The sequence below is a fragment of the Paenarthrobacter sp. NPDC090520 genome, from assembly GCF_044769205.1.
Classification (GTDB): domain Bacteria; phylum Actinomycetota; class Actinomycetes; order Actinomycetales; family Micrococcaceae; genus Arthrobacter.
The window spans coordinates 111282-166849 of the sequence record NZ_JBIVXM010000001.1 but is presented as its reverse complement, the minus strand read 5'-3'; the positions used below and the strand labels follow the sequence as shown (position 1 = coordinate 166849).

Annotated in this window: 58 protein-coding genes (2 of these 58 cut by a window edge); 21 read left to right on the top strand and 37 right to left on the bottom strand. The window is 63.7% G+C overall.

All coding sequences use genetic code 11. The features are described 5' to 3' along the window. Together ACIQTZ_RS00905 and ACIQTZ_RS00900 are read left to right on the top strand one after the other, a co-directional pair. Positions 1-86: the end of a DEAD/DEAH box helicase gene (locus tag ACIQTZ_RS00905; RefSeq protein ID WP_400329500.1), read on the top strand. It extends 1603 nt beyond the left edge of the window; only the last 86 of its 1689 coding nucleotides appear in the window; its start codon lies beyond the left edge, outside the window; it ends in the stop codon at positions 84-86. 8 nt (positions 87-94) lie between these two features. Beyond that, positions 95-1018, top strand: a complete 924-nt coding sequence (locus ACIQTZ_RS00900) for a DNA-methyltransferase (RefSeq protein ID WP_402976710.1) — start codon at positions 95-97, stop codon at positions 1016-1018. Between the two features lie 55 nt (positions 1019-1073). Here the strand turns inward: ACIQTZ_RS00900 and ACIQTZ_RS00895 are convergent, their stop codons facing one another. Next, the gene (locus ACIQTZ_RS00895) at positions 1074-1919 is read right to left on the bottom strand and encodes a PHP domain-containing protein (protein WP_402976707.1); all 846 of its coding nucleotides are present in this window, start codon (positions 1917-1919) and stop codon (positions 1074-1076) included. Positions 1920-1999: 80 nt separating this feature from the next. Here ACIQTZ_RS00895 and ACIQTZ_RS00890 point away from each other — a divergent pair, with 80 nt between their 5' ends. After that, the gene (locus ACIQTZ_RS00890) at positions 2000-3574 is read left to right on the top strand and encodes an aminopeptidase P family protein (RefSeq protein ID WP_402976704.1); all 1575 of its coding nucleotides are present in this window, start codon (positions 2000-2002) and stop codon (positions 3572-3574) included. A gap of 65 nt (positions 3575-3639) precedes the next feature. Here ACIQTZ_RS00890 and ACIQTZ_RS00885 read toward each other — a convergent pair whose 3' ends face one another. After that, on the bottom strand, positions 3640-4431 hold the full coding sequence (locus ACIQTZ_RS00885) for a general stress protein (protein WP_402976701.1): 792 nt from the start codon (positions 4429-4431) through the stop codon (positions 3640-3642). A gap of 76 nt (positions 4432-4507) precedes the next feature. Here ACIQTZ_RS00885 and ACIQTZ_RS00880 point away from each other — a divergent pair, with 76 nt between their 5' ends. Genes ACIQTZ_RS00880 through ACIQTZ_RS00870 form a run of 3 tightly spaced genes read left to right on the top strand, consistent with a single transcriptional unit; the run spans position 4508 to position 7632 of the window. Next, complete coding sequence (locus ACIQTZ_RS00880; protein ID WP_400269726.1) at positions 4508-5791, top strand: magnesium transporter MgtE N-terminal domain-containing protein; 1284 nt, start codon at positions 4508-4510, stop codon at positions 5789-5791. After that, entirely contained in the window at positions 5784-6500 is a 717-nt protein-coding gene (locus ACIQTZ_RS00875; protein ID WP_402976698.1) for a DUF1003 domain-containing protein, read from the top strand. Before ACIQTZ_RS00880 ends, ACIQTZ_RS00875 begins: the two co-directional genes overlap by 8 nt. A 4-nt stretch (positions 6501-6504) precedes the next feature. After that, positions 6505-7632 carry an Mrp/NBP35 family ATP-binding protein gene (locus ACIQTZ_RS00870; RefSeq protein ID WP_402976695.1) on the top strand — a complete coding sequence of 376 codons (1128 nt, stop codon included), beginning with the start codon at positions 6505-6507 and terminating at the stop codon, positions 7630-7632. A gap of 11 nt (positions 7633-7643) precedes the next feature. On the opposite strand, the gene ACIQTZ_RS00865 is transcribed toward ACIQTZ_RS00870, so the two are convergent. The 3 genes from ACIQTZ_RS00865 to sigE all read right to left on the bottom strand — a co-directional run bounded on the left by ACIQTZ_RS00865 (position 7644) and on the right by sigE (position 9610). After that, the gene (locus ACIQTZ_RS00865; RefSeq protein WP_400329480.1) at positions 7644-8042 is read right to left on the bottom strand and encodes a Sec-independent protein translocase TatB; all 399 of its coding nucleotides are present in this window, start codon (positions 8040-8042) and stop codon (positions 7644-7646) included. 31 nt (positions 8043-8073) lie between these two features. Beyond that, the gene (locus ACIQTZ_RS00860; RefSeq protein WP_402976692.1) at positions 8074-8823 is read right to left on the bottom strand and encodes a hypothetical protein; all 750 of its coding nucleotides are present in this window, start codon (positions 8821-8823) and stop codon (positions 8074-8076) included. Positions 8824-8986: 163 nt separating this feature from the next. Further along, on the bottom strand, positions 8987-9610 hold the full coding sequence (gene sigE / locus ACIQTZ_RS00855) for an RNA polymerase sigma factor SigE (RefSeq protein ID WP_400269721.1): 624 nt from the start codon (positions 9608-9610) through the stop codon (positions 8987-8989). 249 nt (positions 9611-9859) lie between these two features. Between sigE and ACIQTZ_RS00850 the strand changes: the two genes are divergently transcribed. Next, entirely contained in the window at positions 9860-10492 is a 633-nt protein-coding gene (locus ACIQTZ_RS00850; RefSeq protein ID WP_400329474.1) for an O-methyltransferase, read from the top strand. A 102-nt stretch (positions 10493-10594) separates the two neighbouring features. Here the strand turns inward: ACIQTZ_RS00850 and ACIQTZ_RS00845 are convergent, their stop codons facing one another. The 4 genes from ACIQTZ_RS00845 to ACIQTZ_RS00830 all read right to left on the bottom strand — a co-directional run bounded on the left by ACIQTZ_RS00845 (position 10595) and on the right by ACIQTZ_RS00830 (position 13398). Beyond that, positions 10595-10762 (bottom strand): DUF3117 domain-containing protein, encoded by a 168-nt coding sequence (locus ACIQTZ_RS00845; RefSeq protein WP_064721643.1) that lies wholly within the window; start codon positions 10760-10762, stop codon positions 10595-10597. Positions 10763-10945: 183 nt separating this feature from the next. Then, the gene (locus ACIQTZ_RS00840; protein ID WP_402976689.1) at positions 10946-12208 is read right to left on the bottom strand and encodes a hypothetical protein; all 1263 of its coding nucleotides are present in this window, start codon (positions 12206-12208) and stop codon (positions 10946-10948) included. Beyond that, complete coding sequence (locus ACIQTZ_RS00835; RefSeq protein WP_402976686.1) at positions 12205-12546, bottom strand: DivIVA domain-containing protein; 342 nt, start codon at positions 12544-12546, stop codon at positions 12205-12207. Before ACIQTZ_RS00835 ends, ACIQTZ_RS00840 begins: the two co-directional genes overlap by 4 nt. 18 nt (positions 12547-12564) lie before the next feature. Further along, a complete protein-coding gene (locus ACIQTZ_RS00830; protein ID WP_400329466.1) occupies positions 12565-13398 on the bottom strand; it encodes a TIGR00730 family Rossman fold protein in 834 nt (277 codons plus the stop codon). Positions 13399-13561: 163 nt separating this feature from the next. Between ACIQTZ_RS00830 and ACIQTZ_RS00825 the strand changes: the two genes are divergently transcribed. The 4 genes from ACIQTZ_RS00825 to ACIQTZ_RS00810 all read left to right on the top strand — a co-directional run bounded on the left by ACIQTZ_RS00825 (position 13562) and on the right by ACIQTZ_RS00810 (position 16928). Next, positions 13562-14317 carry an amino acid ABC transporter ATP-binding protein gene (locus tag ACIQTZ_RS00825; RefSeq protein ID WP_397322184.1) on the top strand — a complete coding sequence of 252 codons (756 nt, stop codon included), beginning with the start codon at positions 13562-13564 and terminating at the stop codon, positions 14315-14317. A gap of 75 nt (positions 14318-14392) precedes the next feature. Next, on the top strand, positions 14393-15271 hold the full coding sequence (locus tag ACIQTZ_RS00820) for a glutamate ABC transporter substrate-binding protein (RefSeq protein WP_397322182.1): 879 nt from the start codon (positions 14393-14395) through the stop codon (positions 15269-15271). A 95-nt stretch (positions 15272-15366) separates the two neighbouring features. Next, positions 15367-16017: an amino acid ABC transporter permease gene (locus ACIQTZ_RS00815; RefSeq protein WP_400329461.1), complete on the top strand. Its 651-nt coding sequence runs from the start codon at positions 15367-15369 to the stop codon at positions 16015-16017. Beyond that, positions 16014-16928, top strand: coding sequence for an amino acid ABC transporter permease (locus ACIQTZ_RS00810; RefSeq protein WP_400329459.1), 915 nt, complete (start codon positions 16014-16016; stop codon positions 16926-16928). Before ACIQTZ_RS00815 ends, ACIQTZ_RS00810 begins: the two co-directional genes overlap by 4 nt. 75 nt (positions 16929-17003) lie before the next feature. Here the strand turns inward: ACIQTZ_RS00810 and dapE are convergent, their stop codons facing one another. Beyond that, complete coding sequence (gene dapE, locus ACIQTZ_RS00805; RefSeq protein WP_400329456.1) at positions 17004-18128, bottom strand: succinyl-diaminopimelate desuccinylase; 1125 nt, start codon at positions 18126-18128, stop codon at positions 17004-17006. A gap of 107 nt (positions 18129-18235) precedes the next feature. On the opposite strand from dapE, the gene dapD reads away from it, so the two are divergent. Beyond that, on the top strand, positions 18236-19261 hold the full coding sequence (gene dapD / locus ACIQTZ_RS00800; RefSeq protein ID WP_402943742.1) for a 2,3,4,5-tetrahydropyridine-2,6-dicarboxylate N-succinyltransferase: 1026 nt from the start codon (positions 18236-18238) through the stop codon (positions 19259-19261). A 13-nt stretch (positions 19262-19274) separates the two neighbouring features. Further along, positions 19275-20117 carry a hypothetical protein gene (locus ACIQTZ_RS00795; RefSeq protein WP_402976681.1) on the top strand — a complete coding sequence of 281 codons (843 nt, stop codon included), beginning with the start codon at positions 19275-19277 and terminating at the stop codon, positions 20115-20117. A 7-nt stretch (positions 20118-20124) separates the two neighbouring features. On the opposite strand, the gene ACIQTZ_RS00790 is transcribed toward ACIQTZ_RS00795, so the two are convergent. After that, positions 20125-20736: a hypothetical protein gene (locus ACIQTZ_RS00790; protein ID WP_397322175.1), complete on the bottom strand. Its 612-nt coding sequence runs from the start codon at positions 20734-20736 to the stop codon at positions 20125-20127. 90 nt (positions 20737-20826) lie between these two features. Next, on the bottom strand, positions 20827-21453 hold the full coding sequence (locus ACIQTZ_RS00785; protein WP_402943748.1) for a TetR/AcrR family transcriptional regulator: 627 nt from the start codon (positions 21451-21453) through the stop codon (positions 20827-20829). Positions 21454-21533: 80 nt separating this feature from the next. Between ACIQTZ_RS00785 and galE the strand changes: the two genes are divergently transcribed. Next, complete coding sequence (gene galE, locus ACIQTZ_RS00780; protein WP_400329446.1) at positions 21534-22550, top strand: UDP-glucose 4-epimerase GalE; 1017 nt, start codon at positions 21534-21536, stop codon at positions 22548-22550. Between the two features lie 138 nt (positions 22551-22688). Here galE and ACIQTZ_RS00775 read toward each other — a convergent pair whose 3' ends face one another. From ACIQTZ_RS00775 to fdxA, 3 genes are all read right to left on the bottom strand, one after another. Continuing rightward, the gene (locus ACIQTZ_RS00775) at positions 22689-23972 is read right to left on the bottom strand and encodes a citrate synthase (RefSeq protein ID WP_387434892.1); all 1284 of its coding nucleotides are present in this window, start codon (positions 23970-23972) and stop codon (positions 22689-22691) included. A gap of 232 nt (positions 23973-24204) precedes the next feature. Then, positions 24205-25353, bottom strand: coding sequence for a succinyldiaminopimelate transaminase (gene dapC / locus ACIQTZ_RS00770; RefSeq protein WP_402976678.1), 1149 nt, complete (start codon positions 25351-25353; stop codon positions 24205-24207). A 14-nt stretch (positions 25354-25367) separates the two neighbouring features. After that, positions 25368-25694, bottom strand: a complete 327-nt coding sequence (gene fdxA / locus ACIQTZ_RS00765) for a ferredoxin (protein ID WP_018776555.1) — start codon at positions 25692-25694, stop codon at positions 25368-25370. A gap of 135 nt (positions 25695-25829) precedes the next feature. Between fdxA and ACIQTZ_RS00760 the strand changes: the two genes are divergently transcribed. Next, the gene (locus ACIQTZ_RS00760; protein ID WP_402976675.1) at positions 25830-26075 is read left to right on the top strand and encodes a hypothetical protein; all 246 of its coding nucleotides are present in this window, start codon (positions 25830-25832) and stop codon (positions 26073-26075) included. Here the strand turns inward: ACIQTZ_RS00760 and ACIQTZ_RS00755 are convergent. Together ACIQTZ_RS00755 and typA are read right to left on the bottom strand one after the other, a co-directional pair. Further along, positions 26062-26457 carry a hypothetical protein gene (locus ACIQTZ_RS00755; protein ID WP_400329435.1) on the bottom strand — a complete coding sequence of 132 codons (396 nt, stop codon included), beginning with the start codon at positions 26455-26457 and terminating at the stop codon, positions 26062-26064. The genes ACIQTZ_RS00760 and ACIQTZ_RS00755 overlap by 14 nt on opposite strands. Positions 26458-26481: 24 nt before the next feature. Then, on the bottom strand, positions 26482-28398 hold the full coding sequence (gene typA / locus ACIQTZ_RS00750) for a translational GTPase TypA (RefSeq protein WP_400329433.1): 1917 nt from the start codon (positions 28396-28398) through the stop codon (positions 26482-26484). 284 nt (positions 28399-28682) lie between these two features. Here typA and ACIQTZ_RS00745 point away from each other — a divergent pair, with 284 nt between their 5' ends. Further along, a complete protein-coding gene (locus ACIQTZ_RS00745; protein WP_402976672.1) occupies positions 28683-29531 on the top strand; it encodes an SGNH/GDSL hydrolase family protein in 849 nt (282 codons plus the stop codon). 124 nt (positions 29532-29655) lie between these two features. Here the strand turns inward: ACIQTZ_RS00745 and ACIQTZ_RS00740 are convergent, their stop codons facing one another. The 8 genes from ACIQTZ_RS00740 to ychF all read right to left on the bottom strand — a co-directional run bounded on the left by ACIQTZ_RS00740 (position 29656) and on the right by ychF (position 37919). After that, positions 29656-31365 (bottom strand): ABC transporter ATP-binding protein, encoded by a 1710-nt coding sequence (locus tag ACIQTZ_RS00740; protein WP_402976669.1) that lies wholly within the window; start codon positions 31363-31365, stop codon positions 29656-29658. A gap of 10 nt (positions 31366-31375) precedes the next feature. Continuing rightward, positions 31376-32320, bottom strand: a complete 945-nt coding sequence (locus tag ACIQTZ_RS00735; RefSeq protein WP_402944395.1) for an ABC transporter permease — start codon at positions 32318-32320, stop codon at positions 31376-31378. Further along, a complete protein-coding gene (locus ACIQTZ_RS00730; protein ID WP_397322161.1) occupies positions 32310-33239 on the bottom strand; it encodes an ABC transporter permease in 930 nt (309 codons plus the stop codon). The genes ACIQTZ_RS00735 and ACIQTZ_RS00730 overlap by 11 nt, the downstream gene beginning before the upstream one ends. A gap of 127 nt (positions 33240-33366) precedes the next feature. Beyond that, the gene (locus ACIQTZ_RS00725; protein ID WP_402944398.1) at positions 33367-35049 is read right to left on the bottom strand and encodes an ABC transporter substrate-binding protein; all 1683 of its coding nucleotides are present in this window, start codon (positions 35047-35049) and stop codon (positions 33367-33369) included. Between the two features lie 305 nt (positions 35050-35354). Next, positions 35355-35693, bottom strand: coding sequence for a DUF86 domain-containing protein (locus ACIQTZ_RS00720; protein ID WP_402976666.1), 339 nt, complete (start codon positions 35691-35693; stop codon positions 35355-35357). Next, positions 35690-36133: a nucleotidyltransferase domain-containing protein gene (locus ACIQTZ_RS00715; RefSeq protein WP_402944403.1), complete on the bottom strand. Its 444-nt coding sequence runs from the start codon at positions 36131-36133 to the stop codon at positions 35690-35692. The genes ACIQTZ_RS00720 and ACIQTZ_RS00715 overlap by 4 nt, the downstream gene beginning before the upstream one ends. A 37-nt stretch (positions 36134-36170) precedes the next feature. After that, a complete protein-coding gene (locus ACIQTZ_RS00710; RefSeq protein WP_402976663.1) occupies positions 36171-36683 on the bottom strand; it encodes a hypothetical protein in 513 nt (170 codons plus the stop codon). 150 nt (positions 36684-36833) lie between these two features. Next, complete coding sequence (ychF, locus tag ACIQTZ_RS00705) at positions 36834-37919, bottom strand: redox-regulated ATPase YchF (protein WP_400329410.1); 1086 nt, start codon at positions 37917-37919, stop codon at positions 36834-36836. Positions 37920-38030: 111 nt separating this feature from the next. Here ychF and ACIQTZ_RS00700 point away from each other — a divergent pair, with 111 nt between their 5' ends. Further along, positions 38031-39281 (top strand): DNA recombination protein RmuC, encoded by a 1251-nt coding sequence (locus tag ACIQTZ_RS00700; RefSeq protein WP_402976660.1) that lies wholly within the window; start codon positions 38031-38033, stop codon positions 39279-39281. A 147-nt stretch (positions 39282-39428) separates the two neighbouring features. Here ACIQTZ_RS00700 and ACIQTZ_RS00695 read toward each other — a convergent pair whose 3' ends face one another. Together ACIQTZ_RS00695 and ACIQTZ_RS00690 are read right to left on the bottom strand one after the other, a co-directional pair. Then, positions 39429-40514 carry a 4-hydroxy-3-methylbut-2-enyl diphosphate reductase gene (locus tag ACIQTZ_RS00695; RefSeq protein WP_400329404.1) on the bottom strand — a complete coding sequence of 362 codons (1086 nt, stop codon included), beginning with the start codon at positions 40512-40514 and terminating at the stop codon, positions 39429-39431. A gap of 9 nt (positions 40515-40523) precedes the next feature. Next, complete coding sequence (locus ACIQTZ_RS00690) at positions 40524-41390, bottom strand: hypothetical protein (protein WP_402944411.1); 867 nt, start codon at positions 41388-41390, stop codon at positions 40524-40526. A 171-nt stretch (positions 41391-41561) separates the two neighbouring features. Here ACIQTZ_RS00690 and xseA point away from each other — a divergent pair, with 171 nt between their 5' ends. Then, on the top strand, positions 41562-42839 hold the full coding sequence (gene xseA, locus ACIQTZ_RS00685) for an exodeoxyribonuclease VII large subunit (protein ID WP_402976657.1): 1278 nt from the start codon (positions 41562-41564) through the stop codon (positions 42837-42839). 73 nt (positions 42840-42912) lie between these two features. Beyond that, complete coding sequence (locus tag ACIQTZ_RS00680; RefSeq protein ID WP_402976654.1) at positions 42913-43155, top strand: exodeoxyribonuclease VII small subunit; 243 nt, start codon at positions 42913-42915, stop codon at positions 43153-43155. Positions 43156-43282: 127 nt separating this feature from the next. Here the strand turns inward: ACIQTZ_RS00680 and ACIQTZ_RS00675 are convergent, their stop codons facing one another. From ACIQTZ_RS00675 to ACIQTZ_RS00635, 9 genes are all read right to left on the bottom strand, one after another. Continuing rightward, positions 43283-44137, bottom strand: coding sequence for a polyphosphate kinase 2 family protein (locus ACIQTZ_RS00675; protein WP_402976651.1), 855 nt, complete (start codon positions 44135-44137; stop codon positions 43283-43285). 51 nt (positions 44138-44188) lie between these two features. Continuing rightward, positions 44189-45409: a pyridoxal phosphate-dependent aminotransferase gene (locus tag ACIQTZ_RS00670; protein ID WP_397322146.1), complete on the bottom strand. Its 1221-nt coding sequence runs from the start codon at positions 45407-45409 to the stop codon at positions 44189-44191. Positions 45410-45529: 120 nt separating this feature from the next. Next, a complete protein-coding gene (locus ACIQTZ_RS00665) occupies positions 45530-46483 on the bottom strand; it encodes an ABC transporter substrate-binding protein (RefSeq protein ID WP_400329386.1) in 954 nt (317 codons plus the stop codon). After that, the gene (locus tag ACIQTZ_RS00660) at positions 46480-47226 is read right to left on the bottom strand and encodes an ABC transporter permease (RefSeq protein WP_400329383.1); all 747 of its coding nucleotides are present in this window, start codon (positions 47224-47226) and stop codon (positions 46480-46482) included. Before ACIQTZ_RS00660 ends, ACIQTZ_RS00665 begins: the two co-directional genes overlap by 4 nt. After that, positions 47223-47957, bottom strand: a complete 735-nt coding sequence (locus ACIQTZ_RS00655) for an ABC transporter permease (protein ID WP_402976646.1) — start codon at positions 47955-47957, stop codon at positions 47223-47225. The genes ACIQTZ_RS00660 and ACIQTZ_RS00655 overlap by 4 nt, the downstream gene beginning before the upstream one ends. Beyond that, the gene (locus ACIQTZ_RS00650; RefSeq protein ID WP_402976643.1) at positions 47957-49051 is read right to left on the bottom strand and encodes an ABC transporter ATP-binding protein; all 1095 of its coding nucleotides are present in this window, start codon (positions 49049-49051) and stop codon (positions 47957-47959) included. Before ACIQTZ_RS00650 ends, ACIQTZ_RS00655 begins: the two co-directional genes overlap by 1 nt. A gap of 159 nt (positions 49052-49210) precedes the next feature. Beyond that, positions 49211-50371, bottom strand: coding sequence for a ribosome small subunit-dependent GTPase A (gene rsgA, locus ACIQTZ_RS00645; RefSeq protein ID WP_402976640.1), 1161 nt, complete (start codon positions 50369-50371; stop codon positions 49211-49213). A 210-nt stretch (positions 50372-50581) separates the two neighbouring features. Beyond that, entirely contained in the window at positions 50582-51046 is a 465-nt protein-coding gene (locus ACIQTZ_RS00640) for an NUDIX hydrolase (protein WP_402976637.1), read from the bottom strand. Between the two features lie 31 nt (positions 51047-51077). Next, positions 51078-52874 carry a beta-galactosidase family protein gene (locus tag ACIQTZ_RS00635; RefSeq protein ID WP_402976634.1) on the bottom strand — a complete coding sequence of 599 codons (1797 nt, stop codon included), beginning with the start codon at positions 52872-52874 and terminating at the stop codon, positions 51078-51080. A gap of 49 nt (positions 52875-52923) precedes the next feature. Between ACIQTZ_RS00635 and ACIQTZ_RS00630 the strand changes: the two genes are divergently transcribed. Continuing rightward, positions 52924-53940, top strand: a complete 1017-nt coding sequence (locus tag ACIQTZ_RS00630; RefSeq protein WP_402976631.1) for a pirin family protein — start codon at positions 52924-52926, stop codon at positions 53938-53940. A gap of 37 nt (positions 53941-53977) precedes the next feature. On the opposite strand, the gene ACIQTZ_RS00625 is transcribed toward ACIQTZ_RS00630, so the two are convergent. After that, complete coding sequence (locus tag ACIQTZ_RS00625) at positions 53978-54922, bottom strand: N-acetylglucosamine kinase (RefSeq protein ID WP_402976628.1); 945 nt, start codon at positions 54920-54922, stop codon at positions 53978-53980. A 39-nt stretch (positions 54923-54961) separates the two neighbouring features. Here ACIQTZ_RS00625 and ACIQTZ_RS00620 point away from each other — a divergent pair, with 39 nt between their 5' ends. Next, positions 54962-55568, top strand: partial view of a nitronate monooxygenase gene (locus ACIQTZ_RS00620; protein ID WP_402976625.1) — the 5' portion only. 419 nt of this gene lie beyond the right edge of the window; only the first 607 of its 1026 coding nucleotides appear in the window; it begins with the start codon at positions 54962-54964; the stop codon falls past the right edge of the window.

Here is a 55568-nt window from a genome sequence, read left to right as displayed (position 1 = left end):
CGCGCCGTACGCGCACGCGCCGCCGCAACGGCGAAGTGGTGTCCGGCGACGCGTCCGGCACCACGCCCGCCAACACCGAGGCCTGACACGGCAGATGGCTGGAACTGTTTGGGCGCCGGACGGCAGCAACCTGGTGGTGCACGCGGATAACGCGGACTTCCTCCCCACGCTGCCGGACGGCGCCTTCACACTGATCTATGTGGACCCGCCGTTCAACACCGGCAGGGTCCAGCGCCGCCAGGAAACCCGCATGGTGCGCAACGCCGACGGCGACGGCGACCGGGTGGGCTTCAAGGGCCGCTCCTACGACACCATCAAGGGCGCCCTGCACAGCTACGACGACGCCTTCAGCGACTACTGGTCCTTCCTGGAACCCAAGCTCGTGGAGGCGTGGCGGCTCCTTGCCGATGACGGCACGCTGTACCTCCACCTGGACTACCGCGAGGTGCACTACGCCAAGGTGATGCTGGATGCGATCTTCGGCCGCGAATGCTTCCTGAACGAAATCATTTGGGCCTATGACTACGGCGCACGGGCCAAGAACCGCTGGCCCACCAAGCACGACAACATCCTGGTGTACGTCAAGAACCCCACGAAGTACCACTTCGACAACGAAGAAGTGGACCGTGAACCGTACATGGCTCCCGGACTGGTCACTCCGGCCAAGCGCGAGCGCGGCAAGCTTCCCACTGACGTCTGGTGGCACACCATCGTTTCCCCCACCGGCCGCGAAAAGACCGGTTACCCCACCCAGAAGCCGGAGGGCTTGGTCCGCCGCGTCGTTGCCGCCTCCAGCCGCAAGGGTGACTGGTGCCTGGATTTCTTTGCCGGCTCCGGAACCCTTGGCGCCGTAGCCGCCAAGATGGGGCGCAAGTTCGTGTGCGTGGACCAGAACGAGCAGGCGATCGAGGTCATGCGCAAGCGACTGGGCAGCAAAGCCCTGTTTCCGGAGGGTTCAGGCGGCCACCTTGGCGAAGGCCTGCACAGCGTCGGCGATCATCTGCACGGCAAGGGCTGACAGCAGCAGGCCCGCAGTCCCGTCCCCACCACGGACGAGAGCAACCAAAGGTCCGTCAGCGGACCACCGCGCAGCCCGTGGCCAGCTCCTCGATCCGTGCCAGAACGCCCGGGTCCGTGACATTCTCGCCCAACAGGTTTGGTTTGCCCGTGCCGTGGTAGTCGGAGGAACCCGTGATGAGCAGGTCATGCCGTGCCGCCAGCCGGCGGAGGAAGGCCCGTCCCTCCTCCGGGTTGTCCCGGTGGTCGATCTCGAGGCCCAGCAGCCCGGCGTCGATCATTTCCCGGTATGTCTGCTCCCCCACGATGCGGCCGCGTGCCGCCGCTACGGGATGCGCAAAGACAGGAACGCCTCCTGCCGCCCTGACAAGTTCGACGGCGATGGCCGGGTCGGGTGCGTAGTGCTGGACGAAGTAGCGCGAATGCGAGGTGAGGATGGAGGCGAAGGCTTCCGACCGGTCTGCCACCACGCCGGCGGCCACCAGGGCGTCGGCGATGTGCGGACGGCCCACAGTGGCTCCCGGTGCCACGTGGTGGATCACGTCGTCCCACGTGAGCGGATAGTCCTCGGACAACAACGTCACCATGCGCTCGGCACGGGTGAGCCTGGCATCGCGGGACTTGGTGATCTCCTCCAGGAGACCGGGATGTGCGGGATCGTGCAAGTAGCTCAGCAAGTGCACGCTGATGCCCAGTTCAGTCCGGCACGAGATCTCCATGCCGGGAACGAACGCCACACCCTTCGCCCGGGCCGCGGCCGCCGCCTGCGCCCAGCCATCGGTGGAGTCGTGGTCCGTCAACGCCACCGCGTCGAGGCCCGCCTCCGCGGCCGATTCCATGACCCCGGCCGGAGTCTCTGTTCCATCTGAAACATTCGAGTGCGCATGCAGGTCTATCCTCACTTTCCCAGCCTATGGGATGCGGGCTTGCTTGGCCGGTTGCGCCGTTGGCCTCCTCACGGAACTGGTGGGACGATGTAACGGTGAACGATGCCGAAAACACCCAGAACTCTGTGTCCCAGCCGTTGCAGGAGCGCGTCAACAACCGCTCCCAACGGCCCACTTCCGATGCCTTCAAGGCGTTCATGGCCAGCAACTGGGCACCCGCCCCGCAGGTGACCCCTGCACGCGACGCCGTTGCCGACCACGCCGCGCGCCGCCGTCGTGCCATTTCCGAACTGTTCAAGGGCGAACGGCTCGTAGTCCCGGCCGGACCATTGAAGGTCCGCTCCAACGACTGCGATTACCGCTTCCGCCCGCACTCCGGATTCGCGCACCTGACCGGCCTGGGACTGGACCACGAGCCGGACGCTGTCCTGATCCTTGAGCCTGTGGCCGAGGGCAAGGGCGACGACGGTGGACACCACGCAGCCACGCTCTACTTCCGTCCCCTCGCGGGCCGGGACACCGAACAGTTCTACGCCGACTCACGCGCGGGCGAGTTCTGGATTGGAGCCCGTCCCACCCTTGCCGAGTTCCAGGCACGTCTCGGCCTGCCCACGGCCCATATCTCCGAACTGGAAATGGCCATCACCAAGAACGTCGGTGCACCCGAAATCGGCGGCATCTCCATCCGGCTGGTCCGCAAGGTGGATGAGAACATCGACGCCCTGGTGGACACCGCCCGCTACAACACCGCCAAGGATCCGGAGAACCTGGACCTGGGCGAACTCGATGCCCTGGACGAGAAGCTCAGCGAAGCCCTCTCCGAACTCCGCCTGGTCAAGGACGAGTGGGAGATCGAGCAGATGCGGATCGCTGTGGCCGCCACGGTTGAGGGCTTTACCGACGTCGTCCGGGCCCTCCCCCGCGCGTTGACCCACAAGCGCGGCGAACGCGTGGTGGAAGGCGCCTTCTTCGCCCGCGCCCGCGAAGAGGGCAACGAACTCGGCTACGACACCATCGCCGCGTCAGGCAACAACGCAACAGTCCTGCACTGGAACCGCAATACCGGAACGGTCGACGCCGGGGACCTCCTCCTGCTCGACGCCGGCGTGGAGGCCGATTCCCTCTACACCGCTGACGTCACGCGCACCTTGCCGGCCAACGGCACATTCTCCGACATCCAGCGCAAGGTCTATGAAGCCGTGCTCGATGCCGCCGATGCCGGGTTCGCAGCGGCCCGGCCGGGTGTGAAGTTCCGCGAGATCCACACGGCGGCCACCACGGTCCTGGCCGAGCGGCTTGCTGAGTGGGGCCTGCTGCCCGTATCGGTCGAAGAGGCCATCAGCCCGGAGGGCCAGCAGCACCGCCGGTGGATGCCGCACGGCACCAGCCACCACCTCGGCCTGGATGTCCACGACTGCGCCCAGGCAAAGCGCGAACTCTACCTGGACGGCGTGCTGGCCGAAGGCATGGTGTTCACCATTGAACCGGGCCTCTACTTCAAGGAAGAGGACCTGGCCATCCCTGCCGAATACCGCGGCATCGGCGTCCGGATCGAGGACGACATCCTCATGACCGCAGATGGGCCCGTGAACCTGAGCGCCGCGCTGCCCCGCAAGGCCGACGACGTCGAGTCCTGGATGGCCGGTATCTACCAGGAGACCGAAAGCTAGGAACGCCGCTGCACACAAGAAAAGGCCACCGGAGATCCGGTGGCCTTTTCTTGTGTATTTGGCTGCTACTGCTTGGCGGAATCGCCGTCGTCGTTCTGCTGCGCTCCCTGTTCCGGCGCGTTCTGCCCCTCCGTGACCCGTACGCCGTACTGCGGACGGCCGTCGGGAAGGTCCGGGTAGCGCATGGGTGAAGGCGCAGGGTTCTGCGCGGGTTGCGCAGGACGCGGTTCCTGTTCGCCCGGCTGCGGCGCACGCTGGCCATAGGGGTCGTTCCAGGTGGACGGACGCTCGGGCTCCTGCCCGGGCTGCTGGAACGGTGTGTTCTGGGGGTTGTAGTTGCGGGCCTGTCCGGTGGCTGCCTGGGACGGGTTCATGGGCAGCTGCTGGAGGAGGCGCCGTGCCTCGTGGGCCGCTTCGAAGGCGACGATCACGTCATAGTTGGTGGCCACCACCTGGCTGGTCGAGGTGAAGTCGCGCTTTCCACGTTGCGTGGCGTAGGTGACGATGCCGAACAGCATGAAGAAAGCCGCACCCATCAGCACCGAGGTGATGATGGAGAACGGACCGCCCCCAGGCGTGAAGAAAGAGAGCATGACGCCAACGAACAAGCCAAACCACATGCCGCTCAAAGCACCCGAAAGGGCAACCCTTGGATAGCTCAGGCGGCCGGTGACCCGCTCCACCATCTTGAGGTCGTTGCCAACAATGGACACCAGCTGCACAGGGAACTGCTGGTCGGCCAGATAGTCCACCGCCTTCTGGGCATCCAGGTAGGAGGTGTATGAGCCCACGGTGTCTCCTTGGGGGACGCTCCGGGATTCCTCAACGGCTTTTGGACCACCAAAAATGTTTGACATAGCCCCATTGTGTCGCATGGACATGTGCGGAGGCTGGAATTCAGCTAAAAGAGAGCAGACTCGGTAGCCTGTAAACATGAGCACACATCCCTCACGCGTCTTTGTCGCGCGCCTGCTCGGTTTGGACGTCTTCGACCCCTTGGGCGACCGTCTGGGCCGATTGCGTGATGTGGTGGTGCTCGCGAGGGGAACACGCGGAGCACCCCATGTGGTGGGCATCGTGGTTGAAGTTCCGGGCAAGAAGCGCGTTTTCGTACCCATGACCCGCATTACCTCGATCGACCAGACCCAGATCATCTGCACGGGCCTGGTGAACCTTCGGCGTTTCGAGCAACGCGGCGCCGAAACCTTGGTGGTGGCGGAAATGTTCGACCGCCGCGTGACCTTGGCCGATGGCAGCGGAGACGCCACCATCGAAGACATCGCCATGGACCAGCACCGTTCCAAGGACTGGTTCGTGAGCAAGCTCTTCGTTCGCCGCGGCCACTCACTGTCGCCGTTGAGCAGGTTGCGCCGCAATGAAACCCTCATCATCGACTGGGCCGACGCGCAGACGGGTGCCCGCAACGAACCCCAGGCCGCAACCCAGTTCGTTGCCACCCACGAGGACCTCAAGCCGGCCGACTTCGCGGAAGCGCTGCAGGAAATGAGCGACAAGCGCCGCTTCGAGGTGGCCAGCGAACTGCAGGACGAACGCCTTGCCGACGTCCTCCAGGAACTCCCGGAAGACGACCAGGTGGAGATCCTTTCCGCCCTGGACGTTGAGCGTGCCGCCGATGTCCTGGAAGAAATGGACCCGGATGACGCCGCCGACCTTCTGGCCGAGCTTCCCTCCGCCCAGGCCGAGGAACTGCTTCAGCTCATGGAGCCCCAAGAAGCCGAGGACGTCCGCCGCCTCCTGGAATACGACGAGGACACAGCCGGTGGCCTGATGACGCCCGTTCCGGTCATCCTTCCACCTGAGGCAACCGTGGCCGAAGCCTTGGCGCACGTCCGCCGGGAGGAACTCTCTCCCGCCCTGGCGTCCTCCATCTTCATTGCCCGTCCGCCATTGGAGACGCCCACCGGCCGTTTCCTGGGCGTCGTGCACATCCAGCAACTCCTGCGTTTCCCTCCCCCGGAGCCCCTGGGCAACCTGGTGGACAAGAACCTGGAACCACTCTCGGACCAGGCCCACATCAGCGAAGTAGCCCGGACCCTGGCCACGTACAACCTCAACTCGCTTCCCGTCGTCGACGACGACGGCCGTCTTGTGGGGGCGGTGACTGTTGATGACGTGCTGGATCACCTGTTGCCGGATGACTGGCGCGCCCACGAGGACGACGCCCCTATAAGGAAACTCGGAGGCCGCATTGGCTGATAACAACGCCACCCGTTCAACCAAGTCATCGGGACGTTCGGAAAGCAGCCTGGACACACCCCTGAGCGGCCGTCAGCGGATCCTGCCCAAGTTCTCTCCCAATCCGGATGCGTTCGGCAACGCCACAGAGGGTTTCGCCCGTTTCATGGGAACGCCGCAATTCCTGGTCTACATGACCATCTTCTGTGTGTTTTGGCTGGCCTGGAACACGTTCGCACCCACGGACTGGCAGTTCGACCGCATGGAGTTGGGCTTCACGCTGCTGACGCTCATGCTTTCCCTGCAGGCGTCCTACGCAGCTCCCCTCTTGCTCCTCGCCCAGAACCGGCAGGATGACCGGGACCGCGTCTCGCTGCAGCAGGACCGCCAGCGGGCAGAACGGAACCTGTCCGACACCGAGTACCTCACCCGCGAACTCGCTTCGCTGCGCATCGCGCTGCGCGAGGTAGCCACTCGCGATTATGTCCGCGCCGAGCTCCGCAGCCTCCTCGAGGACATCATCGATGCCCAGGAGGAACTGCGGGAAGGCGAAGCGGCCGCTGAGGACGGCGAGTCACCACGGGAACGGGTGAAAGAGAAGCTGAAGGAAAAGCGTGACAAGTCGCGCGGGCCCCGGACCCAGCAAATCCCCAAGGTCCGCCCGCAACGGACCGGCCCACAGCACTCCAGCAGCAAATCAGCACCTGAACACCCCGAGAGCCGAGCCTGACCCCATGAGTACCGCATCCACCGAGTCGCTTCATGCTGCCCTGGCGACCGTCATCGACCCCGAACTCCGGCGCCCCATCACCGAATTGGGAATGGTCGAGTCCGTCTCTGCCGGCGGCGACGGCGTGGTCCACGTGGTGGTCCTGCTGACGATCGCCGGCTGCCCGCTGCGGGAAACCATTACCGGCGATGCCACTGCGGCCCTCTCCAGCGTGGAGGGAGTCACCGGCGTCGAGGTGGAGCTCAAGGTCATGACGCCGGAACAGCGGGATGCCCTCAAGGAGCAGCTCCGCGGGCCCGGTGGGCAGCGCGGCATTCCTTTCACCAAACCGGAGTCTCTCACCAAGGTCTACGCCGTGGCCAGCGGCAAGGGCGGCGTGGGCAAGTCCTCCGTCACGGTCAACCTGGCCAGCGCGCTGGCCGCGCAAGGCCTCCGCGTGGGCATCGTGGACGCTGACGTCCATGGTTTCTCCGTGCCGGCCCTGATGGGCATCACCCAGAAGCCCACGCAGGTGGACGACATGATCCTTCCCCCGGTGGCTTTCGGCGTGAAGGTCATCTCCATCGGCATGTTCGTGGCAGGCAACCAGCCCGTCGCCTGGCGGGGGCCGATGCTGCACCGCGCCCTGGAACAATTCCTCACGGATGTCTACTTTGGCGACCTCGACGCCTTGTTCCTGGATTTGCCTCCGGGAACCGGCGACATCGCGATCTCCGTGGCACAGCTCCTGCCGAACGCGGAAATCCTCGTGGTCACCACACCGCAGGCAGCCGCGGCCGACGTCGCTGAACGGGCCGGCACCATCGCCACCCAGACGGGGCAGAAAGTGGCCGGCGTCATCGAGAACATGTCCTTCCTGGACATGCCCGACGGCGGCCGCATGGAACTGTTCGGAAGCGGCGGTGGCGCTGCACTCGCTGAGCGGCTGAGTTCTGCCGTCGGCGCCGACGTTCCCCTGCTTGGCCAGATACCCTTGGACATCCGGCTCCGGGAAGGCGGCGACGAGGGCAAGCCGGTAGTCCTCGCTGAAGCGCAGACCGCTGCTGCCAAAGCCTTGCAGGACATTGCTGGCAAGCTCGCAGCCCGTCCACGTGGACTCTCGGGGATGTCGCTCGGGATCCAGCCCCGCTGACGCTTTAGTGGTCAGGTGGCCTCGGTGTCGAACGGGGCGGCCTCGCCCTCGGCCAGGCGCTCGATGACGCGGGCCGGCGCTTGGGGCCTTGTTTCCGCAGTCGCGGCCGCTACTGCGGCAGTGGCTGCGGGAGCACCTGCGCTCAAGGGCTTGGAATCCTCTTCGAAGAGCGCGTCCTTGATGATCCTGCGGGGATCGTACTGGCGGGGGTCGTATTTCTTCCAGTCGACTTCATCGATGTCGATGCCGACTTCTTCCTTGATTTGCTCCCTGGCCCCGGAGGCCATCCGGCGTACTTCCTTCACCAGGTTGGCGAGCTTCTGAGTGTATTCGGGCAAACGGCTGGGACCGATGACGAGTACGCCGATAATGAGGAGGACTATGAACTCCGGACCGTTGATTCCAAACACGCTACGAAGATTACCTTGTCTGTGAAGCCGCTCATAAACCAGCAGGGCGCAGCAAGGTCCTGAGGCCGCGCAGCAGCCTGTCGGACCACGTCTCTGCGGCTGGCACTTCCGAACTGGCCGCCATGGCATCGGCGGCACGGACCAGTTCGGGGACGGCGTCATCGGCCTTCTCCGCGGGCAGGTCCGAGGAATAGCTGAGGATCCCCGAGGGAGTCCGGTACACGGCACCCCAGGGACTTCCCTGGGTCAGGGTGAGCTGCGCCGTTGTTGGCTGGGATGCCGTGGGCAAGTGCTCTTCCAGGACGGTGGCGTGATGTCCGTTGCTTTCCAGCTTGAGCTCCACCGCTGGGTGCCCGTTGTGGAGTGTCGCCTCCGCGGATATCACGTGGAAGCCCATCGCGGACAGCTCCGGGCAAGCCCATCCTTGTTCACGAAGCGAGGAGAGGTGCTCCGGCCCGAGGCTGACGGCCCGGACCGTCTTGGTCCCTTGCTCGACCATGAGTTCCGCGGGACCACCCGTCACGGCCCCTGCCACCGAAGCGACGCTGCCGCTGGCCGCGGCGCGTGCCTCCGGCACGGGATCCCCGGCCACCGCGTAGGCGGACATTGCCAACGCACCAGCGCTCACCGCCAGCGTGCCGGCCGCGACGCCGGCAAGGCGCAGACCCCTCCAGCTGGTGGAGGCCGACCGCAGGTCATCGAAAGGTGAATCGGACTCGCCGGCCAAGTGCTGCGTCCGCTGCAGGAGCCGCTGCGTCAGGTCCTCGCTGGCCTGGGGCACAGCGGAGTCCCTCAGGCGCTCCAGATACTGTTGCTCACGCCTGAGGGCCAGGCGGCAATCCGTGCATTGGTCCAGGTGCCCGGGGTTCCGGGAATGGCGAAGGTCAGCGATTTTGCGCCGGGGCGGAGGTCCCGGTACCGAGTGGCGTTCCGGCATCGACTGCCTAGAGGATGCCGGCGATGCGGGGCATCTTCAAGCGCGGCTTGCGCGCCCCTGCCGACCTCGGGTCGCGGTGGGCGAGCTTCTCGCGGAGCATGGTACGTCCGCGGTGGATCCGCGACCTGACGGTGCCCAGCTTCACGCCCAGCGCCTCGGCCACCTCGTCGTAGGACAGACCCTCAAGATCGCAAAGAACGACGGCGGCGCGGAAGTCCGGCGGCAATTCCTCCAGGGCGCGCTGGACATCAAGGTCCAGGTTGTTGTGTTCGAAGCTCTGTTCCGGTCCCGGCTCGCGGCCGGGAAGCCGTGACTCAGCGTCTTCGGCAAGGGCATCGAAGCGGATGCGGCTCTTGCGGCGGGCCTGGTCGAGGAACAGGTTGGTGGTGATGCGGTGCAGCCAACCGTCCAGGGTTCCGGGCTTGAAGTTCTCCAGCGAGCGGAACACCCTGACGAAGACTTCCTGGGTGAGGTCTTCGGCGTCGAACTTGTTGCCGGTCAGGCGATAGGCGAGGCGGTACACCTTGGCGGAGTGGTTCGTGACCACTTCCTCCCAGCTGGGCATAACCCATTCAGCAGCGGCCTCGTGGCTTTCCGATGTTTGGACTGGCGCAGCATGCGATGCCGGCATCGTCCACTCCCCTCAAACTGTGGTTCACCGGAGTCCGGTGCCGCTCAACGCGTGGGTGAACGGATAAATATCATGTCAGGGTTGTCTGGGAATTTCCTGATCGGGCTGCACATTCCCCGCACAGCGCAATCCGGGGCCCGTCCTCCTGCGCGGACACAGCCTCCGCCGGACCACGACCGCCCGGTTTGCAGGCCGGAACACAGTAGTCTGGTAGGGAAAACCCCCTCCACGCGGAAAGCGGATCCCTTCATGAGTGCCGACAAGTCAACCAGCTGGTCCTATGCAGAAAACCTGCCTGCTGAGGACGAGGTCTTGCTGCGTGCCCGCGAACGGTCCTTTGAACTGGGCGTCAGCCCGGTCAGTCCGGGCGTGGGCGCCGTCCTCACGGTCCTGGCCGCGGCATCAAAAGCGCAGACAGTGGTGGAAGTTGGCTCGGGCGCCGGCGTTTCCGGTGTTTGCCTCCTGCGCGGGCTGGGGCCGCAAGCTGTGCTGACCACCATCGACGTCGACGTCGAACACCTCAAGGCCGCCCGTGAGGCCTTCCTGGAGTCCGGATCCCCCGCAAACCGGATCCGCACCATCTCCGGCCGGGCCGCCGATGTCCTCCCCCGACTGACCGACAACGCCTATGACCTGGTCTTCATCGATGCCGACAAGCCGAATTTTCCGCGCTACGTGGACCAAGCCGTGCGGCTCCTCAAGTCGCGGGGCACCCTGGTGATCAACGATGCCCTGGACAAGGACAGGGTCTCCAATCCCGCTGCGCGGGAGGCCACCACTGCAGTCCTGCGACAGGTTGGGAAGACCATTCGCGATGACGACCGCCTGGTCTCGTCAATGCTTCCCACCGGCGACGGCCTGCTGGTAGCGGTCAAGAAATAGCAATTCGGCTTTCCGGGCGTTGATTACCGCCCGGCAAAAACAAACTGACCATGCTTAAACAAAAACAAGGCCCGGCATGCGCCGGGCCATGTTTTTGTGCATCTATTCGGTAACGCCCACCAGGCATTCCTTGAGGTTCTCCGCTTCTGCGGCATTGAGCTCGACGACAAGCCGCCCACCGCCTTCGAGCGGCACACGCATAATCAGGCTGCGTCCCTCTTTGGTCACTTCCATAGGGCCGTCGCCAGTACGTGGTTTCATAGCCGCCATTAGGAAAATCCCCTCCATTTGTCCCAAGTCACGCCCAACCCGGCCGGGCTGGATCCGCGTCGCAATTGCAGCCGGCGGCAACGCTTGGGAGGCCGCCTTGGCCGGGCACTTTTCGGTGCTTTTGTCCTTGCTCGTATTTCATTATCCCGTACTTACCCGCCCGTAGCGAATCAATGGACTAATTCACGGCGGGTAGTCCCCGCCTCCGGGCAATTGCGCCCAGGCCCAAAGCCACACCACCCAGACGATCTGGAGGAGCAGGAACATGACCACCACGGCGCCGCGGTATGCCTTTGATTTCGAAAGCAGTGCGGCACCCAGGGCCAACGGAAAAAGGGGCAGCAGCATCCGGAACGTGCTGGTCTGCGGATGCAGGAATACCAACAGGTAGCCCATGTAGCACGCGCACCAAAGCCGCAGTTCCATTCCCAAGGCCCGGACGGGCTTGGACACCATGGCCAACACAAAGAGGCCGGCAAAGACGAACGGGGCGAGGACTCCCAGGACAGGGCCGAAGAGCATGCGTCCCGTATCAAACCACGGCTTGAAGGGGACCAGCTCATCGCCCCGCCAGGCGGTCTCAGTACGCGTATAAGCCGCGGGATCACCCGTCACGGCCCAGGCAATCACCGGCCAGGCCAGCGCGGCAGCACCGGTGATGAACACCAGGACAGCCAGGGACCACAGCGATCCTTTCGACGTGGCCGCGTCGCTTTGCCGCGCTGGACCGAATCGCTGCCATAGCCGCCACACCAGGAGGAGCCCAAGCATTGCAGCAAAGGGAACACCCGTTGGCCGCGAAAAGCACATGAGGACTACCACCGGGATGGCCGCAACGTAGCGGCGCCGCACCACCAACAAAAGCGAAGCGGCCAGCAAGAGCAGGTTCAACGACTCCGCGTAGGGGACCTGGAGGATCGGAGAGATGGGAAACGTGGAAACGAAAACCACACCCCACATGGCGGCACGCCGGCCCGTCACTTCCCGGAACAGCTTAAAGATCACCAAAGCGGCGAACAACCCCGCAACCATTGCGATCGCGGTCAGGGACTGCAGTGTGCCAAGTCCGGTGATGGCGCCAACACCCCGCGCCAGGAAAGGGAACAGTGCGTAGAACGCCCAGGCGTTTTCCTTGACCACGCCGTTCTGGTCAACGGGCAGCTCCGAGGGGTAGCCGTTGTCGGCGGCCTGCTGGTACCAGCGACCATCCCAGATGGTGATGAATTTCCAGTAATCCGGCGCCGGCGGGAACCACGGATTGGTCCCTTGATGAATGGCGGCGGCCGCAAAGATCGCTGCGCTGACCAGCCTTGCGGCCAGATACACCAAGGCCACCTGGACCCACCACGGCCAGCCGGCAACCCGGTTGCCGGCCCGCAACACGACCTTGCCGAGACGGGCTGTGGCACCCTCCGCGGCGGGCGCAGGCGGAAGGGGAACACTCATTGCGCTGCCCGCACAGATCCATCGCCTTCCGGATCCGTGGGCAGGAGGCCTTTGAGCCGCTCAATCTCACGGTCCTTGGCGAGCAACTGGTCACGGAGCTCGTCGAGTACCTGGTCCACTTGGTCCATGCGGTAGCCCCGCAGCCCAAGGGCAAAACGCAGGTCGTCAACGTCGGTGGCGTCGGCCTGGCCCGGAAGGAGGACCGGGGGCAGATTGGGCGTGGGATCGTCCAGGCCCGCTCCCAAGGAACGGCCGCGGACAATCCCTGCGCCAAAGAACAACGCCGCCCCGACGAGGACGATTGCGAGAAACACGAGGAAAAAGCTCACAGGGACCATCGTGCCAGAAAGGAATCCCTACTCCGGGCGTTGTTCCCCCGTGGGCGTCGGCAAAGGAGTCCCGTGAAGCACCCGATGCACGGCGTCCGCGGGATCGTCCACGAGCTGTATGAGGTCCAGGTCCTTCTCGGACACCATGCCTTCGGCAACCAGCGTGTCCCGGATCCATTCGATCATCGGACCCCAGAAGCGGACCCCCAGGAGCACGATCGGGAACGAGGTGACCTTCCGCGTCTGGACCAGGACCATGGCCTCGAAGAGCTCGTCGAGGGTGCCGAGTCCGCCGGGGAGAACCACGAAGCCTTGCGCGTACTTCACGAACATCGTCTTGCGGGCGAAGAAGTAACGGAAGTTGATACCCAGGTCCACCCATTGGTTGAGTCCCTGTTCGAAGGGCAGCTCAATGCCGAGGCCCACTGAGACGCCATTGCCTTCGACGGCGCCCTTGTTGGCCGCTTCCATGGAGCCCGGTCCGCCACCGGTGATGACAGCCACCCCGGCTTCGGCCAATTTCCGGCCTACATCCACGGCCATTTCGTAGTACTCGGTTCCGGGGCGTGTCCGGGCAGAGCCAAAAACGCTCACCGCGGGACCAATGTCTGCCAACGCACCGAAGCCCTCGACGAATTCGCTTTGAATGCGCAACACGCGCCACGGGTCCGTATGAATGAACTGTCCGGCGCCGCTGGTGTCCAGCAAATGCTGGTCGGACATACCGGTGTCAGCCTGTTTCCGACGCAGTTCCAGTGGGCCTTTGTGTTTAGCTGGCGCAACCGGTGATGGAAGTGGCGCGCTGCTCCCCACGCGACCGTTCGCGTCGGGGCTGGGAACTGGGTGCTGGCTGATACTCATTGCCCAAGGCTAGCGCTATTGCAGGGGTGCACTGCCCGTTGACCCGTGTGTTTGCATTGCAGTCTGATATATCGCTGGAAAGCAGGTTTCTGTTCAGTCACGATCTGAAAGAACTTGCCGTGACCGTGGTCATATTTACTTACTTGTTCGCTAGATTCGAGCTATGACTACTCAAGTGTCCGGCGATGCGCTCGTCTCCCTGAACAGCGTCAACAAACACTACGGTCAATTGCACGTCCTCAAAGACATCAACCTTCAGGTCAAGAAGGGTGAGGTTGTAGTGGTCATCGGACCCTCCGGTTCCGGTAAGTCCACTTTGTGCCGTGCCATCAACCGTTTGGAAACGATCGACGACGGCGACATCTCGATCGACGGAAAGAAGCTTCCCGAAGAAGGCAAGGAACTCGCCCACCTGCGAGCCGACGTCGGAATGGTCTTTCAGTCCTTCAACCTGTTCGCCCACAAGACGATCCTGGAGAACGTCACCCTGGGCCCCATCAAGGTCAAGGGCGTAGCCAAAGGCACCGCGGAGCGCGAGGCCATGGCGCTCCTGGAGCGCGTAGGCGTTGGGCATCAGGCACCGAAGCTTCCCGCGCAGCTCTCAGGCGGCCAGCAGCAACGTGTCGCAATCGCCCGCGCGCTGGCCATGAAGCCCAAGGTGATGCTTTTCGACGAACCCACCTCGGCCTTGGACCCCGAAATGATCAACGAGGTCCTGGACGTCATGATCCAGCTCGCCAAGGAAGGCATGACCATGATCGTGGTCACCCACGAGATGGGATTTGCCCGGAAAGCGGCTGACCGCGTGGTGTTCATGGCAGACGGCCAAATCGTCGAGGACGCGGCGCCCGAGGAATTCTTCACGAATCCGAAGAGCAGCCGCGCCAAGGACTTCCTGTCCAAACTCCTGACCCACTAGCTCCCTGCCGGCCCGCACCCAGGCCGCAAGGAAACGCACCCGGCCGTAAAGCGGCCTATCAATGAAAGGAACGTCATGAAGTCTCTGTTCACCCGGAGGAAGTCCCTCCTGGTCGCCGCATCAGCTGCGCTGGCCCTCTCGCTCAGCGCCTGCGGTGGTGGCGGGAGCTCCACCACTCCCCCGGTTGCCTCGGCGAGCTTTGAAGCCGGCACCACCATGGAGAAGCTCAACAAGGCCCAGAAGATCACCATCGGCACCAAGTTCGACCAGCCGCTCTTCGGCCAGAAGGGCCTGGACGGCAAGCCTGTTGGTTTCGACGTTGAAATCGGCAAGGCCATTGCAGCCAAGCTGGGCATCCCCGCGGACAAGATCGAATGGGTCGAGACCGTTTCGCAGAACCGCGAATCGTTCATCGAGCAGGGCCGTGTGGATCTGGTCATCGCCACGTACACCATCAACGACGCCCGCAAGGAAAAGGTCTCCTTCGCCGGACCGTACTACGAGGCAGGCCAGGCGCTGCTGGTGAACAAGGATGACAACTCCATCACCAAGCCGGAGGACGTCAAGGGCAAGAAGGTATGCTCCGTGACCGGCTCCACCCCTGCCAAGACCATCGCCGAAAAGTACGGTGCTGAAGTTGTTCCGGCCGCTACTTACACCGCATGCCTGGAGCCGCTGCGCAACAAGCAGGTTGTCGCAGTGACCACGGACAACGTGATCCTGGCCGGTTACGTGGACAAGGAACCGGACGCCTTCAAGCTCGCCTCGGACGAGACCTTCACCAAGGAGCCCTACGGCATCGGCCTGAAGAAGGACGACACCACCTTCCGCAACTGGATCAACGACCAGCTGGAAGCCCTCCAGAAGGATGGCGACTACAAGAAGGCCTGGGAAGCAACGGCAGGCAAGGTCATCAAGACCACACCTGAACTTCCTGCCATCAACCGCTACTAGTCGGTGTCCGGTAACTGCCGCCGCTCCTCACAGGGCGGCGGCAGTTACTGAAACCAAGGACCCTGTTCCGTGATTAGCTGCAGCCAAAGGAAGCCATGGACGCCGTCATAGCAAGCCTCCCCCAATACTGGGACGGATTTCTCCGCACCCTCTATCTCTCCGTCATTTCCGGAGTCATCGCCCTCATCGTGGGCACCATCCTCGCCGCCATGAGGGTTTCGCCTGTTGCTGCATTGCGCGGCTTCAGCATGTTCTACGTGGAAGTCGCCCGAAACACTCCGCTGACGATCATCTTCTTCTTCTCCGCCATTGTCCTTCCCCGGCTTGGCATCAAATTCGACCAGTTCGAGGTCGCGGCCATCATTGCCCTGAGCTCGTACACCGCAGCGTTCGTCGCCGAAGCCGTCCGCTCCGGTGTGAACAGCGTTCCCGTGGGCCAGGCCGAAGCGGCACGAAGCATCGGAATGACCTTCACCCAGGTCCTGGGTTTCATCGTCCTCCCGCAGGCCCTCAGGACGGTGGTTCCGCCGTTGATCAACATTGTGATCGCCCTGGTGAAGAACTCATCGGTAGCCGGCGCCTTCTTTGTCCTTGAACTCTTCGGCTACGGCCGCAAGCTCTCCAATGACTACGGCGACCAGGTCCTGTGGATCCTGCTCGGCGTCGCGTTCTTCTACCTGCTGATCACCGTGCCACTTGGTCTCCTTGCGCACTTCGTCGAACGAAAGGTGGCGATTGCCCGATGACATCGGTCCTGTACGACGTCCCCGGCCCCAAGGCCCGCCTCTATTCGCTGCTCGGATCCGCTGCCGGCATCCTGATCATCCTGGGCGTCCTTGCCCTGGCGGTCACGACTCTTGCGCAGCAGGGAATTTTCGACGCCGACCGTTGGGAAATCTTCTACGGCCCCATGGCTCCGGACGTCTGGAACCTGATCGGCCAGGGCATCGTGTCCACGCTGGTGGCAGCCGCAGTGGCCGCCGTCATCGCGTTCCCCCTCGGGATTGCCCTCTGCTTGCTCCGGATTTCGCTCATTTCCTGGATCCGGGTTCCAACGCAGGTTGTCCTGGAGTTCCTCCGCGGCATGCCCGTAGTCCTCATGATGTTGTTCGTGCTGCTGGTTTTCGCCACCGGCCAGTTCGTCGCAGTCGTCGCGGGCCTGGTCCTTTACAACGCGGCCATCTTCGCGGAGATCCTCCGGGCCGGTATCCAGTCGCTTCCCAAGGGACAGCGCGAGGCCGGTTTGGCGATCGGCCTGCGGAGCTTCCAGTCGCGGATGATCATCGAGTTCCCGCAGGCTACCCGGCGGATGCTTCCGTCCCTGGTGGCCCAGCTCGTGGTGCTCCTCAAGGACACCTCACTGGGCTACATCGTCGGCTACGAGGAACTGCTCCGCAAGATCCAGATCATGGCCGACTTCCTTGGCCCCGATTTCCTGTTCCCCGCGTTCTTCGTGGGTGCCGCCATCTACATCCTGATCAACCTCACGGTGTCCCGGATTGCCATCTGGATTGAACGCCGCGGGTCCAGGAAAGCGGCGGGAGGGGTTGCCCCAGCAACAATCCGCACAGGCCTTGAAGGCACCGGCAACGATCCCGTTGCCCAGAATGTGGTTCCGGCGCCGGAGCACAAAGATACTTCAGGCCCAAGTAAGTAGCAGCCACTCGGGCTACAGGAGGGGTCCCCAGCCGCATGGCTGGGGACCCCTCCTCGTCTTTCAGCCGTTCGGTATCTACTGTCCCAGCCACGTCCGCAGTGCACGCAGGCACTCACGGATGGCGTCGGCGTCGACGTGTTCGTTGTCTTTGTGCGCCAACAGTGGATCGCCGGGCCCGAAGTTCACTGCCGGGATGCCCAACTCGCTGAAACGCGCGACGTCGGTCCAGCCGTATTTGGGCTTGGGCTCGGCTCCCACTGCGGCAACGAAGGACGCCGCGGCAGGGTGGTTCAGTCCAGGGCGCGCCCCGGCTGCGGCGTCGGTGCGGACGACGTCGAAGCCCTCAAGGAGTTCGCGGACGTGGGCTTCGGCCTGGTCAGGTGTCTTGTCCGGGGCGAAGCGGTAATTGATCTCCACTACGCAGCGGTCTGGGATCACGTTCCCGGCAGTACCGCCGTTGATCTTCACGGCGTTGAGGCTTTCCCGGTAGTCCAGGCCGTCAACGTTGATGGTCCGTGGCTCATACGCGGCGAGCCTGGCGAGAATGGGCGCCGCGGCGTGGATCGCGTTGCTGCCCATCCAGGCGCGGGCGGAGTGTGCCGTCTCGCCCACCGTGGTGGCCTCGAAACGGCTGGTTCCGTTGCAGCCTCCCTCCACGGTTCCGTGCGTCGGTTCCAGGAGGATTGCGAAATCTCCGTCCAGCAGGTCCCCATGGTTGCGGACCAAGCGGCCCAAACCGCTCTTCACCGCTTCCACTTCCTCGTGGTCGTAAAAGACAAAGGTGACATCCTTGTCCGGTTGCGTGCCGCCGTCGAACAGTGTCGCAGCCAGCGCAAGCTGCACGGCGACGCCACCCTTCATGTCCGTGGTCCCGCGGCCGTAGAGCACGCCCTCGCCCGGGACGCCCGATTCCCACGTGGCGGGAACGGTCCCCAACGAGCCCGGTACGGTGGGCAGCGGAACCGTGTCCAGATGGCCAGCCAGGATGACCCGCTCAGAGCGGCCCAGTTCAGTCCGGGCAATGATCGCGTCGCCGTCGCGCACCACGGTGTACTGGGGAATCGCACGCAGGGCGGATTCCACGGCGTCGGCGAGCTCGGTTTCGTTCCCGGAGACGCTGTTCACGTCGATGAGCGCGGCCGTCAGCAAAGCGACATCCTGGCGCAGGTCAAGGAGGGCAGGTGCAGGGTTCAGGGTCACCCTTCCACCTTAACGCCATGGCGTTCGCCCCTTCGACGGGAAATGCGACCTCCCAGTCCGTGGAACGGGTTTCAGCCGCGCTGCACGTGATCGATACACTTGGCCCCATGACTGAAACTGCTTCTTCTGCTGTGCCCGCAAGCGCGCCCGTTAACGACCGATCGGCCTACGGATTCGGCCTCGCCACGATCGCTACCTCGGCCTCCGGGGAAGCCACCGTTCTGGACGTCTGGTACCCGGCCCCGTCGCTGGGCGTAGCCGCCGAAACCCTTCGCGACGTTGAAAACGCCGACCCCTCCCTTACCGCCCTTGCCGAAGAAGGCAAGGATGCCGACCGGGGCACGGAGCAGAAGGTTGTCTTTGCTCAGATCGATCTGGACGCCGCCCCGGCAGACACCGCCGACGCCTACCTCCGCCTGCACCTGCTCTCGCACCGCCTGGTCAAGCCGAACAGCATCAACCTGGACGGCGTCTTCGGCAAGCTCCCCAACGTCGTGTGGACCAACTTCGGCCCTGCAGCCGTGGAAGGCTTCGAACTGACACGCGCCCGCCTGCGCAAGCGCGGCAACGTGGTTGTCTACGGCGTGGACAAGTTCCCGCGCATGGTGGACTATGTGGTTCCCACCGGCGTTCGTATTGCCGACGCAGACCGCGTCCGCTTGGGTGCACACCTGGCCGAGGGCACCACCGTGATGCACGAGGGCTTTGTGAACTTCAACGCCGGCACCTTGGGCACGTCCATGGTTGAAGGCCGTATCTCCGCGGGTGTTGTGGCAGGGGACGGCACGGACGTTGGCGGTGGCGCGTCCATCATGGGCACGCTCTCCGGTGGCGGCAAGGAAAAGATTGCCCTGGGCGAGCGGGTCCTCCTCGGCGCCAACTCGGGCGTTGGCATCAGCATCGGCGACGATTCCGTGGTCGAAGCCGGACTGTACGTCACGGCTGGCACCCGCGTCCGTGTTCCGGGCCCGAAGGACGAGAACGGCGAGGACACCAGCAAGATCATCAAGGCCGTCGAACTCTCCGGCGTTCCAAACCTCCTGTTCCGCCGTAACTCCACCACCGGTGGCGTTGAGGTCCTGCCGCGGGCAGGCCAGACCGTGGAACTGAACGAGGCTCTGCACGCCAACTAGGGGGAGAGAAACCATGCGCCGCTTGCGCCGCGCCATCGTGGCGGTGTTGGCCTTGGCCCTCGTGGCAGGCGCCATCTACGCAATAGTCGCAGTGCTGCAGCGCTCCGAGACCCTTGTCTCGGAGCGCTGCGTCGCTGTGGTGGGGTCTGAGAGTTACGAACTCGCTACCGACCAATCCGCCAACGCATCCCTTATCGCGGCCATCTCCGTCCGCCGCGGCATGCCTCCTCGTGCTGCGAGCATCGCCCTCGCCACGGCCATGCAGGAATCCCGGTTGCGCAACATCAACTACGGTGACGAGGCGGGCCCTGATTCCCGAGGGCTCTTCCAACAACGGCCATCGCAGGGCTGGGGCACCGAGGCGCAGGTCATGGACCCTGTGTATGCGGCCAACGCCTTCTACGACGGACTGGCAAAGATCCCGGGCTACGAGAGCATGGAAGTAACCCAAGCTGCCCAGGCCGTCCAGCGATCCGCGTTCCCCCGCGCCTACGCGCAGCATGAGCCCATGGGCCGCGCCTTTGCCTCTGCACTGACGGGCCATTCCGAGTCCGCTTTGAGTTGCGAACTCCGGATGCCCGACGCGGCAGGTGACCCTGCCGCCGTCGTCAATGAACTCACGACGGCGTTCGGCGCCCAGGCGAGCAGTGTCGAGGGACGCTCGGTGCATGTGGACGTGACGGGGACCCAGGCTTGGGCGATCGGGCACTGGGCCGTGGCGAATGCCAAGGAACTGTCCATCACACAAGTGGACGTAGCCGGGCACACCTGGAATCGGGAGAAGGGCAACGGCTGGACCGACGCGGCAGCGCCGTCGGATACGCTGACCATCACGGTTTCGGCCCCCACCACCTAACGCCTGGTCAGGCGAGCAGCTCAACCACCGGTTGGACGTAGCTCCGGAACACGTCGGGCTGGGACAACAGCCGGTGGCTCATGATCATGGTGCTGGGTTCGAGGTACCAGGCGCGCGGCTCATTGAGCGGCAACTCGATGATGGTGAGATCGAAGTCGCGCGAGCTCCGGCCAACTTCCAGCAACCGGTCCTCCACCATCTCGTTGAGGACGCTCGTGATTCCGTTCGCTTCGCGGGCAGCCTCCATGTCCGCGTATTCATCGATCCTGTCGGTGGCCCAGCCCAGGGCCGAACCGAAATGGGCTTGCAGGACGCGCTGGAGGGCAGGGGAATTTCCGAAGGCCTTGAAGCTCGGGGGCGCCAACTCCAGTGCGGGTTTGGGATAAGACTTCACGAGCTTCTCCCACCAGGCCTCCCACTCCGTCTTCAACGCACTGATGCCGCCAACGTCCGAGGTGAGGTGGCTGTGGTCGGCGTGGCGGACCTTGGGAGAAGCATGGGAGAGCATCGGTTTTCCGGCACCGTCGAGTCCGGCCACATCACGCAAGTACAACGCGATGAGCATCGGCCCGGACGTGTCCATGGTGATGCGCCATCCCGGGCCGCCTGACTCATGCATCCGAATTCCTCCCTTGGGCAGGTTCCCGACATGTCCCAGTCTATTCCCGAAGCGCCGCCACGTTAACGTCGGAGGCGCAACCGCTTTGGCCTAGCCGGCGGCGGGAACAGCGTCAAAGACTGCCAGGTGGGCCGTCAACACGTCACTGCACATTTCCGCCGTCATCCACTCCGGCTGCAGCAACGCGTGCATGCACAGTCCGTCCAGGGTGGCGAGCAGCCGTTCGGCCTCGGTCACCAGGTTTTGCGGCGCTCCGGCCTCCCCCGGGCTCAGGAGGACAATGAGTTGACCCACGACTGCGGCGACGGACCGGTGGCTGCGTTCCGCCTCGGCGGCAAACACAGGGTTGATGCGGGCGGCATGCCGGAACGCCATCCAGACACAGGCGTCGACGGCCGATTCCTCGTCCAGGGGAAGGAACTGGCCCAAGAGATTGAGTACGGAGGCATGGCGTTCCGGGCTGCCTGCGGCGTGATCCCGGACAGTATCCAGCGCGGCCTCGAGGCGGGCCGTGATGCGGTCGATAACGGTTCCAAAAGAGAACACCAAGAGTTCGTCGCTGCTGGAAAAGTAGTGCCGTACGGAGCCCACGGCCAGCCCTGCCTCGTCGGCCACTTCCCGGAGGGATGCCCTTTCCAAGCCGTCGCTGGCTATGATGCGGAATACTGCTTGGACGACTTCCTGGCGCCGGGCTTCGGCATCAACAATTTTGGGCACCAGTATTTTCTAGCACGAACGTGCTTCAACACCGCTCAACACTGAGCGGCGTGCCTCTACTTTCGGATAGCGTAGACACCATGAAAATTCTTGTCACGGGTGGCACCGGCTACATCGGTTCGCACACCGTTTTGTCCCTCCAGGAAGCCGGCCACGACGTCGTCGTCCTCGACAACCTCGTGAACTCCAGCGAAGAGTCGCTGCGCCGGGTCTCCGAGTTGACCGGCAAGACCGCCGCCTTCCACGAGGTGGACCTGGTGGACGAACCCGCCGTCGAGGCCGTGTTCGACCAGCACCAGATCGACGCCGTGATCCACTTCGCCGGCCTCAAGGCCGTCGGTGAGTCCGTCCAGGAACCGCTCGCCTACTACTACAACAACATTGTGGGCACCCTGAACCTGCTCCGCGCCATGGACAAGCACAACGTCCGTTCCATCGTCTTCAGCTCCTCGGCCACCGTCTACGGCGAGCACAACCCGATCCCCTACATCGAAAAAATGGAGATCGGCGCCAACAACCCCTACGGGCGCACCAAGGAACAGATCGAAGACATCCTCTCCGACCTTGGCAACGCGGACGACCGCTGGCACATAGCACTGCTGCGCTACTTCAACCCGGTTGGCGCGCACCCCTCCGGCCGGATCGGCGAAGACCCCCAGGGCATCCCGAACAACCTTGTGCCGTTCATCGCCCAGGTAGCCGTGGGTCGCCGCGAGAAACTCATGGTCTTCGGCGGCGACTACGACACCCCGGATGGCACCGCCCAGCGCGACTACATCCACGTGGTGGACCTCGCGGATGGACACGTCGCAGCGCTGAACCACATCGCCACCCGCGCCGGTGTGCGCCGCTGGAACCTCGGTTCGGGCAAGGGTTCCTCCGTACTGGAAGTCCTGCGCTCCTTCGAGAAGGCCGTTGGGCAGCCGATCCCCTACGAGATCACCGGGCGCCGGGCAGGCGACCTCCCTGCCTTCTGGGCCGACGCTTCCTCGGCACTGGCCGACCTCGGATGGTCCACCACCAAGACCGTGGACCAGATGTGCGAGGACCACTGGCGTTGGCAGAAGAACAACCCCTACGGGTACAACGCGTCCTAAGCCAACGCGGGGTCACTTAGAGCCCATGACGGGCCGCCTGATGGCGCTAAGTGACCTCGCGATGCTTGTCTCCAGGCGATTAACGACGTCGGCCGCCCACCTCGCGCGAGGTGGGCGGCCGCCGTCGTTAATGCCGTATTAGTTGGCCGGGTAATTGCGCTCCGGCTCCCCCGTGTAGAGCTGCCGCGGACGGCCGATCTTGGTCTGGGGATCGTTGATCATTTCGCGCCACTGGGCAATCCAGCCCGGAAGGCGGCCAATGGCAAAGAGCACCGTGAACATCTTTTCCGGGAAGCCCATCGCCTTGTAGATGAGGCCAGTGTAGAAGTCGACGTTCGGGTACAGCTTGCGCTGGATGAAGTAGTCGTCCGCGAGGGCCTTCTCTTCGAGGCGCATGGCGATGTCCAGCAGTTCGTCGTTGCCGCCGAGCTTGCCGAGGACCTCGTGGGCCGTGGCCTTGATGATTTTGGCGCGGGGATCGTAGTTCTTGTAGACGCGGTGTCCGAAGCCCATGAGGCGGACGCCGTCTTCCTTGTTCTTGACCTTCTCCATGTAGTCCTCGGGCTTGATGCCGTCGGCCTGGATCTGGCGGAGCATCTTCAGGACGGCCTCGTTGGCGCCACCGTGGGCGGGTCCAAAGAGGGCGTTGATGCCGGCGGATACCGACGCGAAGAGGTTCGCGTTGGACGAACCCACCAGGCGCACAGTGGAGGTGGAGCAGTTCTGCTCGTGGTCCGCGTGCAGGATGAGCAGGAGGTCCAGCGCCTTGACCACAACGGGATCAAGCTCGTACTGCTCGGCCGGGAGGCCGAAGCTCAGGCGGAGGAAGTTCTCCACCAGGTTCATGGAGTTGTCCGGGTACAGCATGGGCTGGCCGATGGACTTCTTGTGGGCGTACGCCGCGATGACCGGGAGCTTGGCCATGAGGCGGATGGTGGAAACCTCCACGTGCTCCGCGTTGAACGGATCCAGCGAGTCCTGGTAGAAGGTGGACAGCGCGGAAACGGCCGAGGAGAGGACGGGCATGGGGTGCGCGTCGCGGGGGAAACCGCCAAAGAAGCCCTTCAGTTCCTCATGGAGGAGCGTGTGGCGGCGGATGCGCTGATCGAACTCTTCAAGTTCGGTGGGGGTGGGGAGGTTGCCGTAGATCAGCAGGTAGGAAACTTCCAGGAAGCTTGAGTGCTGGGCCAACTGCTCGATCGGGTAACCGCGGTAGCGCAGGATGCCTGCGTCGCCGTCGATGTAGGTGATGGCCGACGTGGTGGCGGCTGTGTTCATGAAGCCGGGGTCATAGGCAACGGCGCCCGTCTGCTTCAGCAGCTTGGAAACGTCGTAGCCTTCGTTTCCTTCTACAACCTTGATGCGCGGCAGTTCGAGTTCGCCGCCGGCATGGCGCAGTGTCGCGCTGGTGGTCTCAGTCATGGAGTCCCCTTCATGAGGCCTCTGGGCCTCTATAGAACGCTTGTCCAACCAACTCTTGGTGACGCCGCATTCGGCCCCACTGTTGCAGGGCTCCAACGGCCGAAGTGCTTTCTTATTGAAGGCCACCATTGATAGTCAGTTAAAAAGTTACCGCCAGTAACCCCCCGGAACTAATCCGTGCCGTCTGGTTACTGGCGGAAACACAACGTTTGTGCTGCAAGTCACAGCATCGTTATGAGGCTGAGTTTAACCTCTCCACGGCAGCGTCAATGCGTTCGTCGGAACCGGTCAGGGCCACGCGGATGAAGCCGTTGCCCGCGTCGCCGTAGAAAACACCGGGACCCACCACGATGCCCAGATCGGCAAAGCGCGCCACCGTATCCCATGTGGGTTCGCCGGCCGTGGACCAGAGGTACAGCCCGGCCTTCGACTCGTGGATCTGCAGGCCGAACTTCTCAAGCGCGGGAACGATCCGTTCGCGACGGCTACGGTAGAGGTCCTTCTGCGCCAGCACGTGCCCGGCGTCCCCAAGGGCCACACGCATGGCCTCCTGGACCGGGAAAGGAACAATCATCCCTGCGTGCTTGCGGCTGTTGACCAGGTTGGCCATGATCGCGGAGTCTCCGGCAACGAAAGCCGCCCGGTATCCGGCGAGGTTTGACTGCTTACTGAGGGAGTAGACACTCAACAGCCCGTCGCTGGAACCGCCCGTGACCCGGGGATCCAGGACGCTCGGCACTGCTTCGCCACCGCGCTGCGCATCCCATTCGCCCCAGCCGAGTTCGGCATAGCATTCGTCGGAGGCCACGACGGCACCGAGCTCGCGGGCCTGGCTGACGATTTCACGCAAAGACTCAACGCTGCGCACGCTTCCGGTGGGATTGCCCGGAGAGTTGATCCACACCAGCCGCACCTTGGCGCGGGTGGCAGCGTCCAGTTCATCCAGGTTGTCGGCGGCCACCGCGGTGGCTCCGGCGAGCATCGCCCCGATGTCGTAGGTCGGATAGGCCACAGTAGGCCTGACCACGACGTCACCACTGCCCAGGCCGAGCAGGAACGGGAGCCAGGCCACCAATTCCTTGGAGCCGACGGTGGGCATGACGTCGCGGGGGTCAAGCCCCGGCACCCCCCGGCGGGTGGCAAACCACTCCACCACGGCCTGCCGCAACGGCTCGGTTCCGTGGACCGTGGGATAGCCGTGGGCGTCAGAAGCCGCAGCGAGAGCGTCACGGATGAGGCCCGGCGTAGGATCCACGGGCGTGCCGATGGACAGATTCACTGCACCGCCGGAGTGCTTCGCAGCCGTGGCAGCGTAGGGCGCCATGGCTTCCCACGGGTAGTCAGGCAGGTTAAGGCCAAAGGCCGGTGCCGCGGAAATCAACGATGCAACCGTCCTTAGTGGTCTTGGTTCTGCGGCGGCAGGGCGGCAATGAACGGGTGGTCCTTGCCGGTGTTGCCGATCTTCGCAGCGCCGCCGGGCGAGCCAAGGTCGTCGAAGAATTCCACATTGGCCTTGTAGTAGTCGGCCCACTCTTCCGGGGTGTCATCCTCGTAGTAGATAGCTTCCACCGGGCACACGGGCTCGCAGGCACCGCAGTCGACACATTCGTCGGGGTGGATGTAGAGGGAACGCTCACCTTCGTAAATGCAGTCGACAGGGCATTCTTCAATACATGCCTTGTCCTTGACATCCACACACGGCTGCGCGATTACGTACGTCACGTCCCAGACCTCTCAACGGTTTGTCCCGGCGAAGGCCGGGTTAATACGGCCGGCTTCACGCCGGGCACTGAACTTCCGAGCCTATTATCCAACAGGGCTGTGACGCCAACCTAGCCCGCGTCTTAGTATGAATCGGTGACTCCCCCGCATTTGCCGCCCAGACAATTCCTCCTCACCGCAGAACCAGGTACCCGGGTGGTGGTCCGGTACAGGATCGAGGAAGGTCTAACGGACGCGCTGGGCTACTTGGTGGCGGTCAACGGAAACAGCTGCACCGTGCGGACCCGGACCTCCGACGTCGACATCCCGCTTGCCATGGTGATCGCGGCCAAGCAGGTTCCGCCACCGCCACCCCGGCGGTCCCCCGTTAACCGTCCCTGAGGGCCGCTTTCCACCTGGCCAACAGCCAGGCCGCGACCACAAGCATCAACAGGGTCACACCGGCAATGCCAAAGACCCATACGTTTCCCGGCAGGTCGCCGAGAACCAGGCGCTTGTCAGGCCCGCCAGAGGACAACAACCCAACAGTGGCATAGGCAACAAGGCCGGCTACCGCCGTCGGAATCACCGAAGCCGACCACGCCACCAACCACAATTGGACCGAAGCGAGCAGGAGCAGGGCGGCGCCGGCTCCCCAATAAAGCTCGACGCCGGAAATCACCACACTTTGCCGGTGCAGTACCGTCCCGGCTACGGCGACAAAAAGAGCCGCCAGCACGGCCATGGCGATGCCACGGGCCGCACTGGCGACTCTCTTGTTCACGCTGATGGTTCCTGCGGGCAGGGATCAGGCCTTGGCGCGGGCGCGGTTGGCCTTGGCGCGCTCGTTGGAGTCCAGGATGACCTTGCGGATACGGATGTCCTCCGGCGTGACCTCGACGCACTCGTCCTCACGGGCGAATTCGAGCGACTCTTCAAGGGTCAGCTCGCGCGGCGGGGTCAGGTTCTCGAAGGAATCCGAGGAAGCTGCACGCATGTTGGTGAGCTTCTTTTCCTTGGTGATGTTCACGTCCATGTCGTCAGCGCGGGAGTTCTCGCCCACGATCATGCCTTCGTAAACCTCGGACGTGGGCTTCACGAAGAAGGAACCGCGCTCCTGGAGGTTGATCATGGCGAACGGCGTCACAACGCCGGGACGGTCGGCAACCATCGAACCGTTGGTACGGTATTCGATCGGACCGGCCCACGGCTCGTAGCCTTCGGAAATGGAGGCAGCGATACCCGCACCACGGGTGTCCGTGAGGAAGCGGGTGCGGAAACCGATCAGGCCACGCGCGGGAACGATGAACTCCATGCGGCACCAGCCGGTACCGTGGTTGGCCATGTTGGTCATGCGGCCCTTGCGGGCGGCCATGAGCTGGGTAACGGCGCCGAGGTATTCTTCGGGGACGTCAATGGTCATGTGTTCCATCGGCTCGTGCAGCTTGCCGTCAACCGTGCGGGTAACAACCTGCGGCTTGCCGACGGTCAACTCGAAGCCTTCGCGGCGCATCTGCTCCACGAGGATGGCCAGGGCGAGCTCACCACGGCCCTGGACTTCCCAGGCGTCGGGACGTTCGGTGGGGAGGACCTTGATGGAGACGTTACCGATCAGTTCCTTGTCCAGGCGGTCCTTCACCTGGCGGGCCGTGACCTTGGCACCCTTGACCTTGCCGGCCAGCGGGGAGGTGTTGATACCGATGGTCATGGAGATCGCGGGATCGTCCACGGTGATGAGCGGCAGCGGCTCGGGGTTCTCCACGTCCGTCAGGGTTTCACCAATGGTGATGTCCTCGATACCGGCAACGGCCACGATCTCACCCGGGCCGGCGGACTCTGCCGGAACGCGCTCCAGCGCCTTGGTGGCGAGGAGTTCGGTGATCTTGACGGTCTTCAGTTCACCGTTCTGGCGGGCCCAGGCAACCTGCTGGCCCTTGCGCAGCGTGCCGTTGTAGATACGGAGCAGGGCGAGGCGGCCGAGGAACGGGGAAGCGTCCAGGTTGGTCACGTGTGCCTGCAGGACACCGTCCGGGTTGTACGTCGGTGCCGGGATGTGCTCGATGATGGTCTTGAACAGCGGCTCAAGGTCTTCGTTCTCCGGGGCGGAGCCGTTGGCCGGCTGCTCCAGGGAAGCGCGGCCAACCTTGGCGGCGGCGTAGACCACGGGAACTTCAAGGACCTTGTCCAGGTCAAGGTCCGGAACCTCGTCTGCGAGGTCCGAAGCCAGGCCAAGGAGGAGGTCCATGGACTCGTGGACAACCTCGTCGATGCGGGCGTCAGGACGGTCGGTCTTGTTGACCAGCAGGATCACCGGCAGGTGCGCCGCGAGGGCCTTGCGCAAGACGAAGCGGGTCTGGGGCAGAGGACCCTCGGAGGAGTCAACCAGCAGCACGACGCCGTCAACCATGGACAGGCCGCGCTCCACCTCGCCACCGAAGTCGGCGTGGCCGGGGGTGTCGATGACGTTGATGGTGATGGTCTCGCCGTTGGAAGACGGACCGTTGTAGGCAACGGTCGTGTTCTTGGCGAGGATGGTGATGCCCTTTTCGCGCTCCAGGTCGCCGGAGTCCATGACGCGGTCCTCAACCTCGCCATGGGCAGCGAAGGAGTTGGTCTGCTTGAGCATGGCATCGACCAGGGTGGTCTTGCCGTGGTCAACGTGTGCAACGATCGCGACGTTGCGCAGATCGCTCCGCGACGCAGTGTTAACGGTAGTTTCAGACATGCGTTTATGACTCGTTTCAGTGGTGAAGTCAGCTGTTTTCATCCGCGCGCATACCTGATCTTCCGGACCGGAACACACAACGAAAAGACCCCGGGACACAGGGCACCTATGGCTATTCTAAACGCACCAGCATGAGTGGGCCTAAAAGGCAAGGCACCCTGGGAGCGAATGTGCCTTCCCTCACGCTTGCTCAGGTTTTGCGAAAGTTCATCTCAAGACGCTGGATTTTCCCTCTGGCATGCCCCATGATGTCTGCAGGAACCAGTGCCCTTCGGAGAAAATCGATGCGAAAAGCTTCGGCCGTGTTCCGCTTGTTCGCACCGTTGATCGCCGTAGGCGTTCTGTCGGTAGGCTGCGGGACGAATACGCCATCCCCCACACTTTCATCAGGCTCGCCCGCGCCAGTCGCGGCTGCCACTGCGGCCGCCCAGAAGCCGCAAGGGCTGCCGACGGCGTCCCCCTCTCCGGATCTTCCGGTGGGGTCCCTCTACCGGAACCCGGCGAATGACCGCAACGAGGTCATCCTCGCCGACATCAGGCACACGGCGGTCCTCATCGGAGATTCGCAGTCGCAGCCGAAGGACTCATGGCCGCAGCGCGGCATCGCAGCGCTCGGCTACAAGCTCTACGTGGCCGGAATGGGTGGCACGGGCTTTGTCGCCTCGACATCCAAGACCGGAAACTACATCGACGCCCTCCAGCGCGGCGACTGGGTACTCCCCTATGGCGCTCCCCCGCTGATCGTGGTCCAGGGCGGTGGCAACGACGCCGCCCAGAAAGCCTCCGACGCGCAGATCTCCACCAATGCCGAACGCCTCCTCGCCGTGCTCAAGAAGCGCTACCCCGGTTCGCGCCTGGCCATGATCGGTACCTTGGCCAAGGGGGCTGATAACGGTGGCGGACGGCGTACCGAAGTGGATGCCTTGCTGAGCCGGGTTGCGGCCAAGAACAACATCCCGTTCGTCAGCGCCGGAGACTGGCTGACCCGGTACGACGCCGTCAAGGACCTCCAGGACGGTGTACACATGAAGCCCTCCGGCCATGAAAAGCTGGGTAAAGTCCTCGCCGGCCAGCTGGCTTCCCTGGGCTTGCAGCCGCGGCCGGAGACGGACAGCCCGGCACCAAGCCAGTAGTCATTTCTGTTGCTGGGCCGCGCAGAGCGGGCCCAGCAACTCCTTAACGGCAAGAGCCGGTGGTTCCCTTTCGGGGACCACCGGCTCTTCGCTTTAGTGCGACTGCCGTGGAGTACGACGGCGGTTATGCCACCGCCGGGGGCAGCAGCAAGGAGCCACCCGGGATGGCATCCAGCAGAGCCTGGGTGTAGGCCTGCTTCGGGTTGTCGAACACCTCGTCGGTGCTCCCGGTTTCCACGAGCTTGCCCTTCTCCATGACGCACACGTGATCGGCGATCTGCCGGACCACCGCGAGGTCGTGGGTGATGAACAAGTAGGTCAAGCCGAGGTTATCCTGCAGTTCCGCCAGGAGGTTGAGCACCTGGGCCTGGACCAGGACATCCAGAGCGGAGACGGCCTCATCACAGATGATGACTTCGGGGTCGAGTGCCAAAGCACGCGCGATGGCAATGCGTTGCCTTTGGCCACCCGAGAGTTCGTTCGGGTACCGCTGCATGGTGGTCTGCGGCAAGGCAACCTGGTCCAGCAACTCCCGGACCTTCTTTTCCCGACTGGCCGCGTTGCCGATCTTGTGGACCCTGAGCGGTTCTTCGATGGTTCGGAAGATGTTGTACATCGGGTCCAGGGAGCCATAAGGATCCTGGAAGATCGGTTGCACGCGACGCCGGAACTTGAACAGTTCCTTGCCCTTCAGGCCCGCCGTGTCGACGCCGTCGAACACAATCTGGCCCTCCGTGGGGCTCTCCAACTGGAGCACCATTTTGGCGACCGTGGATTTGCCGGAACCCGACTCACCCACAATCGCAGTGGTGGTGCCGCGCTTGACGTTGAAACTGACACCATCGACGGCCGCGAAGTCCGTCGCCTGGCCCAACCCTTGGCGCAGCTTATAGACCTTGCGAAGGTCCCTGATCTGCAGGACATCGTCCGCGGCACGGCTTTCTGCCGCAACGGTGGGTGCCAGCAGGTCCTCGGCTTCGACACCTTGTTCCTTGGCCACCTGAATGCGGCGGGAGGCCAGAGAAGGCGCAGATTCCACCAGTCGCCTGGTGTACGGGTGCTGCGGGTTCCGGAGCAGTTCAAGCGACGGACCGGCCTCCACCACGTTGCCCTGGTACATGACCACTACTTTGTCCGCGCGTTCGGCGGCAAGGCCGAGGTCGTGGGTAATGAGCAGTACGGACGTTCCGAGCTCCGTGGTCATGGTGTCCAGGTGGTCCAGGATCTTCCTCTGGACCGTGACATCCAACGCGGACGTCGGCTCGTCGGCGATGAGCAGCTTCGGCTGGCAGCTCAGGCCGATCGCGATCAGGGCACGTTGGCGCATGCCACCGGAGAACTCGTGCGGATACTGCTTTGCCCGACGGGCAGCGTCCGGAAGGCCGGCCTCGGCGAGTGCACGGGCCACGTCCTCCGGACCGTCGGGACGCCCGTTGGCCTTGAGCGTCTCACGTACCTGGTAGCCAATCTTCCACACAGGGTTCAGGTTGGACATGGGATCCTGTGGAACCATGCCGATGTGGCTGCCGCGAAGTTCGATCATCCGCTTCTCAGGCGCATGGGCGATGTCCTCACCGTCGAGCAGGATTTGTCCGCCCGAGACCCGGCCGTTGTTCGGCAGCAGACCAATGGCGGCGAGCGCCGTCGTCGATTTGCCCGAACCGGACTCCCCCACGATGGCGACCGTTTCGCCCGGCATGATGGTCAGGTGGGCATTCTTGACGGCCTTTACCTCACCGGAACCGGTCTTGAAGGTAATGGCGAGGTCCTTGATTTCCAGAATTGGCCTGGCCGTTGACGTGGCTTCATCGATGCTGATGTTGGCTGAAGTCATGTTCGCCTCCTTAGCGCTGACGGCTCTTGGGATCAAGAGCATCGCGGACGGCGTCGCCAAGCATGATGAAGCTCAGGACGGTGATGGACAAAGCGGCTGCCGGGTAGAGCAGGATGCCCGGGTTGGTGCGGATGGACGCGTTGGCCGCAGAGATGTCATTACCCCAGGACATGACGCTCGTCGGCAGGCCAACACCCAGGAAGGACAGCGTTGCCTCGAGGACGATGAACACGCCGAGTTCCAGCGTTGCCAGCACGATGACGGGCGCAAGGGCGTTGGGAAGTGCGTGTTTCACCAAGGCGCCGAACTTGGACACACCCAGGGAGCGGGCCGCCGTTACGAAGTCGGCATTGCGCACCTCGATCACCGCGCCGCGGGTGATACGTGCCATCTGCGGCCACGCCAACAGGGATATGGTGAGCACCACGGTCCAGACGCTCCTGTTCTCACGGAACAGCGGCAACTGGGTGATGACCAAGGCGCCGAGGATGATCGGCAGGGCGAAGAAAATGTCACCCAACCGTGCCAGGACCGCGTCCAGCCAGCCGCCGTAGTAGCCGGCCAGCGCACCGAGCGTGACGCCAATGATGATCACGCAAAGGACGGACAGGATACCCACGGACAAGGAGGCCTGCGTGCCGTGGATAACGCGTGAGTACACATCGCAGCCCTGCAGCGTGAAGCCCAGGGGGTGACCTGCAGTCGGGCCGGCCTCGGAGTTGGACAATTGGCAGTCGCTGTTGGGAGCCACATTGGTGAAGAGGCCCGGGAACAACGCGATGGTGATGAGCAACAGGATGAGCAATGCCGAGATGATGAAGAGCGGGCGACGGCGGAGCTTGCGCCAGGCGTCGGCCCAGAGGCTCAGCGGGGCATTTTCAGTCTTGACACTGTCGGTCGCCTGCAGCGGTGTCTCATCGACGGGTGCAACGAAGTGTTCGGTGTTACTGGTCATAGCGGATCCTTGGGTCAAGCCAGGCGTACAGGAGGTCAACCAGGAGGTTGGTCACAACAAACACCAGGACAAGGACGCTCACAATCGCGACGACGGTTGGACCTTCGCTGCGCTGGATGGCCTGGAAGAGTTTGTTGCCTACACCGGGGACGTTGAAGATGCCTTCAGTGACAATAGCGCCACCCATGAGGCCACCCAGGTTGGCACCAAGGTAGGTCACCACCGGGATCAGTGAGTTCCTCAGGATGTGTGCCATCACGACGCGTGGCCGGGACAGGCCCTTGGCAGTCGCGGTCCGGACGTAGTCGGCGTTCATGTTCTCGCTGACCGATGCGCGGGTGAGGCGCAGTACGTAGGCGAAAGACACCAAGCCCAGCACCACCGCGGGCAGGATCAGGTTGCCCCAGTCGGCATTGGCTCCAACCGTCGGTTTGGCCCAGCCGAGCTGGACGCCGAACACCAACTGGAAGACGAAGCCCAGGACGAAGGTGGGTACGGCGATCACCACGAGGGACATGACCAGGACGGTGGAGTCGAAGAGCTTGCCCTTGCGCAGGCCGGCGAAAACACCGAACGCAATGCCGAAGACGGCCTGGATGATGAGGGCTTCGATGGCCAGCATTGCCGTCACCGGGAAGGCGCGGGCAAGTGCGGCCGCGATGGGCTGCTGGGTGAAGTCAACACCAAGGTTGAACGTGAAGAGGTTCTTCAGGAAGATGCCGTACTGGACCCAGAAAGGCTGGTCCAGGTTGTACTGTGCCCGGAGCGCGTCGATGACGCTCTGTGGGGGCTGGCGTTCACCGAAAAGGGCTGCGATGGGGTCGCCGGGGAGGGCGAACACCATGTAGTAGACAAGGAGTGTGGTTCCCAGGAAGACGGGAATCACCTGGAGGAGCCTACGCAGAATGTAGCGGACCACGGTTCACCCCCCTTTCTCTGGACGGGTGTAGGTGTGTCATGTTTGCCTTCCTGCCGAGGCAAGCAATTGGGGGCCCGGCGCCATGGCCGGGCCCCCAATGCCTCACGGCAAGTTCAGATCCTGAGGATTACTTGGCCTCGATGTTGTAGTAGAGGATGCCGCCGTTCCAGCCGGTCTCGGCCTTCACAACGTTGTTGCTCCACACGATCGGGCGGTTCTGGTACCACAGCGGCAGGCCTGGGAGGTCCTTGAAGAGGATCTCCTGTGCCTGGTTGAACTTGGCGTTAGCGTCCTCAGGCGTCTTTGCAGCCAGGCCCTCCTTGAGCAGCTTGTCGAACTCCGGGTTCGAGTACTTCTCGTAGTTGGAGGAAGCGTTGGTTGCCCAAACCGGGCCAAGGAAGTTGTAGAGCGACGGGTAGTCGCCCTGCCAGCCGGCACGGGTCAGGCCCGGGAGGGACTGGGACTTGCGCAGGTCGAGGACCTCAGCAAACTTGGCAAACGGCTGGATTTCGGCCTGGATACCGAGGTTGTTCTTGAAACCGTTGGCGACGGCGTCGATCCATTCCTTGTTGCCACCGTCAGTGTTGGAAGCAATCTGGAGCGGCTTGGAGGCATCGTAAGGCTTGATCTTTTCAGCCTGGGCCCACAGGTCCTTGGCCTTCTGGGCGTCGAACTTCAGGACATCGCTGCCCGGGATGTTGTCGTTGTAGCCGTCAAGCACCGGAGCCGTGAATTCGGTGGCCGGGGTGCGGGTGCCGTTGAAGATCACCTTGGTGATTTCGTCACGGTTGATGGCGTGGGACAGGGCCTGACGGCGGAGCAGGCCTGCTTCACCCTGGAAGTTCGGATTGTAGCCCGGGATGTTCAGGGTGGAGTTGTTTGCCACCGGCTTGGTGGAGTTACGGTCCTGGAAGTCAGTGGTGTAGGTCTTCAGGGCGTTCGACGGCAGGACGTCGGTCACGTCAAGGTTGTCGGCCTGAAGGTCCGTGTATGCGGGGCCCGGGTCGGTGTAGAACTTGAACGTCACGCCGCCGTTCTTGGCAGTGCGCGGACCCGTGTAGTCGGGGTTCTTGACCAGGGAGATGGACTGGTCGTGGACCCAGGCGCCTTCCTTCTCGAACTTGTACGGGCCGTTGCCTACGGGGTTCTCGCCGAATTTCTTGGAGTCCTTCAGCGCCTCGGAGGGCAGGGGGTAGAACGCGGAGTAACCAAGACGCAGCGACCAGTCAGCTTCCGGCTGGGACAGCTTGACCGTGATGGTCTGATCGTCCTTGGCTGCCAGACCGGACATGGTCTGCGCAGTCGGAGCCGGGGTGGAAGTCTTCTTGCCATCAGCGCCCGTGGTCTCGTTGACGGCACTGACATCGGCGTAGCCTTCAATGGATTCGAAGAAGAAGCCATTGTTCTGGAGGTTGGTGCTCAGCGCAGCAAAGTTCCAGGAGTCAACGAACGTCTTGGCCGTGATGGGCTCGCCGTTGGTGAACTTGGCGCCGGACTTGACCTTAATGGTCCAGTTCTGGGAGTCCGTGGTATCGATGGACTCCGCCAGCGCGTTGACCGGCTTGCCGTTGGCGTCGTAGGAACGCAGGCCTTCGAACAGCAGCTCGACGACGCGGCCACCGTACACCTCATTGGTGTTCGCCGGGAGCAGCGGGTTCTGCGGTTCGTTGCTGTAAGCAGTGATGACCTTGTTGGGGTCGCCAGCGGCCGAGCTGTTCGTATTGCCGCCCGTGCCGCCACCGCAAGCGGTCATGGCGAGGGCGACGATCGCCGCTACGCCTAGAGCTTTGGAAGTGCGCGAGAAACGCATTCCGCCTCCTATGAGTCGTGGAGTTGAGCAGGGGAAGTTTCGTGATTTCCCCCAGGCGCGGGCACAGATTCCTACTGTGACGTTGCCTACATGTGAGTGTAAGCCTACCCACATTGCGTCCGGATGTTGGAACAAACCGGCCAAACTGTAACCGTTCCGCAACCTCTGCTTGCCTAATTTGCCGGGGATTTCAAGTCAAAGGCTACTCGGTGGTAATATTCGCTGTCTGACAGCAGGACAGGACTGTTTTTGGGCAAAAAGGAGCCCCGGTCCTGCTGATCTCTCAGCTGGACCGGGGCCTTGCACTAGGCGCCGTCCGGAGACTCGAGGTTTCTGCCAATTGCGGGCAGGTCAATCACCAGGGTGTCCCAGACGGCCTCATAGTCGGTTCCTTCATGGTGATGGGCCAGGCTATCCCTCATGCGTTTGATAAGTGACCACGACACCTCGGGATGCTTCATGGCGGTTTCCGCGCTGATCCGGGCCACGTTCTCCCCTATCTTGATGATCAGGGACTCCGCCGCGAGACCTGGAACGTTATCCGGATCGGAGGTGTACCAACGATGCCCTCGGGCAACCAGATCGGCTCCGACACGGCAGAGTCGACGTATCTCGTTCAGCGCGGCAGCGTCCCGTTGATTCACACTGCGACCGCCGTCGTCAGGATTTCGTGATCTGCACGCAGGCCGCCGTCCGTCACGACATCGACCTCGACTCCCAGCAATTCACTCGCCGCGGCGGCGAACGCGGCCACAGTCAACAGTCCGATGCCCTCCGGACGAGTCACCAGGATGTCCAGGTCACTCCCCGGACCATCGGATCCACGTGCGGCCGACCCAAAGACGCGAACGTTGCTGAATCCGTAACGGCCTGCCAATTCACGTAGCTCCTGTGCCCGCAAGGCAAGGACCACGTGCGGCAAGGGCCGCGCAGCGGCACGAAGACGATCCAGCATCCCCCTGGATGCCTTGCGGCGGCCCGATTCGTAGGCCGCAATGTTTGGCTGCGCCACTCCGGAGCGCCGGGCCAACTCACCCTGGCTGATACCGGCAGCCTCCCGGAGTTCCCTCACGGCATTGCCCATACTGCCATGATATCGCGTGATATGCCGTCGTCCCCGGCTAACCGATAAGGTAAACAAAGCCGCGTCCGGAGGCCGCCAGATCATTGACGAAAGCCCGAGCCCGCTGCAGGTAGTCAACGGCGTAGGAGACGTTCGAGTCCCTCTGGAAACGCGGGAAACCCTGCAACCAGTTTCCAAACTCTGCGTCGGTGACGTCGCCCAAGTCTTGGGCGATTGCCGGCACATCCATCGGTGGCAGCACCCGAATCCATGAATCCCAGCCGTCATAATGCATGGTTACCTCGCCCTCGAACATGCGAAAGGCCGGTCTTGCATCCGCTCTTGCCGTAGAGGGGGCGGTGAAAGCCTGCAGTTCCCTCCATGCCTTGTCCAAGTAGAGCATGTCGCGCTCAGGTATGGATTGTTCGAAAGTGGGAAAACCGACCTCGGCTCCTGAATCGAACCCCCAAGCATCTGCGAGTGGATCCGATGACATAACACTTCTGGGGTCGGCGAGTACCCGATCAGTCATGTCTCCGTCGAAGGCAAATGCGTAGTATCTGATTCCCATTTGCCCAGTATTGCCAAGTAGCTGGCTGCTGAGAGGCGTTCCATTGCGCTATGTGGACAACTCAGTGAAACAATTCTCTTTCCGGAAAAAGGAAGCCCCGATCCAAGCTGAGGTGCTCAGCTTGAACCGGGGCCATGTTGGCTCGTGAAACTAGACGTTGAAGCGGAACTCCACCACGTCGCCGTCGGCCATGACATATTCCTTGCCTTCGATGCGGACCTTGCCGCGCGACTTGGCCTCAGCCATGGAGCCGGCATCGATGAGGTCGTCGAAGGACACAACTTCGGCCTTGATGAAGCCCCGCTGGAAGTCGGAGTGGATCACGCCGGCTGCTTGAGGAGCGGTATCACCTTGGCGGATGGTCCAGGCACGGGTTTCCTTGGGGCCGGCAGTCAGGTAGGTCTGCAGGCCAAGGGTGTGGAAACCGACGCGGGCCAACTGGTCCAGCCCGGATTCGCTCTGCCCGTTCATCTCCAGCATTTCGCGGGCCTCTTCCTCGTCCAATTCGACGAGGTCGGCCTCAAGCTTGGCATCGAGGAATACGGCATCGGCGGGGGCAACGAGTTCGCGCAGCTCATCCTGCTTGGCGGGGTCGCCGAGGATACCTTCGTCGGCGTTGAAGACGTAGATGAAGGGCTTGGCCGTCAGGAGGCCCAGCTCTTTGAGGTGTCCCATCTCCAGCTTGTCGCTCTTGATCGACGAGAAGATGGTGTCGCCGCGCTCCAGTACGGCTTGGGCTGCCTTGATGGCTGCGAGCTCAGCGGCTTCGCGCTTCTTGATCTTGACTTCTTTTTCGATGCGCGGGATCGCGTTTTCGATCGTCTGGAGGTCAGCCAGGATCAGTTCGGTGTTGATGGTCTCCATGTCGGAGCGCGGGTCGACTTTGCCGTCAACGTGGATGACATCGGGGTCGTCAAAGACGCGCACAACCTGGGCGATCGCCTCGGCTTCACGGATATTGGCAAGGAATTTGTTGCCCAGGCCTTCACCTTCGGATGCGCCCTTGACGATTCCGGCAATGTCCACAAAGGACACCGGGGCCGGCAGTAGCCGCTGCGACCCGAAGATCTCGGCCAGCTTCGCAAGGCGGGGGTCCGGCAGGTTCACGACGCCGACATTCGGTTCGATGGTTGCGAAGGGATAGTTCGCAGCAAGCACCTGGTTGCGGGTCAGTGCGTTGAAAAGGGTTGATTTGCCGACGTTGGGCAGTCCGACGATGCCAATAGTAAGAGCCACGAGGATTGATTCTACCCGGAACGTCCGCAGACTTGCTTGTTGAAACCGGCACCGAAGGGTCACACGCGAGGCCGCGCTAAAACTGTCGTACCCCTGTGACAGGGTTACTGCATGGATGGATTTGGATTGGTTCTGGCCCTGCTCATGCTGCTGATCGGAGCGGCCGTCGGACTTGGCATCGGGTACGTGGTCTTCCAGCGCCGGGGCGCCGGACTGGAAGCTGACTTCGACGCCGTTTCGTCCCGCCTTTCGGACGTGACAGCCCAGTTTGCGGCCGCCGACGCCGAACGCCGGCTTTTGTTCGCACAGAACCGGGAACTGAGCGAGGCGCGGAATTCGGACGGCAGCGTCCTGCGCGCCCTTGCCCCGGTCGCCGAGAAGCTGACCGCAGTCCAGCAGCAGGTTTCGCTCCTGGAACGCGACCGCGTGGAACAGTACGGGCAATTGGCGCAGCAACTGCAGGACGCCCGGCTCTCCGATGAGCAGCTCCTCAGGTCGACGCACGCCTTGGCCTCCGCACTGCGCTCCAACAGTGCCCGCGGTCAGTGGGGCGAAGTCCAGCTTCGCCGGGTTGTTGAGGCCTCGGGCATGTTGCGCCACGTGGACTTCCATGAGCAGGTGCATTCCGCACGCAGCGACAACACCCTGCGTCCGGACCTTGTGGTCCAGCTTCCCGGTGGCAAGCAGTTGGTGGTGGATGCCAAGGTGCCCTTGGCCTCATATCTGGCAGCGCAGGAGCAGCTCCACGGCGAGGGTGCCCTTGGTGAGTCCGTCACGCCTTCAGCCAACCAAGATCCCAAAGTGCTCCTTGCCCAGCACGCCAAGGCACTCAAGGCCCACATTGATGCCCTCGCTTCGAAGAAGTACTGGGACATCCCCGGCAACTCCCCCGAACTGGTCATCTGCTTCCTCCCCGCCGAGTCGATCCTGGCGTCGGCCTTGGAAACGGACCCGGCCTTGTTGGAGCACGCCCTGTCCAGGAACGTGGTCCTGGCGTCGCCGGGAACGCTTCTCGCGGTCCTGAAATCCGTGGCCTTCACCTGGCGGCAGGACGTCCTCACGGACAGCGCCCACGAACTCTTCGATCTCGCCAAGCAGCTCTACGAACGCATGGGCACCCTGGGTGAAAATGTCGGGAAACTGGGCAGTTCCCTCAAGACGTCCGTTGATCGCTACAACGCGCTGGTGGGAACTCTGGAGGCCCGGGTTCTGCCCACGGCCCGCAAACTCAACACCATGGATGACGCCGGACTTGTCGCCCCGCCGTCGGTGGAGGCCGTGCCGCGCTCCCTCGCCGCACCGGAACTCCTGGCCGTGGAGTCCCGGGACGAAACGGACCACGACCGCGAGTCGGCCGCTTAAGGGAGCACGTGGCCAGGCGGTGGGCGGAGGGCTGGCAATGCAGCCAATTCCCCTTCTTCAGCCATAGTGCCGACAAAAGAAACGGCCCGGCCGGGTGACTCTCACTCATGTGACAGTTACCCGGCCGGGACCAGTTCTTGAATCCCTCTAGGACGTAGGGCGGTTTCCGCGCCCGCCAAGCGCCCGGCTCACGTCGCCGGCCTGCTTCAGGGTGGCGCGGAGTTCCTTCGGCAGGGAGAAGAGAAGGTCCTCTTCGGCTGTCACCACTTCCTGGACCTCGCCGTAGCCGTAGTCTGCGAGCAGCCGCAGCACTTCCTGGACGAGAACCTCCGGCACCGAAGCGCCGGATGTGACGCCGACGGTGGCAACGCCTTCGAACCAGCTTTCATCCACCTCATTGGCGAAGTCCACGCGGTACGACGTCTTTGCACCGTATTCCAGGGCAACTTCGACCAAGCGGACGGAGTTCGATGAGTTGGCCGATCCCACCACGATCACGAGGTCGGCCTGCGGAGCGATCTTCTTGATGGCTACCTGGCGGTTGGTGGTTGCGTAGCAAATATCGTCGCTGGGCGGATCCTGGAGCGTGGGGAACCGTTCCTTGAGCATGCGCACGGTTTCCATGGTCTCGTCAACGCTCAGGGTGGTCTGGGAAAGCCAGATGGTCTTCTCAGGGTTGCGGACCGTTACCTTGCCCACTTCATGCGGGCCGTTAATGATCTGGATATGGTCCGGGGCTTCACCGGCCGTACCTTCTACTTCCTCGTGGCCGTCGTGGCCGATGAGCAGAATGTCGTAGTCTTCCTTCGCGAAACGCACGGCTTCGCGGTGAACCTTGGTCACCAACGGGCAGGTGGCGTCGATGGTGCGCAGGCCCCGATCCTCAGCGGACTGCACCACGGCAGGTGAAACTCCGTGGGCAGAGAAGATCACCAGGGCACCCTCGGGGACCTCGTCCGTCTCATCGACGAAGATGGCGCCCTTTTCCTCAAGTGAGGAGACCACATGGACGTTGTGGACAATCTGTTTGCGGACGTAGACCGGAGGTCCGTAATGCTCCAAGGCCTTTTCGACCGCGATGACGGCACGGTCGACGCCGGCGCAGTATCCACGCGGGGCAGCCAGGAGGACCTTCTTGGTCCCGTTCACAGGAGCAGCCGCCAGTACCTCTTCAGGGGATCGACGTCTGCGGGGAACCGTGGGCATCGGAATGGAGACTGCTGTGCTGGTCATCCTTCCATGCTACCGGGCAGCGGTGGCCCGGTTTGCCGAAGGTGACCGCCGTCTCCCGGATACCAACCACCCAAGGAATCCCAGTGCCAGGACGGCAGCCGAGACCCAAACATCCACGATTATCCATTGGCCAAAGCCGGACCGCGACGACTCCAGGAACTCCTGTTTGAACAACTCCGCCACACTGTTGCCGCTGGAAAGGTTCTGGACCGAATTGACGGCGAGGTCCGCCGTCGTGCTCCAGAGGGCAGCCAGAGCCAGCCCGCCAAGTCCCAGGAAGACGAAAACCAGCGCGCGCCTGCGTGCCGCAGCCAGCGCGAGCAGAACCGACACCGCGGCGCCCAAAGCGGCAACCCACCACAACGGGACGAAGGCGGACACACGCTCCACGATCTGCCGCTGCGACGGTTGCCCCAACGTCACCACGCTCTCAGCCGGGACGTCCAGGGTGATGCCGGTGGACGAGGCGAAGTGGTCCCTGATGAGCCGGACCAGCGGCGCAATATCCAGGAGCAAAGCAGTGGGAGAACCTGATTCTTCGGTTTGGCCGCCAAAATTGAGGCGGTGGCTGTTCCGGACCGTTTCTTCCCAGGCCTGCGGATAGTCGCTCCACGATTGCATGCCGTTCGCAGCGCCTTTGAGGGCGTCGCCTGCCAGGTTGCGGACCGGCTCGGGCAGTTGCACGGAGGACTCGAAGGTACTCACGGCCGCGCCGGTCAGGCGGTTCTGAAAGTCGGGGTCCTTGCCCAAGGCACCGGCCATACGGACAAAACCGTCTTCCTTGACCACATTCGCATCAACCCATGCTGCAGGCACGGCCACGGCTGTGAGCAGCAAAGCGAGGATCACTCCCACTGCTGAGACAAAAGTACGCAAGGTCTACCTCGGTGCTAGGGGGCTGTCCAACCATCCTAGGACTGTCCACATACAGGGGAAAATATGGGACCCGGCGGCTGCGGCTATGGATAGAGTTGGAAAGCAGCCCCGTAACCGGCGGGCGCAAGGCTACCGAGGACAGGCACATGCAGGAAAAAGCACGGATCACCCATGTCAGCTGAAGCCAGCCCTGAATCGACACTGCCTGCGACAGCCGCCGAGACCAGCCCGGACAACCCGTGGCCCCTGCAATTGTTGTCGCGGAAGCTCAAGGCCCACATCGAACGTGCACCGGCCGCATGGATCGAGGGCCAGGTCATCGAAATGAACCGCCGCGGTGGCAACGCGTTCCTGACGCTTCGTGACGTCGACGCGGAGATCTCGTTGCCAGCTTCGGTGTGGTCCACGGTGCTGGACCGACAACGGACTCCGCTGGAACGCGGCTCACGCGTAGTGGCCCTGGTGAAAGCCGATTTCTGGGTGAAGACCGGGCGCCTCAACATGTCGGTGAAGGACATCAGGCCGGTGGGCTTGGGCGACCTCCTGGCCCGGATTGAGAGGCTCCGGCAGGCCTTGGCGGCGGAAGGGCTTTTCGCCGATTCGAGAAAGCGGAAGCTGCCCCTGCTCCCCCACCGCATTGGATTGATCACCGGCCGCGATTCGGACGCCAAGAAGGACGTCCTGCGCAACGCAGCGCTGCGTTGGCCCGCCGTCGAATTCGACGTCCGCGAGGTGGCAGTCCAAGGCAACACCGCGGTCTCGCAAATCATTGGCGCCCTCAAAAAGCTGGATGCTGATCCGCACGTGGATGTCATCGTCCTCGCCCGCGGCGGCGGTGCCCTCGAGGACCTCCTGCCTTTCAGCAACGAGGACCTGATCAGGGCCGTGGCCGCCGCTACAACCCCGGTGGTCAGTGCCATCGGCCACGAAGCCGACCGGCCGATCCTTGATGACGTTGCCGACCTCCGCGCCTCGACGCCAACGGATGCAGCCAAGAGGATCGTTCCGGACGTCTCCGAAGAGCTCGCGGCGGTCCGGCAGGCCCGTGACCACCTGCGCCGCAGCATAGGGAGGATGGTGGACAGGGAAACGGACCGGCTGCACGCCCTGAGGTCGAGGCCGGTTTTGGCCACGCCGGACACCCTCGTGGCAGTGCGCGCCGAGGACGTTGCCAGGTTACGGCAAAGGTCGCACTCTGCCGTGAATACAGCTGTGCTGCGGGCCCTCGACCAGGTGCATCACCTACGCGCGCAAGTACGTGCCTTGTCCCCGCAAAAAACACTGGACCGCGGCTATGCGGTGGTGCAGATCGTGGGCGAGGACCAGGCTGGCCACACCGTGGTCAGCAGCCCGGAACAGACACCGGAAGGAACGGCTTTGGCCATCCGGGTTGCGGAAGGACGCTTCCGGGCAACGTCCGTGGGGCAAGGCCAGATCGCCGGGCGATGATCCCAGGACACCAACGACGGCGTCATTCAGACCACCAACCGGCCCAAGCGGCCGGGACAGCCAAAGGAAACCCATGACCGAAAACCCCGCACTCGCCTCCGAGTCGCTCGATGCCCTGAGCTATGAAGAAGCCCGAGAACAATTGGTGGCCGTCGTGGGCCGCCTCGAGGCCGGCGGCGCAAGCCTGGAAGAGTCACTCGCCCTGTGGGAACGCGGCGAAGCGCTTGCCAAACGCTGTGAAGACTGGCTGGAAGGCGCCCGCAAGCGCCTCGCAACGGCCCGCGAAGCAAATACGGATTCCGGGGCGGGCCAGTAACCGGGTGCTGCCCCTCGACCGACGGGCAACCCGCTACTGCGCGCGCCCGACGGCTAAGCCGCTACTGACAGGAAGAAACGGCTCACCGGACGCCACGCGGCAACCCGCACGCAAACCGAGGGACAGCTCAGGACTCGACCACCAAGGCGCGTTCGGCGGCAACGTCAAACTCCGCTTTGGGCCAGTCCAGGGACATCCCGCGGAGGGCCTCCAGCAACAATTCCTGAACAGCGATGCGCGCGTACCACTTCTTGTTGGCCGGAACCACGTGCCACGGGGCGACGTCAGTGGATGTTTTCTCGAAGGCGACGCTGTAGGCGTCCATGTAGTCGTCCCAGAAGGCCCGCTCGGTGAGGTCGCCGCGACTGTACTTCCAGTGCTTGCTCGGATCGTCCAACCTCGCGATGAGGCGTCTTTTCTGTTCGTCCTTGCTGATGTTCAGCATGACTTTGACAATGGTGGTTCCCTGCTCGGCCAGCCGCGCCTCGAAGTCATTGATGGCTGAATACCGCCGCTCCAGTTCCTCGGCGTCTGCCCATCCATGCACCCGGTGGATGAGGACATCCTCGTAATGGGAGCGGTCGAAGACACCCACCATGCCTGCAGCCGGAACCTGCTTCTCGATCCGCCACAGGAAATCGTGGGCTTTCTCTTCCTCGGTGGGTGCCTTGAAGGCCGTCAGGTGGACGCCTTGCGGGTCCATGGCACCCACAACGTGGCTGACAGCCCCGCCCTTGCCCGCTGTGTCCATGGCCTGGAGGATCAACAGCAACCGCTTGGGACTGCCGAACTTTCCCGACGCAAACAATTGCTCCTGGAGTTCGGTCAACCTGGCATCCTGCGCGCCGAGCAAGGCCTTGCCGTCCACCTTGTTGCCTGAATAGCCCGGCGTCGATTCGGGATCCACACCCGCAAGTGCGAATCCCGAATCCACCCTCAAGACTTCTGCTGGACTCTTGGCGAACTCAACCGCAGCGACCATGGCTTGCCTTCCTGCCGGGCGGCGCCCCGGCGGCGCAGCATGGAACTCAGGCTAGTTGCCCGGGTACCTCGACAGGAAGTCCGCCATGCGCCCGATCGCCTCTTCGATGTCCTTGACGTTGGGCAGGGTAACCATGCGGAAGTGGTCCGGACGTACCCAGTTGAAGGCCCTGCCGTGCGAAACAAGAATCTTCTGCTCCCTCAGGAGATCCAGGACGAACTTCTCATCGTCCCGGATGTGGAAGACCTCCGGATCCAACTTGGGGAACAGATAAAGCGCTCCCCTGGCCTGCTGGGTGCTGACGCCGGGAATGGCGTTCAGGAGGTCGTAAGCCTTGTTCCGCTGCTCCAGGAGCCGACCGCCGGGAAGGATGAGGTCGTTGATGCTCTGGTAGCCGCCCAGTGCCGTTTGGATGGCGTGCTGGGCAGGCACGTTGGCGCACAGGCGCATGTTAGCCAGCAGGTTGATGCCTTCGAGGTAATCCGCGGCATCCTTCTTCGGCCCGGAAATGGCCATCCAGCCAGCCCGGTAGCCGCAGACGCGATAAGCCTTGGACAGGCCGCTGAACGTCAGGCACAGCACGTCGTCGCCCGTCAGGCCGGCGAGGTTCACGTGGACGGCGTCTTCGTACAGGATCTTTTCGTAGATCTCGTCCGCGAAGATCACCAGGCCGTGTTTCTCGGCCAAAGCCACGATCTTCTTCAGCGTTTCTTCCGGATAGACCGCTCCCGTGGGGTTGTTCGGGTTAATGACCACGATGCCCTTGGTGCGCGGCGTAATCTTGGCTTCCATGTCCTCAAGGTCGGGCTGCCACCCGGATTCCTCGTCGGTGAGGTAGTGGACGGGCCGCCCGCCGGCCAGGGCAACAGAAGCCGTCCACAGGGGGTAGTCCGGGGTGGGAATCAGGACCTCGTCGCCGTCTTCGAGCAGCGCCATGAGGGACATGGTGATGAGCTCGCTGACGCCGTTGCCAAGGTAGATGTCGTCAACGTGGATGTTCTGGATACCGCGGGTCTGGTAATACTGGGACACGGCCGTTCGGGCCGAGAAGATGCCGCGGGAGTCACTGTATCCCTGGGCGTTGGGGAGGTGGCGGATCATGTCCACCAAAATGGCGTCAGGCGCTTCAAAACCAAACGGTGCCGGGTTTCCGATGTTCAGTTTGAGGATCCGGTGACCCTCCGCCTCCATCTGCTGGGCGGCCTGAAGAATCGGTCCACGGATGTCGTAGAGGACATTATGAAGCTTGGTGGACTGCTTGAAATTCGCCATTCCTCAAATATGCCATAGCGGTCATGGACTTCCGTTGAGACGTCCCTCACAGAAACAACGACGGCGGTGACGGGCCCGCGGGGGTCCGTCACCGCCGTCGTCAGCGGTTCTTGTCAGCTGTTACTTGACGATGCCCTTGTCCTTGAGCCAGGCGGCGGCTGCGTCCTTGGCACTTTGCTTCTGGTCGCCGCTCACCGAACGGTTCAGGTTGATGAGGTCCTCGGTGGTGAGGATCTTGGACACGTTGTTGAGTGCGTCCTTGGCTTTGTCCGTCATCTTGGACTTGTTGTAGAGCGGCAGGACCTGCTGGGCCTTGAAGTTGTTCTTGGGGTCTTCGAGGACCACAAGGTCGTTGTCAACGATGGACGGCGTGGTGGTGTAGATATCGGCCACCTGGACCTTGTCCTCGAGCAGGGCCTGCAGGGTCAGGTTGCCACCACCGTCGCTGAAGGGCTGCAGCCCCTTGAGCTCGCAGTTGTAGTTCTTCTTCAAGCCCGGGAAACCGTAGGAGCGGGTCTCGAAGGTGGCCGGGGCAGCCATGGTGAAGTCCTTGCACACCTTGGCCAGGTCTTCGATGGACTTCAGCTGGTACTTCTCTGCCGTGGCTTTGGTGACCACCATGGCATCCTTGTCCTCTGCCTTGGCCGCATCCAACACGGCCAAGCCGTCGGGCAGCTTGCCCGGCAGCGCCTTGTACACGTCATCGGCCGAGACTTCCGTGGCATCGGCGTTCAGGTAGGACAGGAGGTTGCCCGAGTAGTCCGGCACGAGGTCTACCGAGCCGTCCTGGACCGCCTTGAAGTAGATTTCGCGGGAGCCAATGTTTGGCTTGGTGGTGGCTGTGACTCCGGCCGCGTTGAGGGCACCGGCGTAAATTTCGGCGATGACCTGGCTTTCCGGGAAGTCTGCCGAACCTACAACCAACGATCCGCCGGCTGATCCGCTGGCTGCCGACGATGACGGTGTTGCCAGGGGGCTGCCACCACAGGCGCTCAGCGCGAGCGCCACACCGAGGCCGGCTGCCAGGCCGCCGAGACCACGGCGCGTAAGGGTCATGGGGACGGGGTTTTTCATGGTGTACCTCCTTGAACGGCAGCCCCGGAGGGAGCTGTGGCTTGGTGACCGTCGGGCGCCTTCTGGCGACCGCGGGAGTCGGGGGCAAGGCCTGGTGACAGCACCAGGCGCTGGATGGCGGCAAGGACAAGGTCGACGGCGATCGCCAAAGCCGCGATCAACAGGGAGCCGCCGAGCATGCGCGGGAAGTCTTGAAGGACCAGGCCGTCGAAGAGGTAGCGGCCCAGCCCGCCGAGCGGCAGGTAGGCAACCACCGACACTGTGGCGATGACCTGGAGTACTGCGGTCCGGATTCCGCCGAACATGACTTGCAGCCCGTTGGGCAGCTCAACGCGGAACAGGATCTGCATTTCGGTCATGCCCATGGCCCGGGCACCATCCACTACCGTGGAATCGACGCTGGAAATGCCTGCGTAGGTGCCTGCCAGGAGCGGTGGAACGGTGAGGATCACGAGTGCCCAAACCGGCGGCATGAGGCCGCTGCCCGCCAACAGCGCGAACAGGACCAGCAGGCCGAGCGTGGGCAAGGCACGGAGGGCTCCGGCCAGGGCAACGGCAACCACCCTGCCCCGACCTGTGTGGCCAATATAGAGTCCTACGGGGATGGCTATCGCCGCGGCGATGACCAGCACGAGGCCGCTGTACTGCAAGTGTTCGGATAAACGCGCTGGAATCCCACCGCTTCCGGACCAGTGCACAGGGTCAACAAGCCAGGCGATGGTGTCTGTGAAGATGTTGCTCATGCCGATGCCCCCGGATCCGGTCGTGGGGTCGCCTGCGGTGCCGGCCCGGACTTGGGCTCGGTGATGATCGCCGTGGCGCTGGCCTGTCCGCTGCCGCCCGCGGCCCGGGTCCAGGGCGTCAGGATCCTCTCCAGCACCACGAGCAGAGCGTCCATCAGCAACGCGAGCACCAGGATGGCGATAATGCCAACCACGACCTCGGTGACAAAGGTGCGCTGCAAACCGTCAGTGAACAGCATGCCAAGGTTGCCTACACCCAATAGCGCCGCAACGCTCACCAGGGAAATGTTGCTGACGGAGACCACGCGCAGCCCGGCAAACATCACCGGGAGGGACAGCGGAAGGTCCACTTGGAAGAACCTGTTCAGGGGCTTGAAGCCCATGGCCACGGCAGCGTTCCGAAGATCGTTGTCCACGGAATCGAACGCGTCCATTGCAGCGCGGACCAGGAGGGCCACGGCGTAGATCGTCAGCGCCACGATCACATTGAGCGGGTCCAGGATCCGGGTCCCGAGGATGGTGGGGAGAATGATGAACAACGCCAGGGACGGGATGGTGTAGAGCAAGGACGTAGCCGTGGCCACTATGGACCGCAGCGTACTGTTTCGGCGGGCCAGCTGTGCCAGGGGAACCGAAATCAGCAGCCCGAGGACCATGGGGATGACTGCCAGGACCAGGTGCTGTCCCGCCAAGCCAAACACCATGCCCGTGTTCGCCAGGAACCACTGCATCAGGTGGCGTCCTCCCTGCGGCGGCGGACTTCTTCGATGAGGGCCAGGACTTCCGGTGCCTTCAGGACTCCAGCGACCCTGCCGTCGTCGTCCACGGCAACGCCCAGGCCAGACGGCGAGGACAGCGCTGCGTCGAGCGCCCGCCGCAGGGTGTCCCCCTTGCGGAAGAGTGAACCGCCGGGGATGATTCCGGCGCCGTCCCGCGGTGAGGACCACCCGAGCGGCCTGGTCTCCTGGTCGACAACCAGCGCCCACTCCCCCGAGTCCCGGCCGGCGTGATGCCCGTCAGAGGCTCCCACCATGGTGACAGGATGAAGCTCCACCGAGTCGGCGGCGTTGAACGCGAGATGCCGGAACCCCCGGTCGCGGCCGACAAAGGACGCTACGAAGTCGTTTGCCGGCGCCCGGAGGATCTCCTCCGGGGCTGCGTACTGTGCGAGTTTGCCGCCCACGGCAAAGACCGCCACCTTGTCGCCCAGCACGGTGGCCTCGTCGATGTCGTGGGTCACGAAAACGATGGTCTTGGCCAGTTCGCGCTGGAGGCGCAGCAGTTCCTGCTGAAGTTCGTCGCGCACCACGGGATCAACCGCGCTGAAGGGCTCATCCATGAGCAGCACCGGCGGATCGGCCGCGAGCGCACGCGCCACGCCGACGCGTTGCTGTTGGCCGCCGGAGAGTTGCGATGGGTACCGTTTGCCGAGCCCGGAAGCCAGCCCGACGACGTCGAGCAGTTCCGCCGCGCGCTTCCGCGCAGCCGCTTTCGGAACCCCGTTCAGCCGGGGAACAGTGGCAATGTTGTCCAGCACGGACCGGTGCGGGAGCAAACCTGCGGACTGCATGACATACCCCATTGACCGGCGCAGCTGGGCGGCCGGGACCTTTGACACATCCTCGCCGTTGACGGTGATGGTGCCCGCGCTGGGCTCAACCATGCGGTTGATCATGCGCAATGACGTGGTCTTGCCGCAGCCCGAGGGTCCGACAAAGACCGTAATGGCACCCTTGTCGATGGACATGCTCAGAGCGTCAACCGCTGGTTGTCCCGCCTGGTACTGCTTGGTCACGCTCTGGAACTCAATCATGGCTTCGGCCATACCTGGGCTTACCTATCTGTAATTTCGACATCCTCGGACGGTAGAGCCAAATGATCATAAGCACGCTTACTGTGGCTGTAAAGCCGATCTTCACCCAGCGTAGCCAGCGGGCCAAGCGATGTCAGCGACGCCACGTATTCCGTAATGAATCGGCAATGTTCACCGTTTCCGGCGTTTAGCGGTCTTCCCGGCCCTCTCCTCGGCTTTATCGTGGCGGTATCTTTCCGCCGCGCGTTGTCCTCGTTCGGCGGAAACCACCTTCTGGTGCCACTCCCGCTGGTACGCGCGACGCGCCGCAGCATCGTGTTTCCGGTTCAGTGCCGCGAGCTCCCGCTGGAGCTTGAGATAGCTGGCCCACCGGCGCTGGTCCAACGATTCGTTGGCCAAGGCTTCCAGCACGGCACACCCCGGCTCAGCCTGGTGGGAGCAGTCGGAGAAGCGGCATTGCCCGAAGAGCTCCTCCAGGTCGCCGAACATTTCGTCCATGCCGTCGTCCGCGTCGAAAAGGCCGAAGCCACGGACGCCCGGCGTGTCCATCAGGACTGCGCCGCCCGGCAACGGAACGAGCTCACGGGACGTGGTGGTGTGCCTGCCCTTGCCGTCGCCCGACCGCACGGCGCCGGTTTCCTGGACTCCGTGACCCACCAGGGCGTTGATCAGGGTGGACTTGCCCGCGCCGGAGGGCCCAAGCAGCACCAGGGTTGCCCCCTGCGGAATGTGGCGGAGGAGCTCATCCAGCCCGTCGCCGTGTTCGGCGGACGTCGTGACCACTTCCACTCCGGCCGCTTGGTGGATGACCTCACCCACAACATCGTCCGCCAGGTTTGCGAGGTCGGCCTTGGTGATCACCACCAGGGGTGTGGCGCCGGAATCCCAGGCAGCGACCAGGGTCCGTTCCAGGCGGTTGTGGGTCAGCGGCCGGTCCATGGGAACAACCACCGCCACGATGTCGATGTTGGCGCCCAGGATCTGCTCCTCCGACGATGCTTCGAAGGCGCGCTTGCGGCTGAGCGCCGAATGACGGGGCAACACCTCGACGACGGCCGGCTCACCGGTGGAGTTGTGCCCCAACCAGACCCAGTCGCCCGTGGCCGGGATGAGGCCCCGGCGGGGGTACGGCAAGTGAAGCAAGCCGTGCCCTGATGCGACCAGGACCCGGTTTCTATCCAGGCGAACGATGCGTCCGGGCCAGCTATCCCCTGGATTCGAGGAGGGATTGGCCGCGAACAACTCCGCGGTTTTGGCGGTGAAACCGTACTCCATGGGGAGCTGGTTGGTGTCAGGAAAAACAGCGTCGCTTGAAAAAGCGTGAATATTCAATGTGGAATGCCTCTGCTGAGGCCCGGTCGCCTGGCTAGGCGCAGGCTGATGCCGGGACAGGAATGGTGAAGTGACGGTGCGCCGCTGCACTGTGCGGGGCGCGCAGGACTATGGCAGTCATCAAATCCACCTCCTCGGCATCAAAACCGGCTGTCGATCGGCCGGCAACGACCTCCAGCGTACTCAGGCCCGCCGGATATGGCTACCCTTTCAGGAATCCTGTGCGGCGAGCTTTCCATCCAGCGGGCGTTCCCGCTCCAGGCGGAGGGCCACATCCACCAGCGATACCCGGTTGAGCTTGCCCACATCCTCAAGGGGGATCCAAGCAGCGTGGGTGGTACTGCCATCCACCTCATGCGTCAATTCCCCGCCAGTGATGGAGGCTTCATAGACCAGCCGGAGCGCTTGGAAGTCACGGGTTGTTCCGTCCGGTTGGGCTTCCCTGGGCCAATGGCCCACATCGATGCCGAGCATGCGGTGGATCCGTGCCTCGTAGCCTGTTTCCTCCAGGACCTCGCGCCGGCAGCCGTCCACGGGGTGCTCGGCCAGGTCCAACCCTCCTCCGGGGAGGGTCCATCCTTCCTTGTCGTCCTGCTTCCAGTACGCCAGGAGGATCTTGCCTTCCTGAATAATGACGGCGTAGGCAGCAGGGCGGGTGTCGAAGTCCAGGCTCATTCAGCCAGCATAGTTCGCTGCCCGGGCCGGGCTACGTAAGATCAGCCGCGCCGATGGGACCGGCCTGTTCCGGCCCGAGGTCCGGTTTCTCCCGAAGCTCAATGACGGCGCCCGGGTCACCGAGTTCCAGCACCCGGATGCTGTTGCGTCCCGCCCTCAGCAAAGGCGCCGGGGCGTAGAGGGTCACCTGCGGTCCCTTGTTCCAGTACCGGCCCAGGAGAAAGCCATTGAGCCAGAGGAAGCCTTTGGTGGATTCCGGGAGCGCAAAATAGGTGTCTGCGGGTTCCCGTGCAGTGAACTCTGCTTCGGGGAGGTCCGCAAGATCCTTCTCCGTCCATTCGCCCAGGGCAACCGGCGTTTGGGTCCAGTGGAAGGTGTAGCGCTGGTTGATGAGCACGCCACCCAGGATGCCCTTGCCCTGCCCCGTGAAGGGCCCATAGTTGATGCGGCCCAGGTTTTCCACGAGGATTTCCAGTCTTGCCGGGATCCCTGTTCCGATAAGGGTCAGCCCCTCGGCCGCGGTTTGGTCATCCAGGACCCCCACGTACGCTCCGTTCACCCAGATGTACGCACGGTCGTGGAGGCCCATGATCTTGAGGCGGCTCTCCGTGGGAGCATCAGCGCGTCCCGGGAGGATGGCCTCGGCCGCATAGAGGACCATGCCGCCGTCGAGCCCCAACTGCTCAAAGGTGAGGGGCTTGACGCTGGCGATCGGAGCACTGGCCGCCCTGACGACCTCCAGCAGTTCCGTGCCCGGGCTGAGCGGCAGCGACTGCGCCGGGAGGACAGGAGCCGACGTGAGCAGCCCAGCGGGAAGTTCGGGCAGGTCTTCGATGCCCTGTGCGCGGTAGAACTCCCTGCGGAGGGCGTGGAACTTGGGTGTCAGCTCGCCGTTTTCGGCGATGGGGGCATCGGAGTCGTAGCTCGTGACCGTCGGCTGGAGCATGGTGCCATCGTGGTTGCTGCCGGATCCGAGGCCGAAGTTGGTTCCACCATGGGCCATGTACACGCACAAGGACCCGCCGGCGTCGAGCATTTTCCGGGCTTCGGCGGCAGCATCGGCGGCATCGCGGCGGTGGTGGTGCTCGCCCCAGTGATCAAACCAGCCGCCCCAGAATTCAACGTTGAAGAAGGGTTCATCCGGCCGGCGCCGCTTCCACGTTTCAATGGCTTCGTCGCCGCGGCTCCCGAGCGTCGCCGTAGCCCAGGTGCCCTCAACCGAACCGCCATCAAGGAAATAGTCTGTTCCGCCGTCGGCCGTAAAGAGCAGTTCAGTGATCCCGCCATCCTCGAGCACGCGGCGGTTCCATCGGATGTACTCGTGGTCGTCGCCGTAGCTGCCGTATTCGTTCTCGATCTGGACTGCCACCACGGGTCCGCCTGCAGACGCCTGGCGGGAGGCAATGATGGGCAGCAGGTGGCCGAACCATTCCTCTATGGCCCCGGTAAACGCAGGGTCCAGGCAGCGCAGGCCGATACCCGGTATGCCCGTGAGCCATGCGGGGAAGCCACCGTTGTCCCACTCGGCGCAGATGTACGGCCCGGGCCGGACGATGACCTCCAGGCCTTCCTCGGCGGCAGTGTCAATGAAGCGTCCCAGGTCCCGCCAACCGGTGAAGTCCGGAGCCTGTCCGCGCGTAGGCTGGTGGAAGTTCCACGCCACGTAGGTGTCCACCGTATTGGCGCCCATCGCCTTGAGCCGACGCAGCCGGTCACGCCAGAGATCCGGATGCACGCGGAAGTAGTGGATGGCTCCTGCGAGGATGCGGTACGGTTCACCCGAACGGTGGAGGACGGCGTCGCGGTAGCTCAGAAGGGCGTTGTTCACACGGAACAGATTAGCTCAATTTCCAACATTTATGCACAGGTGATGACACATGACCAATCTGGATACTGCTCCCGCGGAGCAGGTCTGCCCCGCCGCACCTGAAGGCCAGGGGCCGTGCGTCCAGTTATGGCCTGCGCGTGAGGTTCCCCTGGGCGGCGTTCGCGCCATGAACGTGTACCGCACCTTGCCCCAGCGGGGCCTGCCCACCGTGGGCGCGTGGTGCTTCCTGGACAGCTTCGGCCCGGACAGGGTTGCCATGAGCGTGCTCCCCCACCCGCACTGCGGGCTGCAGACGGTCACGTGGCCACTGGAAGGAGCCGTCCGGCACCGCGACAGCGTGGGAAGCGACGTGGTGGTCCAACCGGGGGAACTCAACATCATGACGGCAGGGCACGGCATCTCCCATTCGGAGTTCTCCGTCCTGCCGGATTCCGACGGTTCGCCGGACGACATCCCGGTCTCCCGTGGACTGCAGTTGTGGGTTGCGCTGCCCGACGCACACCGGCACCGCGAACCCACTTTCGAACAGCACCGCGAACTCCCGGTTGCCGTCGGTGAGGGCTACACCGCCACAGTGATGGTGGGCGAGTTCGCCGGCCAGCGCTCCCCTGCCACCATGTTCAGCCCGATCGTCGGCGCGGACATCACCGGCACGGGAACGCTTGGGCTCCCGGTCCGCCCAGACTTTGAGCATGCCGTCTTGGTATTGGATGGACAGTTGGTCATCGACGGAGAGTCCGTTGCGCCCGGTCCGCTCGCTTACCTGGGTGCGGGCAGGCATTCGGTGACGGTCGACGCGGCCCCGGACACGCGGTTCATGCTCCTGGGTGGAGAACCGTTCGGCGAGGACCTGCTGATGTGGTGGAACTTCGTGGGGCGCACCCACGAGGAAGTGGAACGGGCGCGCGAGGAGTGGGAAGCCGAGGGATTGCTCGACGACGATGCTGCCGCCACCTCCCGTTTCGGCCTGGTCCGCGGCCATGGACCGGATGCGGGAGCCGAGGCCGGCCGCATACCGGCGCCGCCGCTTCCGGGGGTCAAGCTACGCCCGCGGACCCGCGGCTGAGCTGATCCGCGGCTGACGCGCCGCGCCACCGCCTTGGTCAGGCGCGCTGTTCCGCCACGAGCCGGGGAACGCCGAAAACCGGGTCCTGCTGCAGGATCCGCACGTCGGCTATCCCCGCCTCGGCGAGCCTTTCCCTGAAAGTTTCCTGAAGCCGGACCACGTTCATGCCCAGGCCACTGCCGAGGATCACGGGTCCGTCGATGCCCAACTGCCGCACGGCCTGGGTGGCGAGGTCGGCAAGGTCCCGGCCCGCCTGGTTCACCAAGGCCACGGACGTCTCGTCCCCGGAGTCCGCGGCTTCCACTACCAGGCGTGCTTGCTGCGCCCAGAATCGGCGGCCGGTCTCCGGGGAATGGAACAGGGCGATGAGCTTGCCGGGTTCGTCCACTCCGCACGATTCCAGCAAGGCCCGGCTGAGCACGTCAGGTTCAAGGCCCTGGTTCATGCGGCGGAGGCTGTGGCGGACAGCCTCGCGGCCCAACCAGTAGCCGCTGCCTTCGTCGCCCAACAGGTACCCCCACCCACCGGCGCGGGCTTCCTCCCCGGCCTCGTTCCTGCCCCAGGCAGCCGAACCCGTCCCCGCTATGACCGCGACGCCCGTGCTTGCACCACCGGCTGCCAGGAGCAGCCTGGAATCGTGCACCACGGTGATGCGGGCGCCCGGTACGTGGGGGGCAATCAGGTCTGCGAGCGCCTGCGCGTCCTCGTCGGTGTCAATGCCGCCGGAGCCGGCGTACACCTCGGCAACATTGCCGCCGCCGATCTTGGCGAACAGTTCGGCAAGGTTGGCTTTGGCCTGTTCCCGGGTGACGTTCTGGACGTTGGAACTTCCGGCGCTCTCGTCACGAACAGGCGTTCCGTCCTCGAAACGCACGCCGCGCGTTTTGGTGCCGCCGATGTCCAGGCCGATCACGGTTCCGGCCAGGGGTGCCACGGCTTTGGGCGACGACGGGGAATGCTTGTCCGAGTCAAGATTGTTCACCGTGAAAGACTAGCTTGGAGCGTCCGGAGGAGAAACCGCATGTCCCTGTTCCACACCCCGTTCATCGCCGCACCCATGGCCGGTGGCACCTCCAGTGTTGCGTTGGTGAAGGCAGTCCAGGATGGCGGGGGCTTGGGCTTCCTTGCTGCGGGATACAAGAGCGTCGAGTCCATGACGGCGGAAATCGCCGCCGCCCGCGGTGCGGGCCTGCGTTTCGGGATGAACGTTTTTGTCCCGGATCCTGCCCAGCTCCCGCCCGGGGCTGGGGCTAGGGCACGGCTTGAGGAATATCGTGCCGCTCTTGAGGCCGACGCCGCCCGCTATGGCGTGACCATGCCGCCCCTCCGCCTGGATGACGACGACGCATGGCAGGGAAAGATCGACGCCCTCCTGGCGGATCCTGTCGAATTCGTCAGTTTCGCCTTCGGACTTCCGGGCACGGCAGTGGTCAAAGCTTTGCAAAAAGCCGGAACAACGGTGATTTCCAGTATCACGACTGTTGACGAAGCCTTGGCGGCGGCGGAAGAAGGGCCGGACGCCATCGCGGTTCAGCACCACACCGCCGGCGGACACACAGCGGCTTTCCTCACCAGCGGTGGACCCCGGGCTGAAAGCACGACGGCGGGGCTGCTCGCCCAGGTGCGTG

Excerpts from the sequence above, each read along its gene's own strand:
- ACIQTZ_RS00900 (WP_402976710.1), top strand. The coding sequence starts at position 95 with ATGGCTGGAACTGTTTGGGCGCCGGACGGCAGCAACCTGGTGGTGCAC.
- ACIQTZ_RS00885 (WP_402976701.1), bottom strand. The coding sequence starts at position 4,431 with ATGTCAAACATTTTTGGTGGTCCAAAAGCCGTTGAGGAATCCCGGAGC.
- ACIQTZ_RS00880 (WP_400269726.1), top strand. The coding sequence starts at position 4,508 with ATGAGCACACATCCCTCACGCGTCTTTGTCGCGCGCCTGCTCGGTTTG.
- ACIQTZ_RS00870 (WP_402976695.1), top strand. The coding sequence starts at position 6,505 with ATGAGTACCGCATCCACCGAGTCGCTTCATGCTGCCCTGGCGACCGTC.
- sigE (WP_400269721.1), bottom strand. The coding sequence starts at position 9,610 with ATGCCGGCATCGCATGCTGCGCCAGTCCAAACATCGGAAAGCCACGAG.
- ACIQTZ_RS00850 (WP_400329474.1), top strand. The coding sequence starts at position 9,860 with ATGAGTGCCGACAAGTCAACCAGCTGGTCCTATGCAGAAAACCTGCCT.
- ACIQTZ_RS00845 (WP_064721643.1), bottom strand. The coding sequence starts at position 10,762 with ATGGCGGCTATGAAACCACGTACTGGCGACGGCCCTATGGAAGTGACC.
- ACIQTZ_RS00840 (WP_402976689.1), bottom strand. The coding sequence starts at position 12,208 with ATGAGTGTTCCCCTTCCGCCTGCGCCCGCCGCGGAGGGTGCCACAGCC.
- ACIQTZ_RS00835 (WP_402976686.1), bottom strand. The coding sequence starts at position 12,546 with ATGGTCCCTGTGAGCTTTTTCCTCGTGTTTCTCGCAATCGTCCTCGTC.
- ACIQTZ_RS00830 (WP_400329466.1), bottom strand. The coding sequence starts at position 13,398 with ATGAGTATCAGCCAGCACCCAGTTCCCAGCCCCGACGCGAACGGTCGC.
- ACIQTZ_RS00825 (WP_397322184.1), top strand. The coding sequence starts at position 13,562 with ATGACTACTCAAGTGTCCGGCGATGCGCTCGTCTCCCTGAACAGCGTC.
- ACIQTZ_RS00820 (WP_397322182.1), top strand. The coding sequence starts at position 14,393 with ATGAAGTCTCTGTTCACCCGGAGGAAGTCCCTCCTGGTCGCCGCATCA.
- ACIQTZ_RS00815 (WP_400329461.1), top strand. The coding sequence starts at position 15,367 with ATGGACGCCGTCATAGCAAGCCTCCCCCAATACTGGGACGGATTTCTC.
- ACIQTZ_RS00810 (WP_400329459.1), top strand. The coding sequence starts at position 16,014 with ATGACATCGGTCCTGTACGACGTCCCCGGCCCCAAGGCCCGCCTCTAT.
- dapD (WP_402943742.1), top strand. The coding sequence starts at position 18,236 with ATGACTGAAACTGCTTCTTCTGCTGTGCCCGCAAGCGCGCCCGTTAAC.
- ACIQTZ_RS00795 (WP_402976681.1), top strand. The coding sequence starts at position 19,275 with ATGCGCCGCTTGCGCCGCGCCATCGTGGCGGTGTTGGCCTTGGCCCTC.
- ACIQTZ_RS00790 (WP_397322175.1), bottom strand. The coding sequence starts at position 20,736 with ATGCATGAGTCAGGCGGCCCGGGATGGCGCATCACCATGGACACGTCC.
- galE (WP_400329446.1), top strand. The coding sequence starts at position 21,534 with ATGAAAATTCTTGTCACGGGTGGCACCGGCTACATCGGTTCGCACACC.
- ACIQTZ_RS00775 (WP_387434892.1), bottom strand. The coding sequence starts at position 23,972 with ATGACTGAGACCACCAGCGCGACACTGCGCCATGCCGGCGGCGAACTC.
- typA (WP_400329433.1), bottom strand. The coding sequence starts at position 28,398 with ATGTCTGAAACTACCGTTAACACTGCGTCGCGGAGCGATCTGCGCAAC.
- ACIQTZ_RS00745 (WP_402976672.1), top strand. The coding sequence starts at position 28,683 with ATGCGAAAAGCTTCGGCCGTGTTCCGCTTGTTCGCACCGTTGATCGCC.
- ACIQTZ_RS00740 (WP_402976669.1), bottom strand. The coding sequence starts at position 31,365 with ATGACTTCAGCCAACATCAGCATCGATGAAGCCACGTCAACGGCCAGG.
- ACIQTZ_RS00735 (WP_402944395.1), bottom strand. The coding sequence starts at position 32,320 with ATGACCAGTAACACCGAACACTTCGTTGCACCCGTCGATGAGACACCG.
- ACIQTZ_RS00725 (WP_402944398.1), bottom strand. The coding sequence starts at position 35,049 with ATGCGTTTCTCGCGCACTTCCAAAGCTCTAGGCGTAGCGGCGATCGTC.
- ACIQTZ_RS00715 (WP_402944403.1), bottom strand. The coding sequence starts at position 36,133 with ATGGGCAATGCCGTGAGGGAACTCCGGGAGGCTGCCGGTATCAGCCAG.
- ACIQTZ_RS00710 (WP_402976663.1), bottom strand. The coding sequence starts at position 36,683 with ATGGGAATCAGATACTACGCATTTGCCTTCGACGGAGACATGACTGAT.
- ACIQTZ_RS00700 (WP_402976660.1), top strand. The coding sequence starts at position 38,031 with ATGGATGGATTTGGATTGGTTCTGGCCCTGCTCATGCTGCTGATCGGA.
- ACIQTZ_RS00695 (WP_400329404.1), bottom strand. The coding sequence starts at position 40,514 with ATGACCAGCACAGCAGTCTCCATTCCGATGCCCACGGTTCCCCGCAGA.
- xseA (WP_402976657.1), top strand. The coding sequence starts at position 41,562 with ATGTCAGCTGAAGCCAGCCCTGAATCGACACTGCCTGCGACAGCCGCC.
- ACIQTZ_RS00680 (WP_402976654.1), top strand. The coding sequence starts at position 42,913 with ATGACCGAAAACCCCGCACTCGCCTCCGAGTCGCTCGATGCCCTGAGC.
- ACIQTZ_RS00675 (WP_402976651.1), bottom strand. The coding sequence starts at position 44,137 with ATGGTCGCTGCGGTTGAGTTCGCCAAGAGTCCAGCAGAAGTCTTGAGG.
- ACIQTZ_RS00670 (WP_397322146.1), bottom strand. The coding sequence starts at position 45,409 with ATGGCGAATTTCAAGCAGTCCACCAAGCTTCATAATGTCCTCTACGAC.
- ACIQTZ_RS00665 (WP_400329386.1), bottom strand. The coding sequence starts at position 46,483 with ATGAAAAACCCCGTCCCCATGACCCTTACGCGCCGTGGTCTCGGCGGC.
- ACIQTZ_RS00660 (WP_400329383.1), bottom strand. The coding sequence starts at position 47,226 with ATGAGCAACATCTTCACAGACACCATCGCCTGGCTTGTTGACCCTGTG.
- ACIQTZ_RS00655 (WP_402976646.1), bottom strand. The coding sequence starts at position 47,957 with ATGCAGTGGTTCCTGGCGAACACGGGCATGGTGTTTGGCTTGGCGGGA.
- ACIQTZ_RS00650 (WP_402976643.1), bottom strand. The coding sequence starts at position 49,051 with ATGGCCGAAGCCATGATTGAGTTCCAGAGCGTGACCAAGCAGTACCAG.
- ACIQTZ_RS00640 (WP_402976637.1), bottom strand. The coding sequence starts at position 51,046 with ATGAGCCTGGACTTCGACACCCGCCCTGCTGCCTACGCCGTCATTATT.
- ACIQTZ_RS00630 (WP_402976631.1), top strand. The coding sequence starts at position 52,924 with ATGACCAATCTGGATACTGCTCCCGCGGAGCAGGTCTGCCCCGCCGCA.